This is a genomic window from Snodgrassella alvi, from assembly GCF_002777425.1.
Classification (GTDB): Bacteria; Pseudomonadota; Gammaproteobacteria; order Burkholderiales; family Neisseriaceae; genus Snodgrassella; species Snodgrassella alvi_B.
Genome location: NZ_MDVC01000113.1, coordinates 1 through 57,671, shown reverse-complemented (window position 1 = coordinate 57,671; position 57,671 = coordinate 1). Strand labels below are relative to the sequence as shown.

Sequence of the window (57,671 nt, the reverse complement as noted above, 5' to 3'; positions counted from 1 at the left end):
GCAGGAAGCGAACACCAGCCAGACTGTGATAAACATAAGCCAGCAGCAGAACAAAAAGAACACACTTCGCCAAAGGATTCTGCACAAGCGCATGATAGGTATTAAACGCAGATTCATGGGACAGCGTACCTGAAAACAGCCATAACAACAGCGGAATACAGATAAACAGCGCCACACCACTGAAACGATGAAAAATAGATACAATACCCGGAATGGGTAATCGTATCTTATGTATATCCAGATACACTGGCCTTTCTTTTTGCATCGGTAACTCCTCTTGATTATTAGAAGATTTAAAACTCAAAACCAGCGACCTGAGCCGCCTCAAACCGAAATTTACAGCAATTGACCTAGTTTTTAACAAATAGGTAAAAACAAAACACACACATTATTTACAATTCAGCCCTCAAAATTCAGCAGCAGTACCACTTAACTGCAGAGCTTGATTTCCAAGCTGTAAATAACGCCGGCGCCACTCATAGAGCACACCGTCGACACTCTGGCTCAAACGTCCCAGACAAAGTGCAGGCAGAGCCATATCTGCGTTTAGCAGTCTGGCTATTTCTGGATGCAATATAGTCTGCCAAAGCCATTGTTGCGCAGTATCCACCAGAACATCATATTCAAGCAACAAAAAAGCATAAAAACTGCGACGACGACGCACAAACCTCACATTTAAATCTGGTAATAATGCAACAGGTAAAAATAACTCATCTATTGCCACCTCAGTGAAACCTGTACGCCACAGCAACATTATCTTCCACACCGGCGCAGCTATTTTTAAGCCTAACTGAACCGCTGTTTCCTCATCCGCAGCAGTCACCACCAGACTAAGTACTTCTGCTACCGGCCAAACCTGCTTCGTTTTACCATGCTGCAATACAGGCAATGCGGTAAAAGAATAACTGCCCCAGTCCCAGTTTTGCTGAGTAACAAAAGTACCTACCCCCTGATGACGCTGCAAAATGCCTCGTGATACCAGTTCATTCAAACCCTTGCGTACCGTACCCTGACTCACGCCCCATAGTGCAGCGAGATCCCATTCACTGGGTAACTGCTGTCCGGGTCTGAAATCACCATCCACAAGTAAATGTACAACCCTCTGCATTACTAACTGATATAAAGGCATATGCCTTTTAAGCGGATTAATTTTTAATCTATTGTACGACATTTCAAACTCAAGTAAACAAAGTCTTATATAAGACATAAGATAGCATGAAAAATTGCGCCAATATTCTCAAAAAGACACCAATCTATTACGCCAATTAATTTAACCTTAAACAGAATTTTGTTATCATACGCGCCAAATTCTTGTAGTGCTGCCAAATCCACCGCTTCAAAGACAAGAAAAATATTTGTAGTCGTGTTTTTATTTTTAAGAGGATAAGTTATGAAAAAACCTGTGCGCATCGCCGTGACGGGTGCTACCGGTCAGATTGGTTATGCTTTGCTGTTCCGCATTGCCAGTGGTGACATGCTTGGAACTGATACTCCGGTTATTCTGCAACTTCTTGATTTACCACAGTCACAAACTGCTGCTCAGGGCGTGATGATGGAATTACAGGATTGCGCATTTCCTCTGCTGGTCGACATGTTCACTACACATGATCCAGAGGTAGCATTCAAAGATGCAGACATAGCCATCCTCGTTGGCGCCCGCCCGCGTACTAAAGGTATGGAACGCAGCGATCTGCTACAGGCAAATGCAGAAATATTTACCACTCAGGGTGCGGCTTTAAATAAAGTGGCCAGCCGTGATGTAAAAGTACTGGTAGTTGGTAATCCGGCCAATACCAATGCCTATATTGCCATGAAGTCCGCACCAGACCTGCCGGCTAAAAATTTCACGGCTCTGATGCGTCTGGATCAAAACCGCGCACTTAGCCAGCTGGCTGAAAAAACCGGTAAGCCAGTGAGTAAAATTAAAAAACTGTGCATATGGGGAAATCACAGCCCTACCATGTACACTGATTACCGCTTTGCAACTTTAGATAACGAAAATGTAGCAGAAATGATCAATGATCAGGACTGGTATGTAAACGAATATCTGCCTAAAGTAGGTAAACGCGGTTCTGCTATTATCGAAGCTCGCGGCCTGTCCTCAGCAGCCAGTGCCGCCAACGCCATTATTGATCAGATTCATGACTGGGTAATCGGAAGTGATGGCGAATGGGTTACCATGGGTGTCCCATCCGATGGTTCCTACGGTATTCCGGAAGGAATTGTATTTGGCTTCCCCATGACCTGTGAAAATGGTGAGTACACCATTGTCAAAGATTTGCCAATTGATGAATTCAGCCAGCAGCGTATCAACCAGACTTTAGCTGAGCTTGAAGAAGAAAAAGCTGAAGTTAGCAATTTATTATAAAACACGAACAAAATATCCGGCCGGCCTGAATAGCTGGCCGGATATCTTTTATTAATCAAAATCACAACACTTCTCAATTACCAGAAATCCGATTGCAGTGCATGCAACAGCCACATCAGCGAAGTAATCAACAGCAATATCAGCGCCAGACAGTTTACCCAATAACCAAGTTTCTGCTTTTGTTGTTTTCCAAGCACATACTTTAACAGCACACCCAGCAAAATTACCACAACAAACAAACGCAACAATCGGCCTAGCATATATTTTCCAAAACACGTTAAATCTGTGCAAACCAGACAAAGCCGTTATAATGCCAGTTTTCTATTCTTTTACCTATTCCCATGAAAGAAATAGACAGTATTGGCATAATTACCCCGCAGAAAATGTCTTTTGACTGCCCGTTAACCTTGCAGAACGGTTGTGTTTTACCACAGTTTGAATTAATGGTTGAAACATATGGCACCCTTAATACAGACAAAAGTAATGCGGTACTGATATGTCATGCGCTGTCTGGAAATCACCACGTTGCCGGCTATCATAGCAGTAACGATAAACATCCCGGCTGGTGGGACAACATGGTTGGCCCCGGCAAACCGGTTGATACCAACCGCTTTTTTGTCGTAGGCCTGAATAATCTGGGAGGCTGCCATGGCAGTACCGGACCACTGAGCATCAATCCAGCCACCAGCAAAGCATATGGTGCCGATTTTCCCATGGTGACAGTAAAAGACTGGGTTCAGAGTCAGGCCATGCTGGCCGACCGGCTGGGTATCCAGCAGTGGGCAGCAGTAATGGGCGGCAGCCTGGGCGGAATGCAGGCATTACAGTGGGCAATTGATCAGCCACAACGCTTACGTCATGCATTAATCATTGCCTCCGCTCCCCGTTTATCGACACAAAATATCGCTTTTAATGATGTAGCCCGTCAAGCCATTCTTACCGACCCTGATTTCTGTCAGGGTCATTATGCCCTACAACAACGGATTCCCCGCCGTGGCTTGCGTATAGCACGCATGATGGGACACATCACCTATCTGGCAGAAGACGGGCTAGGCAAAAAATTTGGCCGGCAAATGCGTCAGCCAAACTATCAGTATGATTACAACGTTGAATTTGAAGTAGAATCCTACCTACATTATCAAGGTGATAAATTTGCCGATGCTTTTGATGCCAATAGTTATTTACTGATGACAAAAGCACTGGATTACTTTGATCCGGCACGTGATTATGCTGGCGACTTAGTTGCCGCAGTATCAGCAATTCAGGCCAGAATACTGATTGCCAGCTTCAGCAGTGACTGGCGCTTCTCCCCCAGACGTTCACAGGAATTGCTCGACGCTCTGGTTGCCGCCAACAAACCTGTACAATACATAGCACTCCAGTCTGCTCATGGTCATGATGCATTTTTAATGGAAGACGCAGACTATCAGGCTGCCATCCGTATTTATTTTAATAATATAGCCACCGAACTAACACAATGAATACTTTGTCAACACCACTACGTGGTGACTTACAAATGATTTTCGACTGGATCGCCCCCAATAGTCGTGTGCTCGACTTAGGCTGTGGTGATGGTGAACTACTGGCTGCCCTGATCAAACACAAAAACTGTCAGGGTTACGGACTAGAAATTGCCACCAGCAGCGTTTTAGCCGCCATGCAGCGTGGCGTTAATGTCATACAGGCTGATCTGGAAGCCGGTTTGCAACACTTTAACGATAACAGCTTTGATATCATTGTTTTAAGCCAGACTATCCAAGCGATGAAAAACACCGAAAACATCCTGCAGGAAATGAAACGCGTAGCCAGAGAAGCCATTGTGACCTTTCCCAACTTCGGCTATTGGCGCAATCGCCTGCAAATCGCCCTTGGTGGGCATATGCCCGTATCAGAACGCATGCCTTATCAATGGTACAATACCCCCAATATACACTGGTGTACACTTCAGGATTTCGACAGATTATGTACCAAAAACCATTTAAAAGTGCTGCAACGCGCCGTTATGAGTGGCAATAAACGTATCTCCCTGTGGCCAAACCTGCTAGGTAGCCTGGCTTTTTATCGCGTCGGCTAATTTTGCAAAGCTGCATAAACTAAATATCTATCTGCAATCCAGATTGATAGCAGCAATGCCTTGCCTGCCTCCACAACAAATAATATAAAAATTCAGCCAACCAATGGAGAGTTATTTATCTACTCATACAACAACATTTCTATCCCGTTATAGAATAAATTTTCCTACCCAGTAACAAAACGAATCTGACTATACCTACTCATTGCTATATTCTGTTAATGCGATTTACGCGTATTTGTGCGAAAATTAGTCATTCTCCTAATAGTTAAACCAATATGAAACTACATCAACAAGTTGCAGCTGAAGTTGAAAAAGCATTCAGCGCAACCGGACTCGCCGAACATCCAATTGTCCTGCAACCTGCTAAAAACCGTGATTTTGGTGATTATCAGATTAATGGCGTAATGGGCGCGGCCAAAAAAACCAAACAAAATCCACGCGAACTGGCACAGAAAGTTGCCGATGCTCTACAGGAAAATATCCTGATTGCCACAGCAGAAGTCGCTGGCCCAGGTTTTATTAATCTGCGTCTGCGGCCGGAAAAACTGGTTCAATATATCAAAAATGCATTACAGGATGATCATTTAGGCATTACCCGCAGCAGTGAACCACAAACAATAGTTATCGATTATTCCTCACCCAATCTGGCTAAAGAAATGCACGTAGGGCATTTACGCTCCAGCATCATCGGAGACAGCCTAAACCGGGTGCTGTCTTTTCTGGGACACAAAATTATTGCACAGAATCACGTAGGAGACTGGGGTACCCAATTTGGTATGCTGGTAGCCTATCTGACTGAACAGCAACAAAATGGTCGTGCTGATCTGGAACTGGCGGATTTGGAACAGTTTTACCGTAACGCCAAAGTACGCTTTGACGAAGACGAAAGCTTCGCCAATACCGCACGTGAATATGTAGTGAAATTACAAAGTGGCGATGCCAACGTACTGGCCTTATGGCAACAGTTTGTACAAACATCATTGCAACATGCACAGGCTGTTTACCAAAAGCTGGGCTTAAAACTGTTACCTGCCGATGTAACCGGCGAATCGTTTTATAACGACCAGCTGCAACCTACCGTAAACGAACTTCTGGCCAAAGGCATTGCCGTAGACAGCGATGGAACTAAAGTAGTTTTTCTTGAAGAATTCAAGAATCAGGACAACGAACCGGCTCCATTCATTATCCAGAAAAAAGATGGCGGGTTCCTTTATGCCAGTACCGATTTAGCCTGTGTGCGCTATCGTATCAATACTTTGCATGGCAATCGCCTGTTATATGTTGTAGATGCACGTCAAAGCCTGCATTTTAGTGAGTTGTTTACTGTAGCCCGCAAAGCTGGCTGGCTACCAGAAAACGTACACGCTGAACACGTATCCTTTGGCACCATGATGGGCAAAGATGGCAAACCGTTTAAAACTCGCAGTGGCGAGACTGTAAAACTGCTGGACTTGCTCAATGAAGCCGTGACTCGCGCATCTGCTTTAGTTGCCAGTAAAAATCCCGAACTAAGCCCGGCCGAAATAGCTCATATAGGACAAGCAGTAGGTATTGGTGCAGTGAAATATGCTGATTTAAGTAAAAACCGCACCAGCGATTATATATTTGACTGGGACAGCATGCTATCATTTGAAGGCAATACAGCACCCTATTTACAGTATGCCTATACTCGAGTACAAAGCGTTTTCCGCAAAGCAGGGGCATGGGATACAAATGCAAAAATTAGCCTTAATGAACCACTGGAACAACAGCTTGCAGTAGAATTACTCAAATTTGAAGATATACTGGATAGCGTTGCAGATACTGCCTATCCACATTACCTGGCTGCTTACCTGTATCAGATTGCCACCCTGTTCAGCCGCTTCTATGAAGCCTGCCCGATACTCAAAGCAGATGATGCCACGCGCTATAGCCGCTTGCAGCTAACCAGCCTTACCGGCAAAACCCTACAGCAAGGTTTGGCTTTATTAGGCATAGAAACCTTGGAAGCCATGTAATTCAAGCAATCACTTATCTGAATCATAAACTGCACTGTTTGAATCAGCTTTATTCCAGACAGTGCATTTTTTTATAAATATAAATCAGTAAACTGAAACCAAGCAATTTATATTTTAATTCAGTTCAGATTGACGCCATAGAATAGATATATTTTAAAAATCAGCATATTAACTAACACAAATCAATCCGGCATAGTTAATTAAATCGAATGAGTTCATTTAAATGCCAATATATGGCTCCGTCTTATAATCAATTCCAATACAATAGCGCGTGTCTATACTCTGAATAAATATTTGAGTACTCAGACTTAACTCAAACAGATATTTAGCTGCTTTCACCAAATAAAAGCTAACATAAACCTGAGATTTATCCTGCTAATAATATTGAGTAAACTGGTTACAATTTGGATTAAGCTTATTCCAACTGATAAAACAAATGGATAAGCAAATAAATGATTTTAAGAACAGTAGAAAACTACAAACTTGAATCAAATGTAGACTAGTAAATCAAACTGAACAGCATAAACAAAATAAAAAAGATATCTTCATTTCTGAGATATCTTTTAAGATCAATGGTGCGGATAAAGAGACTCGAACTCTTACACCTTTCGGCGCCAGAACCTAAATCTGGTGCGTCTACCAATTTCGCCATATCCGCACAAACAATCAAAAGCTGATTGAGCATTAAATTATAAGATAGTTTGCAACCTCTGCCAAGTAAAATATCTCATGGATATACAAGTAGATACATATCGTTTATTCAGTAACGCATAAATATGTGTGAGAACCTGTTACCGTAAATGCTGTAATTACAACAAATTTATTATTGCAAATATCATTATACATTAATCGCACTATCAGCAAAAATATCACATTTAAATACTAATAGTTGAGTTAACCAAATAGAAAATTAATCAGGCAGGATAAAAAAGAGAGAAATTTATGGTGGGTGATGACGGAGTCGAACCGCCGACATTCTGCTTGTAAGGCAGACGCTCTACCAACTGAGCTAATCACCCATAAAGAGAAAACAGCAAAAATGCTGATTGGCGCGGCGGACGGGGCTCGAACCCGCGACCCCCGGCGTGACAGGCCGGTACTCTAACCAACTGAGCTACCACCGCGCATATTTTATGCTGTGCATAAAATAAAAAACTGGTGGGTGATGACGGAGTCGAACCGCCGACATTCTGCTTGTAAGGCAGACGCTCTACCAACTGAGCTAATCACCCATAAAAAAGAAAACAGCAAAAAAGTAAATTGGCGCGGCGGACGGGGCTCGAACCCGCGACCCCCGGCGTGACAGGCCGGTACTCTAACCAGCTGAGCTACCACCGCGCATATTTTATGCGATGCATAAAACAGTAAACTGGTGGGTGATGACGGAGTCGAACCGCCGACATTCTGCTTGTAAGGCAGACGCTCTACCAACTGAGCTAATCACCCTGTGCTGTTGAGGCGCGTATTTAATCATAGAGTAAGCAACACAGCAAGCCTTTTTTTCAACAGAGCGCACTTATTTTACAATTTACTGTTTTTAAAAATAAATTTCACCATAACCAGTAATCAATTTTTATAGACTATAGGCAAACCATATGATCAGATACACTTTACCAGCAGATACACACCTTTCACCTGAAATTCACAAGCACATCAACATTAACAATACAATTAACTTACATCACAATTAATATCTTAAAATAGAAATCAAAATTACAAGATGATAGTGAAACTGATAACACCTATTTCCATATTCAACAAAGCTACACTAATAGCAAAGATTCACGCCATGATGTCTATTGTGATTGCGACTCCCTGAGTAACAAATTTCAACTGAACTTCATTGCGCATAATCACAATGCTAACAACCATTGCGTCTGAAATACTACACAGACAGCCTTAACCACTTCAACCTTGGTGACTACATCTATCAAAGATTCTTACAACTCAACCGGCAAATCTATTAATGCCTCAGCAGACAGAACAAATACTGATAATTCAGGCCAGCCATGGAATGCAATTTATCCGCTAACCGGTAAACGCTTTAGCCAAACTGCGCAAACATTCATTATTGGCTTGAACTTAGGCCAGCGCAATACCGATAAAACAAACATAGCTATCCCCCATCTGCAAATTGGAGCAATATCAAACAGTGCATACAATGAAAAAAACGACTCCAAAGATTGTTTGTCAATGCCAATCCCCGCAATGAAATCATCCGTACCTTTGGCAAAATATTTAAAACCATCAAAGGTAAAATAACCATAACAGCCATTCAAACTACAGCCATAGCCATTTCCAATACCAGCATAGGTAATTTGTCAATTATCGCCAAATAGAAACCGGTTTATGGAAGTAGCCAGATTTGCATTTACTATAGATAAAATTAATAGCAATTACTCTTACCAGATGCTGCCTTCCCACAATAACCGACTACTGTTACTCAATGAAAGTAAAAATGCCTGCCTGTACAATGAGAACCTCCGCAGCTTTAATAGCGACACGTTCAAAATCAGAAACAACAATTGCTTGTCTGGCTAAACCGTTTACATATCGATGGCACAGTCCTGAAAAATACTCTTATCCTCGAATCTGCTGAAAGATTTTGGCAATATCCACAATCAGGAAGACATTATCAACAATACCATTCTCACTGCCGGCAATATCGAAAACTATCGCCAGCAATACCTGATTGCATCAGCCAATGCTGACATGGTTTTCGTTTTCCGCTCCAGCAACAATACCAATTATCTCTATGATTTTAAATTTAATTACATACCCATAGCCATCGCAAGACAAAGTAATGATGGTTCCAATTTGGTCGCCTTCACTACCATAGAACTTTAACCTGTAAAAATTATGGCACCAATAACTCTACCCTCACCTCCTCCTGCTACATAGCAGCATAAACATATAGCAAACTGAAGACAGCAATAACTTTCCGCAACAGATATTTATGCTTCCCACACTCGTACAGGCCAGAGATGGTGCATTTGCCAGGAATACCAGTGGATATAATGTCATTACTGACAGAACCGTAGCGGCTGAAAACAATGCAGTTGTAGAGTTAGTATGAGAATGTCTTCTTATTTTAGACACTTAGCAGTAAAAATAATCAGCTTGGCAACACCATCGGCATTCCTGCCATTGCCCGTGTACAAGTTAACTTCAATGCCGGCGTCTCAGATACATCAATAACTGATTATATTCGTCAGACTGCATTTATCAGTATTGGCTATTACTGTTTCCTTTCACTGGCACAGCATATTACCACCAGACCATCGCCAGAATCTGCATTGTATTTTTATGATATTCCCGGCATAGACGTAGGCACCACAATCTATATCCGTAGCAAAACGCAAAAAGATGAACCGATTACCAAACTGATTGCACCAAATAGCACTGCCAACCTTTAACCCTATAGTGATTGCGATAAATAGTAATGGCATAACCAATATCGTATATGCCAGCAATTACATGATTAATCTGTACTACTTTGGTTTGCATGTATCAAATTCTGAGAATTGGAAAGTGCATAAAATTTTTATCCTTGATGCATCAACTACAGCAGTGCCAGATGCACTTCTGACAAAAGGCATAGCAAGTTCTAATATTAGCAGCGTTCTTCATAACTAAAGCTTATACCCAACTGCAATAGTCACTTTTGCTATTAGCAGCGCTATCTATCAGACTGATCTGAAAATAAAGACGGCAAACCGTATGCGCAATCGATAATGATTTAAATTAGCAAAGGAAGCCTTTTACAAAAGTTGTTACCTAAAACAGCCACTACCGCCAGCTAAACAATAAACCGTTTAATTCCTTTAAGCATCGAGGCTAGTTCTTCAAATTACAAACAATTCTGGAGAGTACATCTTCATCATATTTGTTATTACTGCTACTGATAAAGAAAAAACAACCGTTCGTGTGTCACACTGCCCCATCAGATTTAACGCTCGCTCCTCATGAAAAATTAAAACAGATTATTAAAATTAACTAATAAACAAATTGGCTGAGACTAACCAGCCATTCGTTTTCATTAATTTACATATAACCAAAAATTAATCTACCCGCCTTTATCTCAATAATTATAATTTTATAAAAAAACAATATATTAAAAAGAACAAAAGAATAATTTAATCGAAAAATCATTATGTTAAATAAATTATTTTCATATATTACATAAATTTATAAATGTATGGTTTTTTATAAATACAATTTTGTATTTTAAATACATTAAACTTCTTCCATTTTGGCTATAATTAATAATAAATACATGTATTTAATTCTAGATTGAAGCTATTGTTCATTTAAAGAGAAATATAAATAAAACATAAATTACCATTACATAATTTTAAATTATCATTATTCAAAACAAGATAACATCTTATTTAACATATATAAAATAGTATATAATCATGATAATTTATGTATAACACATTAATAGCATATTATTTTAATCAATTTGCCATATTTACCTATGCTGGAAAGTAATTAACTATGAGCACTTTAAATATAAACAATAAAAAAAGCAGATTTCGAAAAGGGAAAAAATTTCTATTTGTTGCAGTAGCAGGAGCATTAAGTACCCAGGCACTGGCAGAAGCTAATATATTTGCCGACATCCCACTACATTTGCAAAACTCATCTACGGTTACTACTACTTATAGTATTAAACCTAATATTACCTTATTAATTGATTCCTCAGCCAGTATGAATGAAAAACTCCAGGGGGATTCAATTAAATGTCGAAGCCGTACATCCATAAGAAAGAATGCGCAGGGAACAACCTCAGCATGGTCTCCATGGAGTGAATATCAGTATGGATTTCAGGAAACACCTGCCAACACCAATGATATTCAATATAGATGTCGGCAATTCAAAAAAATCGATGGAGTAAAAGATGTTTTGCTGAATATTTTGGCCAAATACCGTAATGATATGTATTTTGCCTTCCGTCCCCTACTTGGTACCAATGACCGCTATAATACCTTTTATGATACTTCAGATCCTGCACAATACGATGAATTGACTACACACATCAAAGATCTTGTAACTGGTGGCGGAACACCAACTACAGAACAAATCGCAGTTGTAGCCAGAAACCTGGTGATGAACAAATTACAGTATCGCTGTCAGAAATCATATATTGTTCTGCTTTCAGACGGTGAGGCTGATAACACCGTTGCCAGATCAGATACCATAATGGATGGCTATTTTGATCAAAAATGGAAAACAACTCAGGAAAGAAAAGACTTCTTTACTCGTGGCGGCAATTATCGGACTGAACACAAGCCCCATCGTCTGGAACATTACACCAAAATATTAAAAGAAAAAAGTTTCGGGCCTTATATTTACGACAATAAATTTTATTTCTCTGATGGTAGTAATATTCATACCGATATTCACAAACGCACTACCGATAATGCGGGTAAAGCGTGGAATTCTCCTGACCCCCTGAATGGCAACCGGCCTTTCACCCAAACAGCTGAAACGTTTACTATTGGCGTGGGTTTAGGTCAGAAAACCAATGCAAAAGGACAGATTGCTATCCCATATCTGGAAAACGGAGCCATGCCATCCGGTAATTTCTTTAATGCCAATTCCCAAAAAGAAATTGTGGGTGCTTTTGAAGAAATCTTTAAATCAATTAAAGGCGAGTCCGAAACTAACACCACCACCACTACTGCGACTGCACCAACTGTGGCCATATCCCAATTCGAACGGGGCAAGATATCAATTACAGCCATGGTTGAATCTGGCTCATGGAGTAGTAAAATCTGTATTCGCGAAATAAAAGATAAAACCAATAACGCATGCAGCGCGCAGCCATCATTTAATAACCGCCAGCTATTATTAAACGATGGCACCCATACCTATTTGTACTCAGGTAGTCTGACCGGTTTGAACAATGATACATTTAAGATAGGCAATAATGGTAAAAATCAGTCGGAATGGGTAAATGGTTTATTGGCCTGGTTTAGCCGCTCCAAACCTGACAATGCCATCAAAACCGATAACTTTGTGCTCGACTACCGTAATCGTACCATTTTAGCCGAAGGAAAATTTGATGAATCCAGAAGAAATATCGGCGACATCATTGATAATCCAATCATCACCGCAGGTAATCATGATGAGGGTAGCGGCTTGCAAAAATACATGGTTACCTCAGCCAATGATGGTATGGTGTATGTTTTCCGTGCTACTAACAACACACAGCATCCTTACGATTTGAAATTTAACTTCATGCCTATGGGTATTGAACGCCAAAGCAACGATGGCTCTGATCTGGTTGCCCATTATTATAAAGATCTTACCAATAAAGATTATGGTAAAAACAGCCGGCATCCGCATCGCTTCCTGCTGAACGGGGGCATGGTGGTACAGCAGACTGAACAGAGCAACGATAAAAATGGCATTCCCCGTCCTCAACAAACATTTATGGTGTCAACAATGGGACAGGCCGGACGTGGTGCGTTTGCAATTAATATCGGAGGCAATGATCTGCTTTCCCGCCGGACAATTGCTGTAGATAATATGGGCAGCTCTGGCTGGTATCATGACGTGTCCCTATTCCAGACACCCACTGGACAAAACAATTACTTCGGATTTACTGTGGGTGCACCAGCCATAGCAAGGCTGCGTGTAAACGAAGATCCCAACGCATCTGCTACTTCTGTAGCGAACCACATCCGTGAAGCTGCGTTTATCAGTAATGGCTATAATTATTCTTCTACGCTGGCAAGCAATAATGCGGGTTTACCCTCCTCAGAATCTGCACTTTATATTTACGATATTCTTGGCGTGGATGTCGGTACGGATGGCTATAGAAAAACTGGCTTCAAAAAAGGTGAACTGATTGCCAAGCTGGCACCGGAGGTGAATCCTAATCAGGATCCTGATTCTGATGAATCTACTGGAGGCCTTTCCGGCCCGACAGTAATTGATATAGATGGTGATGATATCGCAGATATAGTTTATGCGGCAGATTATAGTGGTAACCTATACCGTTTTGACCTGAGATCGCCTGATCCTGCCCAATGGACTGTGCACAAAATATTTTCTGCCGGTGCACCTATCACTTCGGCACCGGGTGTCATTCTGGTTAATAATCCAAAAGATGATAACTCAAACAACAATAATAATAGTCAGAATAATCTGACGGCCATTATTACTTTTGGCACCGGTAGTGATATTTATCAGTCTGATTTATCAAATAAAGATCAACAGACCGTATATGGTATCTATGACGACCTGACTATCAAAAAGCCAACCGAGATTTCAAAGGGCACTCTGCTGCAACAGGAATTAACTACTAGTGGTGGCTATCGGCAACTTTCGGAAAAACCGTTTAACCCCAAGGTTAACCGGGGCTGGTATTTTAATCTGGAAAGCGGTACAGGTGAACGTGTGGTAACCAAACCTGTTACGATTACCTATGGCGGCGTTGTCTTTTCCCGAAAATATAAAACCTTAAAAGATGACAAATTGCCCGATCCTTGCCAGGAAACTGAACGCAAAGAGGAAAACGAAGTTTACAGTAGTGTAATACAGTACAATATTAAAACAGGCGCAAGACTGAAAAAATCTGATCCGCATTTTAAGTTGGACTCAAAGCTTCCGATTGGTGCAGTGAAAACCATTAAAGGACTATATAATTTCACTGTACCGGGCGCCAATCCTAACGATGTGGGCGAAAGTAGGACACAGCTTCCATTAGGAAGACGCGCTCTCCCATCAGAAGAATGCACTCGAGCACCAGTAGAAGGTGTTGATACAGAGGGTAATGTGATTACAGTTAATGTACCTAAATGTCCAATCAGATTCAAGCGTTTATCATGGCGGGAAATTAAAACAGGCTATACTGGCTAAATCTAATTCATGAACTCAACGGCTAGTTAATACTAGCCGTTTTATATTTGGTTTTTTATTCTGCAAAACCAGAATTATCTGAAAATCACTAATTTTGCGATAATTCAGATGATGAATTTAAAAGAAATATTTTTTACAAATATGCAACACTATAACTAAAACAATAATTGATTTAGATAATATTTTTATGGTAAGTTAATTAAAATCTTTAAAAATTTTTCAATCAAACATTATAATTTAATAAATAAACAATTATTTATTTAATAGCAATTGTCATATATATGCTATTGAAAAATACTTTATAATTTCATTATTTTAAAAGATATATTATAACAAACAGATTATTTACAACAGATTAATCTTAAATTAAATTTATTACATAAGTAATTTATAGTTTTAACCATTAAATGCAAAATAAATTTATTGCACATAATAACTCATTCGGGTAAACTAAATTTTACAATAAAAGCTTAATTTTTTATTTGAATAAATATAAATTTAGGAGTAATAATAAAAAAGAACATTTAAAGGTTGTATGCATTTTATATAAACCAATACTGTTGTTACACTTAAAGTGAAGAGTAACTGACATGCAAGTGGAGAGTAACTAACATGCGCCGCAAATATAAATTTACAAAAAATAACAAAAAAGACAAATTTTTCAAAAGACAGAAAATACTGTTTTCCGCAGTTATTGCTGCGCTGACTACTTCTCCAGCCTTGCCGGCATTGGCACAAGCCAATATATTTGCCGATATTCCTCTGCATTTGCAAAACTCATCTACAATTACTAAAGCTTATAGTGTTAAACCCAATGTTACCCTCTTCATCGACGATTCAGCCAGTATGAGGGAAAAAATTAAAGCAGGACAAATAACATACAAGTGCAAACACCGTAAATCAATAAGAAAAAATGCAAAGGGAAAAACCGTAGCTTGGTCTCCATGGAGTGAATATCAGTATGGGTACGAAGGAAAACCAGCTAATACCAATGATATTCGTTATTATTGCCGACCATACCGAAAAATTGATGGGGTAAAAGATGTTTTGCTGAATATTGTCGCAAACTACCATGATAATATGTATTTTGCTTTCCACCCACTACATAGTGGTGGTGTTGATCCACGTTATAATACTTTTTATGATACTTCGAATCCTACAGAATATCGTACTTTGACTAATCTCATCGAAAATATGCCAACTCATGGCACTACACCAACTACACGACAATTTCCGACTTTGGCCAGAAATTTAGTAATGAATAAATTACAATATCGCTGTCAGAAATCTTATATCATTTTGCTTTCTGATGGTGAAGCTAAAAAATATTATTATGCCAAAGCACCTGATGATGGCTATTTTGATTTTGATGAAAAAATGAGAAATAAAGATGTAAGGGAAACTTTCTTTAAGAAAGATAATAAATATATGCCCTACCGTCTGCAGTACTACACCAAAACATTAAATGAAAAAAGTTTCGGGTCTTATATTTACGATGGAAATTATTACAACGATGATGCTAGCAGCATTAATAATGTTCCAAAACGCCCTACCGATAAGGCAAGGAAAGCATGGGATGCTCCTAATCCCCTGAATGGCGGCAAGCCGTTCGAGCAAACGGCCGAAACATTTACTATTGGGGCGGGTTTAGGCCAGAAAGACAGCGAATTAGGTAAAGGAGCTATTCCATATCTGAAAAACGGAGCTCAGCCAAGTGCCGGTCATTTCTTTAACACCAACTCTCAACAAGAAATTAAGGATGCCTTTAACAAAATCTTCGAATCAATTAAAGGATCCGCCGAAACCTCTACAACAAATACTACTGCTACTGCGCCAACAGTGGCCGTATCCCGCTCCGAGCAGAGCAACTTATCAATTACAGCCATGATTGAATCTGGCTCGTGGAGTACTAAACTCTGTATTCGCCCAATAGAAGATAAAACTGATGATACAACCAATAACAAATGCGCCGAACCATCATTTAATAACCGCCAGCTATTATTGCATGATGGTACCAAAACCTATTTGTATTCAGGAAGTCTGGCAGGCTTAAATAATGATACATTTAAGATAAGTAATAATGGCAAAAACCAGTCAGAATGGGTAAATGGGTTACTAACCTGGCTTAGCCGTGCCAAACCGGATGACGCCATCAAAAACGATGATTTTGTGCTTGACTACCGTCAACGTGGCACCTCACCCATGCCCGGATTTGGTGAAACCCGAAATATGGGCGACATCATTGATAATCCGATTATCACCGCGGGTAATAAGGATGAGGGAAGTGACCTTCAGAAATACATGATTACTTCTGCCAATGATGGCATGGTATATGTTTTCCGCGCTACCAATGATAAAACTCATTTTTACGATTTAAAATTTAACTTCATGCCTATGGGGATTGAGCGCCAAAGCAATGATGGTTCTGACTTGGTTGCCCATTATTATAAGTACCTTACCGATAATAACTATGGTAAAAACAGTGAGCATCCACATCGCTTCCTCCTGAATGGAGGAATGATGGTACAGCAAACTGAACGGAGTAATGATAAAAATGGAAAACTCCGTCCGCAACAGACATTTATGCTATCAACAATGGGGCAGGCCGGACGCGGCGCATTTGCAATCAATATCGGCGGCAATGATCTGGTTTCCCGCCAGCCAATTGCTGTAGATAATATGAGCAGTTCCGGGTGGTATCACGATGTACCCCTATTCCAGACGCCTACCGGACAAAACAATTACTTTGGATTTACCGTGGGTACACCGGCCATAGCAAGGCTACGAGTAAATGAAGAGGACGGCGCATCCGCTACTTCTGTAGCAAACCATATCCGTGAAGCTGCGTTTATCGGTAATGGCTATAATTATTCTTCTACGCTGGCTAGTGATGGTGCGGGTTCCCAGTCTTCAGAGTCCGCGCTTTATATCTATGATATTCTTGGTGTGGATGTCGGTACTGATGGCTACAGAAAAATTGGCTTCAGCAAAGGTGATCTGATTGCCAAGCTTGCTTTGGTGCCAGAGCTGAATTCATCTGATAACGACGAATCAGAAGAAGCAGACAAATCAAATACCCATACTGGTGGACTTTCTGGCCCGACAGTAATTGATATTAATGGCGATGGTGTTGCAGATGTGGCTTATGCCGGCGATTATGGTGGTAACTTATATCGTTTTGACCTGAGATCACCTGATCCTGATAAATGGACTGTACACAAAATATTTTCTGCCGGTGCACCTATCACTTCGGCACCAGGTGTCACAATGGTTGAAAAGACACAGAATAATAATTCAAATAATAACAATCCTTTGAGCAATTGGGATGTTATTATTACTTTCGGTACCGGCAGTGATATTTATCAATCTGATTTAACAAGTAAAGAGCAACAGACTGTATATGGTATCTATGACGACCTGACTAACACAAAACCAGCCGAGATTTCAAAAGGTACCCTACTGAAACAGGAATTAACCGCCAGTGGTGGCTATCGTCGACTTTCAGAAAACGAATTTAATCCAAGGGTTCATAAAGGCTGGTATTTCAACTTGGAAAGCGGTACAGGTGAGCGCGTGGTTACCAAACCTATTACTATTGCCTATGCAGGGGTTGTTTTTTCCCGAAAATATGAAGTCAAAAAAGATGATGAATTGGTTGATCCATGTGACACAACTGAACGTAAACAGGAAAGTAAAGTTTACAGTAGTGTAATACAGTACAATATTAAAACGGGCGCGAGACTGAAAGATAAGGATCCGCATTTTGCTTTCTCGGATATCCCGTTTGGTGCAGTACTGACTATTGAGGGGCTATATAGTACCACAATATCTGATGGTTCTAGCGTAATAGGTACTGGTGTCAATCCATATGAATTAAGTCGTGATGGAATACAGTCTGAATTAGAGGAGAAGGACAAACCACCGAAAGCATGCACTCGAGCATCAGTGGAAGGTATTGACACAGAGGGCAATAAGATTTCGATTCCTCATGTGCCTAGATGCCCGATCAGATTCAAGCGTTTGTCATGGAGAGAGGTTAAAACTGACTACACCAGCTAAATTCTATTGATGAAACAAACGGCTAGTTAATACTAGCCGTTTGTTTTGAGTATAATTAAAAAAATAAACTTTTGGTCTGGACTTTAATTAGCAAAATGTCCCAGTTTTTCCATTTTAGTGTGCAGATAATGCTGATTTTCAGGATTCTGGCCAACATGTAAGGGCACACGATTGACTACATTGATACCGAGTGCTTTGAGTGTGGTTACTTTCTGCGGATTATTGGTCATTAGCTGGATTGACTGTACGCCAAGATAGTCGAGCATGTCTTTGGCCAGCGCAAAATCGCGTGCATCTACTGGCAGGCCTAAAGCAAGATTGGCTTCAACTGTATCCAGTCCTTCATCTTGAAGCTTGTAGGCACGGATTTTATTCAGTAAGCCAATGCCGCGTCCTTCCTGACGTAAGTAAACAATCACTCCACGTCCTGCCTGCTGCACGGCTTTCATAGCAGCTTCAAGCTGCGGCCCACAATCGCAACGCTTGGAAAATAAGGCATCGCCGGTAAGACATTCAGAATGAATTCGTCCAAGTACAGCTTCACCACTAGCAATATCACCTACGGTAAGTGCTACGTGCTCCTGCCGGTTGCGCACATCTTCAAATCCATACATAGTAAATTCACCCCACTGCGTTGGTAAACGGCAGGAAGCAATAAAACGCACTGGGCTATGGTCTTTAATTTGGTTTTGATGTGTTGTTGTCATGATATTTATCCCTTGATGAGTGCTGTACTGGCGTTATGCAGATTTTGCAGCAACGGTGTGATAACAATGGCCATAGCTATCCAGTCGATTAGTTCGGCTTCGGTGATGGCATTATCGTGCTGATGAGTAGTATACAGCACACCCAATATCTGCCCCTGCCCGCTGGTTACGGGGACAGCTAGCTGGGAAGCTCCGACCTGTTCATCGACCAGGCTGCCATCTGCCAGCCATTGCTGCACGTTATTTACCTGATTCAGCCAGCCGGTTGTTGCCGTGCGGGCAAATAAATACTGTTGTACCTGTTGCTGTCCACATTCAATTCTCGCCGGCAATTTGCTGCCCTGAGCCAGTAATCGATATAACTGCCCTGCTTCATCATCTGATTCGTATAAATATAAAGCAAAGGTATCGTTATGATAACGGCTTGCGATTGAATCTAAAGCGAGATACATCTGCCGCAATGTATATGCACTGTTATTATTGATAGTAAACAGATCAGTCGGCTGTAGCTGATGCAGTACTGCTGTATTCAAGCCAAATTTTTGTGCCAGACTGAATCCGTTTTCTTCATACCATAAGACAGACATATCGATTTCAGCCTGTGCCAGCTCCAATACAGACTGTACAGCCAGCATGGCCATCCGTACTTCTTCTGCCGATACTTTTAATCCTTGCGTTTGCAGGTAATCACGCACCTGAGCGCATGCCATACTTTTCCTTACTTTTTTCTTTGCAAGCGATTATTGTAACCGAAAATCACTCGGATACCGGATAACAAGCTACAAGGGTAATTAAAAACTGCTTTATTATTTATCATTGCCTTTTCTGGTAATGAAAATCAGCAGGCAAAATTAAATCATTTTTATCAGTTATTTATAAATGATTTATTTTATTGCTTGTTGCCGACAAAGAGATTATTTGCTTATTAATGGCTGGCTGAGTCAATATATTCTGCTGATAACCGGCAGTGTCTGAAGATATTGTGACTCACTTTAAACCATAGTAGCTGTTAATTTAATTCTGGTAAATTAAATTAAGATTAAGTGCTTGTATTATTTAAAATTACAATCAATAATAAGCCTACCGTAGCTTCACGGCAGATATTGTACAAGGAGTGGTATATGAGCAATCTGAAACCCGGTGATAATTCTGGCACTAATGGCGGAATTTATCAGGAAGTCGATCAGCATGGTCATGGTGTGGAAAATTATGTTACGCTTAAAGACCATGAAAAAGCACCTCCTACCCAGCATGCAGGTAATAGCTGGAAACTGAAGAACAGAACGCCAGACAGTAATCATTGATTGTTTTTGTTGAAAGTTATCTGGTTGTTTGTAATGCATGCTGTTAAAAGATAATTTGTTATTCTGGTAACTACTGCACAATAACAAGCAACTGGATAGCCCTGTTTGTTATTAAACATATTAACGCTGTATTAGTACTATAAACTATTTGTTACCATTGGCTGCTTTTTAATTAATAATATTCCACTCTTTTTTATACTTTTGATTTTATGTCAATTCCCAACCAATATACCAATTAGTGTTTTAGATATAATATTTTATTAAGGAAGTGAGAGATTATTGTAATCACTTTAATGATTGCTTAGGAATTGATTATATATTATTAATTAATAAAAATAGTATTCCACAATGAGAGAGAATAATTATTTGGTCAGCTACAACTCTAAGATAAGTAAAAAAATTCTTGATTTTTCTATTAACGGGGTTGAGAAATTTCTAATACAACACCCTGAGTTAAGATTTTACGCTTTTGCTTTTGATTGTAACGTTGAATACGGTGAAATTAATTTATGCTTTAATACTGAACATGCTTTTTCTAAGGTGTTAAACAGGTATCAAAACGGGGATTTTGCTGAGAATTACAGAACAACAGAGGCGATTTATCAACTCAGATACAATACTGGTGATTGGGAATATCAATGTTTTGATACGCTATACGTTTTTAGTGAGGAAGAACTAGAAAACTATTTTAATAAACTTTATCCTAATGATGTTAATGACGATTATGGTGCATGGAAAGCTTTCGCCAATAGTTTGCTTGATTTATTCACGAAGCAACTGGTTGAATTTTCAAAAACAGATATTTTTAAAAAAATTCCTAAAACGAATGATTTTAAATTTTTTTGTATAGACCACGATGAAGATATTGAAGAAGCCTTACAGCGCATGAATTTAGTTTTACCTGATTAATATTTTTGCCTATGACTATTTATCCTCATGGCGTAAAGTATATTTATATCAATACTGGTTTTTAGCGGTACGATAGTGCTATATCCAAGTTACAGATGCCAGATGAAAGTTTGCTCAGCATGACTACTAACCAGCTAATTCTGTTATCTTTTCTATCTGAATAATGTGAAATCGTCTGCTATCAGGCTGATTAGCCAGATAAGGCCGATGATTTTTATGATTTTGGATCACTGGGCATTTATCGCTGCTTATGGCGGAATATCCTCTAGTGTTATTGCTGAGTGTGATAACTCTGGTTGGTATAGCGAGTGTGCTGGTGGCTTGTTATGCCGCTGAGTAGCAAGCTACGATTTGCGGGCACCTACTTGATAATTGCTTTTTAACCTTCCCGATTATTCCAGGCAACAGCTATGCTTATCGGCAATAACGTGGAGAGTTTATGCTAATCGCTGCATTTAACAATTTTGTACATACATTCTTTATGTGTATAAACATTAATAATTTTGATAAGCACATTCTGTTTTCCCCGGAAACAAAATATCATCAAATAAAATTTTTTTCTTTTATTTTATATAAACATACATCCTATACTTTATTTCAACGCCATACTTCAACACTAGCATTCATCATAACAAATATGAATATTTAGTTAATTTTTGTTTGTTAAAATCCGGCAAATACGCTATAAATGACAAGTTAAGAATCCACTGAACTTTAACGAAAGAGGGTACCACTTAATTCAAAATAAACATAAATTCTGTTTGATTATTTTACGATTTTCAGCGTAATTTTTTTCAGAACGATAACAAATCAGGACTATCTATGAACTTACTACAAGTATTATCGCTCGTATTATTGGTTGTGATTTTGATTCTGGCTGTCTGGCGACATGTCAATATAGGTTTGCTGGGGTTTAGTGCTACAGCAGTGTTGGTTATGGCATCTGCTAAAATTGCAGATAGTTCCGCTACAGGGATGGTACTGAGCAGTAAGGAGGTTCTGCATCATTTTCCCGGTGCTATTGTCACGCTGTTAATCGGAGTATCTTTATTATTTGCCCATCTGGAAAAAAGCGGTGGTCTGAGCTGGTTTACAGATAAGGTCTACGCCAAAATGGGGCACTATACTCATGTTGTGCCGTGGATTGGCTATTTTATAGGCTTTGCTATTTCAACAGCCGGTGCCTTTTCTACTGCTTCGATTACGTTGCTGGTGCCAGTAATTGCGGCTTTAGGCAGAAAACATCCCCGACTGTTTTTTATCTGTGAAATGGCGGCAATTATTGGTGCCAATACGGGTGCACTGTCGCCGATTAATCCTACCGGTCAGGTAATTCTCGATGCGGCTAAAAAAGCACAGGTGGAGTATAACCCGTGGCTGGTGTGGCTGCTGGGTACAGTAATCAGTATTCTGTTTGTCATTGCTTTACAGATTGTGTTTCATGAAAAAAGAGTGGTTGATGCAGACAATACTGACAAGCCTGTAAAGGGTTTTCTGCTGCTTAAACCAATCAAACAGGAAACCTGTGATACTCATCAATTACAGCCATTTTACGCAATATGCTCTACGATTGCCGTATTGATTTTTCTGCTACTGGTGGTATTTGCTAAAGCCAATGTTGGCCTGACTGCCTTGACGCTGGCTGTGGTATTGATGCTGTTTTTCCCCAAAAACAGTAAGGATTTTGTGAAAAAAATTCCCTGGAATGCAGTGGTGGTTATCAGCGGCTTGCTGGTTCTCATTGGTACCATGATGCAGATAAATACCATGGATGCAGTTGAACATGGGCTGTTAAGTCTGACCAGCAGTAAAATCGCCCTGCTGTTTATGCTTGCTTACCTGACTACGTTCCTGAGTAATGTAGAGTCTTCTACCTTGGGCGTAATCAGCCTGATGATTCCGATGGTATTCACCATTTTTGGCGAATCTCCGCAAATTTCACTGATTATAATGGCCTGTGCTGCGCCAGCTATGCTCAGTGTGGTTAATCCGATTCATATTGCCGGTACGCTGGTAGTAAGTGTTACTGATGAAAAACAGCAGGAGACAATGTTTAAACGTTTGCTGATTGTTGCCTTTTCTACAGTACCAATTTTGCCGGGTTTGGCCATGATTGTGCCTGCGCTGATGATGTAATCATCATGCAATGTCAACGCTCTGCCTGTACGCAGAGCGTTTTATTTTCTGTGCGTCACTGAATCTGACTGACCTCATATCTCGTTTTCCTGCCTGTAGCCAGTTAAGCCGGTGGAAAAATCAGTTAACAACTGTACCGGACTACGGCACAATGACCTTCTGTTTTTGATTGATACATTTGATATGCAAATTTATTTAGTTGGTGGTGCGGTAAGGGATAAGTATTTGCAACGCCCAGTGGCTGACCGCGACTGGGTGGTGGTGGGTGCTGATGCTGAAGATATGTTACAGGCTGGCTATCAGCCGGTTGGCAAGGATTTTCCGGTGTTTCTGCACCCACAAACACATGAAGAATATGCGCTGGCACGCACGGAGCGCAAAGTGGCAGCAGGATATGGTGGCTTTACCTTTCATGCAGCCGCTGATGTCACGCTGGAACAGGATTTGCAGCGGCGTGATTTAACCATTAATGCCATGGCAGAAGATGCAGCAGGCAATCTGATCGATCCCTACAATGGTTTGGCTGATTTACGCCGCGGTATCTTGCGCCATGTCAGCCCGGCATTCGCGGAAGACCCAGTGCGGATTTTGCGTCTAGCTCGTTTTGCAGCCCGCTACGGGTTTCGGGTTGCGGATGAAACGATGGCATTAATGCGCCAGATGGTGGCCAATGGTGAGGTAAATGCACTGGTTGCAGAGCGGGTATGGCAGGAGCTGGCGAAGGGATTGATGGAAAAGCGGCCGCGTTTAATGATAGAGGTTTTGCGCGCCTGCGGTGCTCTGAAGATTATTCTGCCGGAAGTGGATGCTTTATTTGGCGTACCACAGCGTGCTGATTACCATCCGGAAATAGATGCTGGTGAACATACGCTGCTTTGCTTACAGTATGCTGCCGAACATGATTATTCGCTGGAAGAACGCTACGCGACTCTCACCCATGACCTGGGCAAAGCATTAACACCTGCTGAAAAGTTACCAAGCCACCCCGGACACGATCAGGCCGGAATCAAGCCGGTGGAGACAGTAAACCAGCGCTGGCAGGTGCCCAAAGCCTGTGCACAATTAGCATTGCTGGTTTGCAGTTATCATATCAGGCTGCACAGTGTGAGCCAGCTCAAACCGAAAACGGTGCTGGATATTCTGAAAAAGACTGATGCCTTGCGCCGCCCGCAACGTTTTACCCAGATTTTACGGGTATGTGTGGCTGATATACGCGGGCGGCTGGGATTTGAACAGCAGCAATACCCACAACAGCAGCACTGGCTGGCCATGCAGTCGGCAGCGCTGGATATTGATGCAGCCGCAATTGCCCGTACTACGGCTGATTCGCAGCAGATTGCTCAGGCTATAGATGAGGCAAGACTGAATCAGATCCGTCCGTTACAGAATGCTTATCGTCAATCCCAACCCAACGGCTATTAATTATGTTTGCCTCAGCGCTTGTTACCCAATTGTCGGATAGATTACATCAGCACAAGCAGCTTGCTGCTGAGATGTACCGGCAACGCCAGCATCCTTTTGTATATTTTCGGCAGCATACTCAGATTATTACCGAAGTGTTGACAACGCTGTGGCAGGAATTTTTTGCCGGTCAGCAATTGTGTTTACTGGCTATAGGTGGGTTTGGGCGCGGCGAGATGTATCCGTATTCGGATATGGATATGGCTATTGTCAGCAAAAATGTGATTGATGCTGACCTACAGCAGCAGATTGCCGCATTTGTGCAAATATTATGGGATATGCGCTTACAGCCAGCACCAAAGATGGGCACGATTGAGGAATTATGTGAAAGTGCACGGCAGGATTTAACGGGCGACTCTGCCTTACTGGAAAGCCGCTTTCTGTGCGGCCAGCGGCAACTGGCAACAGAATTTATCCATCAGCTCGATTTGCAACGTGATGTGGCCGCTTTTATTGAAGGTAAGATACTGGAACAATGGCAGCGCTATGCTAAGGCCTCAGGAGAAGCCAGCCTGCTGGAAGCGAATGTAAAAACCACTCAGGGTGGTTTACGTGATATTCATACGCTGTTGTGGCTGGCCAAGGTGCAGGGATTACCGCCGCAGATTCATGAACTGATGAAAAAAGCAATTCTGAACCGCACTGAAGCAAGACTGTTACTTAGCTGCCAGAAGCAGCTGGCGAGAATCCGCATTGAGCTGCATCTGACTGCCAAACGGGCAGAAGACCGGCTTATTTTCGATCTGCAAACACAGGTGGCACAGAATCTGGGATACGTTGATGATGCCACTTCACGCGCCAGTGAAAAACTGATGCATGATTTTTACCGTGCACTAAAAGGGGTAAAACAGCTCAGTGGTATTCTGGTGCCGATGCTGCGCGACCGTGTCTATGCTGCACTACCCCGTGTGGTAGTGGAACTTGACCAGCATTATTATCAGGTTGGCAATATGCTGGCGGTACATGACCTTGAACTTTTCTGGCAGAAACCGGAGCATATTTTTACCATTCTGCGCATTGCTCAGGAACACAGTGATATTACTGGCCTCGCGCCCAAAACCTTGCGTGCCTGGTGGGCGGCAGCACACCAGCTGGTTGATGAAACGTTTTATCAGCATCCGGTCAACCGTAAATGCTTTGCCGATTTTTTCAGGCATGGCAACGGGCTAACCCATTTACTGCGGTTTATCAATCTGTATGGGGTGCTGGGACGCTATCTGCCTGCATGGGGAAAAATCGTTGGTCTGCTACAACATGATTTGATTCATATCTATCCGGTAGACGACCATATATTAATGGTTGTGCGCAATATGCGGCGTCTGGCCATGGAGCAGCACAGCCATGAGCTGCCTTTTGCTTCTACCCTGATGCATACCTTTGCGCATAAACATATTTTATACATGGCAGCGCTGTTTCATGATATTGCCAAAGGGCGTGGTGGCAACCATGCGCAAAAGGGTGTGCCAGATGCACGGCGTTTTGCTGAAGATCATTTTCTGGATGCGGAAGAAAGTGATTTACTCGCGTGGCTGGTGGAGCAGCATCTGCTGATGTCGATGACAGCACAAAAAGAAGATATTCAGGACCCGGAAGTGGTTGCCCGATTCAGCAAACAGGTAAAAACGGTTGAGCGCCTGACTGCACTGTACCTGCTTACCGTAGCTGATATTCGTGGTACCAATCCGAAAATCTGGAACTCATGGAAAGCCAGTCTGCTGGAAAGATTATATAAAGCTGCACTGCACCATTTGAGCGGTAAACAAAGTAACCGGCAAACGGCCATCCTCGACCGCCGGCAGCAGGCAATGCATGAATTAAGTCAGTATCATATCAGCGAAGCACAGCAACGCGAGCTGTGGCACATTCTGGGGCAGGCTTATTTTGCCCGCCATGAGTGGCAGGATATTCTGTGGCATTTGTCAAAAATTATTAATTATGAACAGCAGGCGCAGGCACACAGCCAGCTACTGCCAGACACCGATACTTTAAAAGTAATGGTGTATATGCCTAATCGCCCGAAACTGTTTACCGAGCTGGCTTCTGTTTTCAGTGAGGCCGGTATGAATATCTTGACTGCCCGCGCTTATATTACCGAGCACAACTTTATTCTCGACACGTTTATTCTGCAATTTCCCCCGGGGCTCAATACAGGCGATTATCTAGCTATTCAGAATAAAACCGAGCTGGCTCTCAATCAGTTTGTTAATGGTCATCTGCCGATGCCTACTAATAATCCGGCCAGCCTGAGCCGGCGAAGCCGCCATATGCCAATTGCACCACGTATCAGCATTGATGAAGAAGATAATACCGGCTGGTATAACCTGCACATTATCACGGCCAACCGGCGATTTTTACTGGCCAATATTGCCGCCGTTTTATCCGAACTGAACATCAGTATCCGTTTTGCCAAAATCATGACTCTGGATGAACGTGTGGAAGACAGTTTTTTGGTGTATGCCCCCCAGCTAGCCGATACCCAGCAGCAATTACGGCTTAAAAATGCCCTGCTGGATCAGCTCCTGCTATAAATGGGATTGATTCTTATCAACGGGAACATACTTTACGATCGCAGTAAGCTGTAATGACAGGGAGCATGCAATGAACGGATTTCAGATTGATAAAGATATGCTGAGGCAATGGCGGCGACTGGCACATACACATTTTCCAGCTCTGTGCCAGCCACGCTCACCGCAAAGCCATAAAGGCACATTTGGTACGCTGGCAATTGTGGGCGGTTCTGAAGGAATGGCCGGCTCGATTACACTGGCTGGGATGGCTGCGTTGCATTGCGGCTGCGGCAAGGTATGGCTTGGCTTTCACCAGCCGGCTTTACCAATGCCCCTACTGGCTCAACAGCCAGAAATCATGCTTAGTACCGCAGGCCGTCTATTGCAACGCTCAGATATTACTGCATGGGTGATTGGCTGTGGCCTGGGGACTGATACCTCTGCTTTAACCATGCTGACTGAATGCCTGCAACAGAACAGCACTACCATGCTACTGGATGCCGACGCACTCAATCTGGTGGCGCAACAGCCAGCCTTGCTGACCAGCAACCAGAATAAGCAAAACATTATCTTAACGCCGCATCCGGGCGAAGCTGCACGCCTGCTGCATTGCACAATAAGTGAGATACAAAGTAACCGCCATCAGGCTGTGCGCAGGCTGGCCGAACAATATGGTGCATGGGTGGTGCTGAAAGGGCATCAGAGTCTGATTGCCTCACCCAATGGACGGATACAGCAAAATGAAACCGGCAATTCAGGACTGGCAACAGCCGGTAGTGGTGATGTGCTCGCGGGTATTATTGGCAGTTTGCTGGCTCAGCGAATACCGCCGGAACAGGCGGTATTCGCTGGTGTATGGTTACATGGTGCCGCCGCCGACATCCTTGCAGCCAGTGAAACCGGCCCCATAGGTTTGTGTGCCAGCGAAATAGCAGCGGCTGTACGCTGGCTGCGTAACCGTCTGACTAACTCAGCCTGAAAACGATAAAAAACGGTGGCCATTAGCAGATAATGGTCACCTGTGTTGGCTTTATATCAGCTTTTACGATATCGGAAAAAAGCTGCGCATTTATTGTTCATCCGCCAAAGCCCAGTCCACTGCGGCAGTAGCATGGATAGCAGTAGTATCAAATACCGGAACCGGACTGTCAGCCTGCGATACCAGTAGCATAATTTCGGTACAGCCCAGAATAATCGCTTCTGCACCGGCATCAGCCAGACGCTGAATGATTTGCCGGTATTGCTGGCGTGATTCTTCACGGATAACACCCGATACCAGTTCGTTATAAATGATTTTATGTACGATCTGGCAATCTGTATCATTCGGAATCAGCACCTCCAAGCCAAACTTATTGGTAAGCCGCCCCTTATAAAAATGCTGTTTCATGGTAAATTCTGTTCCCAGCAGGCCTACTTTATGGAGTTTTTGGCGACAGATCTGCTGTGCAGTGGCATCGGCAATATGCAGCAGCGGGATGTTTACACTGTTCTGAACCTCTTCGGCCATGCGATGCATGGTATTGGTACAAATCACTATGCATTGGGCACCGCCCTGCTCCAGCTGGCGCGCAGCCGTACACATGCTCTCGGCCAGCTCATCCCAGCGTCCCAGATGCTGCAATGCTTCAATTTCCGCAAAATCCACGGATAACATGATGCTTTGGGCTGAATGTGTGCTGCCCAGACGATAGCGCACCTGTTCATTAATCATACGATAATATTGGGCAGAGCTTTCCCAGCTCATGCCACCCAGTAAACCAATGGTTTTCATGCTATTTTTCCTTATGAGTTAAAAGTTATTTTTTCAGTAGTTCGAGAATCTCTTTTGGCTGCTCAATAATATAATCTGTCGGCCAGCTTGCTGTGTTGTCTTCGGCACCTATATAGCCCCAGTTTGCCAGTACGGTTATCATGCCGGCATTGCGCCCGGCCTGCATATCACGCTCCGCATCACCAATATACAGACAGTTTTCTGGAGCCACGCCTATCTGCTGGCAGGCATACAGCATCGGTTCGGTACTTGGCTTGGGCGCACTGGTGGTATCGCCACTTACCACCACTGCTGGCGCAATACTGCAACCCAGCTTCGGTACCAGACGATCGGTGAATACATGCGGTTTATTGGTGATGATACCCCATGCTATACCCTGCTGAGCCAGTTTTTGTAATACTTCGTCAATACCGCCAAACAGTACAGTCTGCTCGGTAAAGTGCAGTTCATACTCTGCCAAGAAAGCCTGTCTTAAAGCAGCAAACTCCGGATTGTCTGCCTGCATCCCCGTACCAAGCTTAATCAGCCCTGCGGCACCATGGCTGGCAACTGGGCGAATTTCCGCCATACTTTTAGGCGGCAAATGCTGCTTCTCCAGTACGCGATTGAGGGCGGCGCCCAAATCCGGCGCAGTATCGGCAAGCGTACCATCCAAATCAAATAACACTGCTTTAATCATGATTTTCTATCCAGTATATAATCCGTATGTTTTGTATTAATGTGCATGCTGGTGAGCACCCGATGGCATACAGCATAACAGGTTATTGCTGTGCGTATGGGCAGTACTTTCTGTCTGTACAGTTACATGATGGATGTTATGCTGAAGTAGTATTTCTGCCAGTTCATTCACCAGTTTTTCAGCTTCGGTAACCGTTAATGCACCATCGACTACGATATGGCAGGACAAAGCATTCATATTGCTGGTAATCGTCCATGCATGCAAATCATGCACAGCTTCAATTCCGGGCATAGCCAGAATAATGTTGCTTAGTTGTTCCAGTTCGATGGCATCTGGCGTACCTTCCATCAGAATGCGCAGAGTAGTTTTCAAAATCCCAATACCACTGTAGGCAATCAGACAGGCCACCACGATACTGGCAAGCGGATCAGCCCAGCGCCAGCCAAACAGCATCATGAGTATGGCTGCAACGATTGCCCCCACAGAACCCAGTAAATCGCCCAATACATGTAAAAAGGCACCGCGCATGTTGACGTTATGTTCGGTTTCGCTAGTGCGATACATATACCAAGCAATAGCGATATTCACTAGCAAGCCAAGAACACTGATAATCAGCATGCCACGGGTAGCAATATCTGGTGGATTGACAAAACGGCCGATTGCTTCATACACAATCATCACTGCAATCGCAATCAGCGCCATACCATTCACCGCGGCAGCAATAATTTCAAAGCGCTTATAACCAAAGGTCTGACGCTGATTTACCGGACGCTCACTCAGATGAAACGCAATCAAGGATAATGCCAGCGCAAGCGCATCTGAAAACATGTGCCCAGCATCCGACAGCAGAGCCAGACTGTTGGTTAAGTAACCGCCAATAATTTCCACCACCATATATGCACCGATAACCAGCAGAGAAATGCGTAAAACCTGCTTATCTGCACTGTGTGCACCTATATGGTGATGATGTGCACCATCATGATGGTGTTCATGTGTATGGTTATGTTCGTGCATAGAAAGCCTTTTTTTAATCGCCCAATATCGGCGCAGGTTAAATTCTGCCATATGGTCAAAATCAAACCTATTTGCGCCTGTGGTTTGCAAGCGGAGAATCCCAGAACCTGTTACTAAGACAAAAATTCTTGCAAGACAAGATAATAAATACCTAGCTTTATTTGATAATAGCAGAAAAAAAAAGACAATCGACCGCTGTTTCAATAAAGTTCTTCGCCAAGAAACATTTATGGCAGACAAACGGTAAAAAGCATACAGTTTTCTGCACATCCTGCCAGCTACCAATAGCTATATCCTTAAATTAAATTTATTTTGATAACAAAATTTTATATATGAATTTCGTTACAATATTTCACATTTACGGGTAAAATATCGTTTCCCTTTATTGATGCAATTAACCTTGGCATGGCAGTATCGGATTAAGGGTATTACAGCCAATTCAGATTAACTGAAAAGAATACAGATTCAGCTGCGTAAAACCAGAGCAAACCCTTACTCTGTCTGAATATGCGGGTTTGGATTCATAATGTGTGAATATTAATTCTTAGCGTATAAATAGCACCCGGATAACATCACTATTCGATTACAATCCTGTTATGAATACAGCAGGCGCATAGCTTACTCACTAGCAGTCTGCCCATACGCATAAACATTAATTAACTGATTTTAATAAACTTTTCTACTTAGTCTTGTTTGGCATGGTTTAACAATCACTATCTTTTGACTGTTTATCTGCTTCATGTTTAGCTTTATTTCCATCGAATTCGGCCTGTCATTTATCGCCTTTTTCTGCCTGTACTGGCTTTTGAGTGCCAAACCGCAGCTACAAAATCTGCTTTTACTGTGTACTAGCTATCTCATTGTTTATCTGAGCGGCAAAGCACAGGCACTGACTACCTTACTGGTATTCACCGTATTCATTTACGCCATTTCCATCCGGATTAATCACGGCAGCAAGCCGAAAATATGGCTGATAACAGGATGTGCCATTACCCTGCTGAATCTGATATTGTGGAAATATTTCGATTTTTTCCGTACCCCGGTGGGCAACAGCCTAGATACATTCGGACTGAATTCCGACTGGCTGGCGAGCATTATATTACCGCTGGGCATATCCTATTATTCATTTCAGGCAATCAGCTATCTGGTTTCCCTGTATCAGTCGCGCAGCAAAGGGCAACCGGAGAGCAGGCATCTTTCCCTGCCCGCTCTGGCTCTGCATCTGGCATTTTTTCCTACCATTACAGCCGGCCCGATTGCACGTGCCTATGATGCACGCGGGCTAACAGATATATCCGGCAAGCCCTGCGGCATGGTAACGCAAATCCACACTCAGCAATGCCGCCGGATTCTGGCGCCCACTGTGGCACTGTCTCTGATAGTCATGGCACTGATGAAAAACTGGTGGTTATCAGGCTGGATTGCCGACAACTGGGTTGATCCGGTATTTGCCAATCCGATGCAGTATCAGAGTCTGGAGATACTGGCGGCCATTTACGGCTATACCGTACAGCTTTTTTTCAATTTTTCTGGATATAGTGATTTGATGGTGGCCATAGGGCTGCTGCTAGGGTTTCGTCTGCCAGTAAATTTCCGCGCGCCGCTACTGGCTCATAATATCCGTGAATTCTGGCTGCGCTGGCACATCAGCCTGTCCACCTGGATACGCGACTATATTTATATTCCACTCGGCGGTAGCCGGCACGGTACGACACGTACTCAGCTCAATCTGCTGGTTGCCATGGCTTTATCCGGCATCTGGCATGGCAATGGCTGGCATTTTCTCATTTGGGGACTCTTACACGGCGCCGGCATGATATTGCTCAATCTGGGCGACTTACTGCACTCGCGCCTGCGTCACTGCACGCTGGAGCAGGCACGCAACGGCCTGAGCAAAAGCGGCAAGGCTGGCAAAATCATCAGTATTGTGCTTACGGTACATTTTGTGTGCTTCTGTTTTGTTTTTTTCCGTGCGCCAACCCTTAATGATGCCTTACTCCTGTTACACGCGCTGCTATACAACCATATTAATGTGCCGCTGAGCACCAATCCATTTTACTTTTTTAGCCTGTTGTTACTGGCATGGATACTGTATCCATTGCTGGCAAAATTCATCACCCTGTTATATGAGCGTGCTGATACCTTACCTCGCTACAGCCTGATCCTCCCTTTATTGCTGTTGCTGGTTCTGGTATTAATCTGCGCGCCGGCTGGTATCCCGGGATTTATCTATGCCAACTTCTAAATACCGTCGTCTGCCTTCTTATCAAAACCACAACCAGCAAAGAAAATACAGCCAGTTTGAGTACATGCCTGTGGTTAGCCTGAAAACAGTCACCACCTTGCCTATGGTAGTAGTCAGTGAAGAACCGAAAACTGAAGTTCAGGTAGACAAAAGCAACAAGCAGCAATTTCGCTTTGTTTTTCTTGCTTTAGTGATTACTGCCAGTGTTTCCTTATGGCTGATGCAAGATTCGGTAGCGGCTTATTATCAGCAGACTTATCATCAGAACAGTATTTTATCAAAACTGAAACAGCAGCGTTGGTGGCAAAGCGGCGCACAGGCAGGCATGATGCTTAATGATGGTATCGACTGGCTTAATCAGAATATTGCCACAGCTAACCACAATATTATTACTGCTTTTAATAAGCATTATGCTTACGCTGAAAGTGACTGGGCCAGAATACAGCAACAGGCACAACTGGCCGAACAACAACGCCAACTGGCTCTACAAAAAGCAGCCAGAGAAAACAGTATTAAGGCAGCTTTTACCCTCACGCCTACCGATGAAGTATTTTTTGCCGGTGATTCACTGATGCAAGGTGTGGCACCACATGTGCAGAAATGGCTGAGTGAAGATTATGGTATTAAAACCATTAATCTGAGCAAGCAAAGTACCGGGCTTAGCTACCCCAGCTTTTTTAACTGGCCGCAAACCATTGCCCATACTCTGGATACGCATCCGCATATCAAAATACTGGTAATATTTCTCGGCCCGAATGACCCGTGGGATATTCCCGACCCGCGTAACGGCAGCCGTTTCATCAGCTTTGCATCTGCACAATGGGAAAGTATGTACCGCAGCCGGATTAAAACCATTATGGATACAGCCCGGCAGCATCAGGTAACTGTTTTATGGCTTACGCCACCGGATATGCGTCGCAATAAGCTTAACGAACAAATGGCCTACCTGCGCGAGCTCACGGCCGATGAAGTAAGCAAAAATCACGGCTATATAATTGATACCCGGGCTATGCTCGGTAGCAATGGTAATGGATTCAATGATACAGTTACTGAAGCTGATGGAAAGAAAATTAAAACCCGTAGTGCGGATGGTATTCATTTCACAATATCAGGACAGAAAATCATTGCCAGAAACATTTTTAACCGCTTTAACCTACCGGTACAGCCTGTTGAAAACGATACATCAAATGTACACTAAAAAACATTTTGCCATTCTGGGCTGCTGTCTTTGGATAATGGCCTGCTCAGCCGATCCTGCTCCGGTTCAATCTGGCCACAATCGTGCCCCTTTATCTTCTCAGGCTAACCATACTGCACAACTGGCTCAGGCTTTACAGAATAAAAGCATCAGCATTGTGCAACTGGGCGATTCTCACACCGCAGCAGATTACCTCACCAACGCCGCACGTGTGCGTCTGCAACAGCAATTGGGCAATGGTGGCCCCGGCTGGGCAATGCCCACTCAGTTTCCCGGTATGCGGCTGGCGCGCTTTACCTATCAGAATCAGGGCTGGCAAGCCGTATCCAGCCGTACGGAAACCAGCCAGAACTACGCCCTTGGTGGCCTGATTGCTACCCCTTCTGTCGGTGCGGTGATGACCATCAAAACCCGTGAACCCGAAGCAGAGCAAACGGTTATTGTCAGTATCCGACAGGGACAGAACGATGAAGATTTAACAGTTACCGACAGTAACGGCCAGCAGATTTTGCTTTCTGCACAGCCTAAAGATAATCAGTGGCATTTCAGCCAGTTTAATGCGCGTTTTCCAATTACGATTAAAGCAGGCATGAATTTTCAGACTGCTATCGGCGGCTGGTGGGCACGAAATCAAAACCGGCAGGGAGTAGTGCTTTCTGCACTGGGAATTAATGGTTTTCAGCTCAATCAGTGGAACCGCTGGAATACAGAGGCATGGCAGCAGGAGCTGAATGTGATTGCGCCAGACCTGATTATTCTGGCCTTTGGCACAAATGAAGCCTATAACGGTATAGAAATCGAAACAGTTAAGCAGAATCTGCTTGAGACAATTACCCAGATTCGCATTGCTTCACCCAATAGCGCCATTATGCTTCTGGGCGCGCCGGAAAGCCTGAAAAGTACTGCCGGTTCCTGTGGCGTACGCCCGGAAAAACTAACTGAATTACAGACAATGCAAAAAGAAGTGGCTCAAAGCCAGCATATTCTCTACTGGGACTGGCAGGCAGTTATGGGTGGCAAGTGCAGTATGAAATCATGGATAAATCAGGGACTAGCGCGCGGTGATGGCGTTCACTTTACTGCCAGTGGTTATCAGCGCCTTGGTCAGGCACTGGCAGACACTATTCTGTCACTGCGACAGTAGCATTAATCCTGTTTTAAGCCAATAACACCAGTTCCGGCTGATACAGCCAGAACTGGTGAATTTTTTAGCGAACCTGTTTAACGTTTGGCCAATTCCTGCTGGTGCAAAAATGGCAGAATCTGCGGACGTACCGGCTGAGCAAAATTATTGGCTACCGCCTTACTCCAGTTCAGATCAAGCCCGCTGCGCTCACGGTAATACAGCGTAAGCTGTTCATCATAAGCGGCCAGTTTAGCCGGATCAAGCGGGCGATAGCGGTTTTCGCTCACCAATGTATCCAGCGGCAAGCGCGGACGATACATCGGGTCTTGTGCCGGATGCCCCAGACACAGTCCAAACAGGGGGAAGGTTAACTGGGGCAATTCCAGAATTTCGGCTGCCCGTTTCACATCATTGCGCAGAGAGCCAATATACACCCCGCCCAATCCAAGCGATTCAGCAGCCAACAGACAGTTTTGCGCCATAATGCCCGCATCAACAGCCCCGATAATCATGCCTTCAGTCCAGTCTAGCTGCGCTTCAGGAAAAGCAAGCTTGTGTCTGGTGTAATCCACACAAAATACCCAGAATTCGGCTGCGGTGCGCACATATTTCTGATTAGCGGCAACTTCACACAAAGCTGCACGCTTTTCCATATCCGTTACGCGAATAATGTGCGTACTTTGCATAAAACTGGATGAAGAAGCTGCACGTCCTGCTTCCCAAATGGCTTCACGCTGCTCATCCGTTAACGCTTCCTCGGTAAATTTACGAATGGAGCGGTGACGGTAAATAGTGGGCAAAGTAGCCGCACTGCTTAAATTGGAGTGGTAACTCATCATAATTCCTAAAGTTATTTCAGCGCGCCAAACGCAACGCCAGTTCTGCCAGTCGTTTGCCCTGAGCAAATGCCAGTGCATCTTCTGCATCACTTAGTTTGGGGCAATTTTCGTTTCCTGCAACATGACTGGCACCATAAGGGGTGCCGCCGCTTTGTGTCTGATTCAGCTGCGGTTCACTAAACGGGATACCACACAGCAGCATACCGTGATGCAATAATGGTGTCATCATGCTTAAAAGTGTACTTTCCTGGCCGCCATGCAAACTGGTGCTACTGGTAAATACACAGGCTGGCTTGCCAATCAGGCTACCGGCCAGCCACAGGCTGCTGGTGCTGTCGAGAAAATATTTAACAGGCGCAGCGCAATTACCAAAGCGGGTTGGGCTACCCAGTGCCAGCGCGGCACAGTTTTGCAGCTCCTCCAGCATAACATAGGGCGCACCCTCATCTGGAATTTCCGCAGCAGTTGCTTCACACACAGCCGAGACTTTGGGCACAGTCCGCAACAGCGCTTCACAGCCAGCCACGCTGTCTACTCCGCGAGCCAGCGCCAATGCCAGATTGCGCGTATTGCCAGACAAACTGTAATACACCACCAGAATGGGTAAATCTGCCATAAACCGCTCCTTGAACAGTGTTTGAATGCCATTATTGTGCCGTAACTGTCATAGCTTGACCAGTCAGCACGGAAATTCTGCACTGTATGCGCTTTTTGGTTACAATCAACTAGCCACTTGTCAGGAGTAGCCATGGATATACATTCATTTAAAAGCAAATATTTACAGCAGCGCCTGCCGCAGTTTTTACTGTTTATCGGACAAAATTATCAACGCTGTAATTTGCCCCTGATTGCCGCCAGCCTGACTTTCACCACCTTGCTGGCATTGGTACCGTTTTTTACCATTACCGTGATTGTGGTAAACGCCTTTCCCATGTTCGCGGATATGGCCACACGCTTTAACCAGTTTCTGACTCACATTATTGTGCCGGCAGCCGGTGCTGATTCAGTCAGCGATTATCTGTATGCCTTTCGCGATAAAGCCAGCGGCCTCACCGCAGTAGGCATCAGCTTTATGATTATCACTTCATTGATGCTGATTCAGACCATAGAACATGCGTTCAATCAAATCTGGCAGGCACGCGACCAGCGCCCGCTATGGATTCGAATCCTGATTTACTGGGCATTACTCACTCTTGGGCCGGTAGTACTGGGCATGAGTCTTTCAGCCATTGGTTTATTGTCCAATCCGGCCAATATGGCCAGCCAGATTCCGTTTTACAGCACACTTTTTGGCATTGTTACCAATCTGGCACTGATTACCCTGTTGCTGTTTCTGATATACAAACTGGTGCCATTCTGCTTTGTTCACTGGCATCATGCTTTACTGGGTGCCATCATCACAGCAGTCGGGCTGGATTTACTGCGGCGTGGATTTGCCATTTTCGTAACTGATTTTGGCAATTACCAGAAAGTGTACGGTGCCTTTGCTGCCATACCGGTGTTTTTAATCTGGCTAAATTTATTATGGCTTTTATTACTCGCCGGTGCCGTACTCACTTCTTCACTACCCTACTGGCATCAGGAAAGATTTCGCTATCTGCATCAGTGTCAGCCATTTGAAAACGCACTGGATATGCTATACCAGCTATTACAGGCTCAGCAACAGGGACAGGCTGTCAAATCCGGTCAGCTTCAGCAACAGCTCAGTATCAGCGATAAACATCTAGACCAGATACTTACCCAGCTCGAACAACAACATTATATTGCTCACAGCAGCAATGGCTGGCTATTGCAAACAGATCCAGACAAAATCATGCTGGCCGATTTGTATAAACTATTTATTTATCAGCCAAACCACAATTCAGCAATAAGCAGTTCCATTCAGTCACTGCTGCAACCGTGTTTACAGCAACTGGATATCAGTCTGTGTGAATGGGCAAAACAGTTGCCACAGCAGCTTTCAGGCCAGCAGTCACAAAATGAAGCATAAAAATAATCTGCCACTGGCATTTTCAGGTAAATAGTTTTACATTTACCGGTTTTAGCGTTGCACTTTCAGCAAAATAACAACCATGACTATGTTTACCCACTCAGCAGTGTTACTCCGGCACCTCAGGCAGAAAATAGCCAGCAAACCCAAACTCTGGTGTAGCATTGCCGTAGCCATCACATTGCTACTGTGCATAGCTGTTGTGCTTATTTCCAGCCGCAAACATACTCCAGAGCGCTATCAGGCAAAACACATCACCCTGAAAATAGCACCGGTAACCATCAAAACTCATGCTGTGAACCTGAATTTCTGGCGTGATGAAATTGTTCAGCCGGGCGACAACATCAGCATGGTACTGAGCCGCTTTAGCATCCGCCCCGAAGAAATCGAGCAAATAACCAATCTTAAAATTATCAAAAATAAAGTACAGCATTTACAGGTTAATCAGGTATTCAGCATACGCATGGATAATAATGGTCACCTCACCGATATCCAGTTTTTTAATGACGACGACAATGGTGAAAAAAATCTGGTGGCACTGAAAAAAGCTGGCAATAGCTGGCATGCCGATGTGAGTGCGGTTGATACCGAAACTCTGCCAACATTCAAGGCTGTAGTCGTAAAAACCTCCGCCCGCGGCGCACTGGCACAGGCAAGCATACCCGTGGAAATCCGCGAATCACTGCGTGAAATTTTCAAAGATAAAATAGACATCAACACCTTGCAAAGCGGTGATACCATCCGCCTGATTTACGACAGCCTCTATTATCGTGGGCAGGAACTAGCTACCGGCGATATCCGTGCCGCCGAATTCAACCATAATGGCAATCTATATCAGGCCTATTATTACGATACCGGCAATGATGGCAATGGCCAGTATTATGATGCCAACGGCAAACCGCTGCGCAAAGGCTTTACCAGTGTACCGGTTGAAGGTGCGCGAATCTCCTCACCATTCGGCACCCGTTTTCATCCGATACTGCAAACACTGCGCATGCACAGCGGCATTGATTATGCTGTCGCCAGCGGCACCCCCATCCATGCACCGTCTGATGGTACCGTTGAAAGTTTTGGCATCAAAGGTGGTTATGGCAATACAGTCGTATTACGCCACAACGACAGCATGCAAACCCTGTACGGACACATGAGTGCCTTTGCCAACCTCAGTATCGGCCAGCATGTGCGGGCAGGAACAATTATTGGTTATGTGGGCAGCACCGGTGTTTCTACCGGCCCGCACCTGCATTACGAAGTGCGGATTAACGGCCAGCCGGTAAACCCAACCAGCGTCGCCCTGCCCACCCGTACACTGAATGCTCGCGAACTGGCCGATTTCAGGCAGAAACAGCGCCACTGGAATGAGCAGCTAGCCAGCATCCGCAACCTCAGGGTAAGCATTGCACAACTGGATTAATCACTGTATCCAGTCTGGAATTCACCACATTTTACGCATACAATAACCGTTTTGCTGTTACAGAATTCATCATGAAAATCGCTACATGGAATGTCAACTCACTGAATGTGCGCCTGCCCCACACCCTGCGCTGGCTGGAAGAGAACCAGCCGGATATTCTGGCCTTGCAGGAGCTAAAACTTGAGCAGGACAAATTTCCAGAGGCCGAATTTACCCGGATTGGTTATCATGCAGCATGGAATGGTCAGAAAACTTACAATGGCGTTGCCATACTTAGCCGTCAGCCTCTTGAGCAGGTTACCATCGATATTCCTGAGCTGAATGAACCGCAAAAGCGCATTATTGCCGCCAGCATCAACGACATCAGGGTTATCTGTGCCTATTGCGTAAACGGTGAAGCAGTAGGCAGTGAAAAATTTGCCTATAAAGAGCGCTGGTTTGCCGCGCTAAATGCCTATATGCGTCGTGAACTGGCACAGCATCCCAAAACCATCCTGCTGGGTGATTTCAATATTGCTCCGCAGGATATAGATGTTTACGATCCAGAAAAATGGCAGGACAAAGTACTATGCTCGCCACAGGAGCGCAGCTGGTTTCAGCAACTGCTGCAACTGGGCTTGACCGACAGCCTGCATTATCTGTATCCCGACAGCGCCCACTACACCTGGTGGGATTACCGCATGAACATGTTCAAACGCAAGCTCGGGTTACGCATTGACCATATCCTGCTGAGTCAGCCATTATTACCGGCATTACGTGAAGTACAGGTTGATAGCGCCGCCCGTGGCTGGGAACGCCCCAGTGACCATGCGCCGGTTATGGCTACACTCGCCTGATGAACAGCATGCAATCCTGCCAATACTATATTGGCCTTATGTCTGGTACCAGCATGGACGGCATCGACGCAGTACTGGCCAAGCTCACAGGTACCCAATGGCAGGGCGTCTGTGCGCATGCATTCATTCCCTATTCCGAAAATCTGAAACAAAAGTTACTGGCGCTGCAAACACCAGCGCACAATGAGCTGGCACAGGCAGCCGTACTGGCACAGGAACTGGCATACCTCAACGCACAGGCAGTAAGTGCCGTACTCACTGAAGCCGATATAGAGGTTCAGGCGATAACGGCGCTTGGCTGCCACGGCCAGACCATACGCCATGCACCTGAGCAACACTACAGTATTCAGCTAATGGACTGGGCATTACTGGCCGAGCTCACCGGCATCACTACTGTAGGCGATTTTCGCAGTCGCGATCTGGCCGCAGGTGGTCAGGGCGCGCCATTAGTACCAGCTTTTCATCAGGCCGTTTTTGCCAGTGAACAGCATAGTCGTGTGGTATTGAATCTGGGTGGCATTGCCAACATCAGCGTGTTGCAACCTCAGAAGCCTGCTTTCGGTTTCGATACCGGACCAGCCAACATGCTTATGGACGCATGGGTACAACATCACTGGCAGCAGGAATTTGATTACAACGGTACACTGGCCAGTCAGGGACAAATCATTGAGCCACTATTGCAAGCCATGCTCGGCCATGACTACTTCAGCCAGCCCTACCCCAAAAGTACCGGCCGCGATTTATTCAGCCTCGACTGGCTCAACCAATATCTCACCGGACAGGAAAACCCTGCTGATGTTCTGCGTACCTTGCTCGAGCTTACTGCACAAACTGCGATAAACGCCATCATCAATGCCGCACCCGCCACCAATAACGTCTATGTCTGCGGCGGCGGAAGCCAAAACCGACTCTTAATGCATACACTGGCACAACTGCTTGAACAGCACCAGATTTCCCTACACAGTACCGATAATTTACAAATACCAGCACAACTGGTTGAAGCCGCTGCCTTTGCCTGGCTAGCGGCATGCTGGTATCAACGTCAGCCCGTGGCCACCCATCATGCTACCGGTGCTGTCGGTGCGCGCATTCTCGGTTGCGGCTACTGGGCTTAACTATCCGCAAAAAACCGTTAAATCCTGTTATCAATATCAGCTATAATCGCCAACAGACCTTATAATAACCGGTTAATTTCAGATAAGAATACCGAATTCAATCGCAAGATTTATGGCCACCACACGAAAAAAATCCGTCCCCCGTAAACAGCCGTCACAAAAAGTAAAATCACAGAATGTGCAGGCGCAGAAAGTTAGTAAACCGAAACAGCCGTGGTTAATGAACCTGATTAACGATATTTTCTGGCTGCTGGCATTGATGATTACCTTGTTTACCATTCTGTCATTAATCAGCTTCAATATGGCAGATCCGGCTTGGTCACGCGGCATCGTCCAAATTAACAAACCCCATAATTTGGCCGGCTTAACTGGAGCTTGGTTATCTGATATTGGCTACTACATTTGCGGACTATCCGTTTGGTGGAGCATTATCGCCGCTATCATGGCTCTCTATCGGAGTTTTCGCCCTCTAAACGCTCGCTCACTCAATACCAGCGATGACAGTACGCCCTATAACAGCTGGCTGGCCTTAACCGGTTTATTTATCCTGCTCGTTTTCAGTCCTGCTCTGGAAAATCTGGTGTTTGCCAACATGCTACAGGATGCCTTGCCTATTGGTGCTGGCGGTGTGATCGGGCAATTACTCGGCAGGCTGCTACAGCAATTTTTCGGCCTTACCGGTGGATTAATTATCAGTATTTTCATGATGCTGATTGGCGTGTCACTGTTATTACAGGTATCGTGGCTAACAGTAATCGAAAAACTTGGCGCCCAGTGTGAATGGTTCTGGTGCAAACTGCTGCGCCGGCCAAGACGTCTGATTACCGAATTTCCTAACAATAAAACCGTAAGGCGCATGGTCAAACAGGCCAAAACCATTACCGCCCAAAATATCGATACGCCTGTGCTTGCTACCAGCAATCGCAAAACTGTAGCCGTGCGTACTGAACCCACAATAGCACAAAACATAACCGAATCGACACCAGAGCCCAGCCAGCCAGCTGCAACAAGTGAAAATGGCCTTATCCATTTACCGGATGTTGAATTACTGAGTAAGCCAACCAGCCAGCCAGCCGTCGTCAACAGTGAACTTCTGCAACAAACTGCCGCACATATCGAATCCAGATTAAAAGAATTCGGCGTTCAAGTAGAAGTTACCAGCGCTACCACAGGCCCCGTCATCACCCGCTATGAAATCGAACCGGCACAAGGCGTCAAGGGTAGCCAGATAGTTAATCTCAACAAAGACTTGGCACGCTCACTGTCCGTCCAGAGCGTACGCGTTGTCGAAACCATCGCCGGCAAAACCACCATGGGAATTGAGCTGCCCAATGATGAACGCCAAAACGTTCTGCTAACAGAAATTCTTGGCGCAAAAATTTTCCATGATGCTGCCGATAAATTAACCATGGCCATGGGTAAAGACATTGCCGGCGCACCCGTTATCGCCAGTCTGGCAAAAATGCCGCATTTACTGGTTGCCGGCACCACCGGCTCCGGCAAATCAGTCGGCGTCAACTGCATGATTCTGTCGATTTTATACAAAGCGCAGCCAGATGAAGTACGCTTCATCATGGTAGACCCGAAAATGCTCGAATTAAGCGTATACGACGGCATTCCGCACCTGCTGGCACCAGTAGTTACCGACATGAAAGAAGCTGCACAGGCACTTAATTGGTGCGTTACCGAAATGGAAAAACGCTACCGGCTCTTGGCACACGTGGGTGTACGCAACATCACTGGCTTCAACGACAAAGTAGCAGCGGCCAAAGCTGCTTCCACCCCGCTGGTCAACCCGTTCAGTAACAATCCTGATGAACCGGAGCCGCTGGATAAACTGCCTTACATTGTAGTAGTCATTGACGAACTGGCCGACCTGATGATGGTTGAAGGCAAAAAAGTAGAACAGCAGATTGCCCGTCTGGCACAAAAAGCCCGCGCTGCTGGCATTCACCTGATACTGGCTACCCAGCGCCCCAGCGTCGACGTCATTACCGGCCTGATTAAAGCCAACATCCCCACCCGGCTTTCCTTTCAGGTATCCAGCAAAATCGATAGCCGCACCATTCTCGACCAGATGGGTGCAGAAAACCTGCTTGGCAAAGGTGATATGCTGTTTTTACCGCCCGGTCAGGCTGAACCAACCCGCCTGCATGGCGCATTTGTGTCTGACGAAGAAGTACACGCCGTTGTTAATTTCATCAAACAGCAAGCACCCACTCAGTACGTGGAAGGTTTACTGTCTGGCGAAGCCGCCCAAACCAACGTCAATCAAGTTAACCCAAATGCCAACAGCGACGAATTATTTGATCAGGCAGTGGCTTTCGTACTCGAAACACGCAAAACTTCTATTTCCTCATTACAACGTCATCTACGCATTGGCTACAATCGTGCCGCCAACCTGATGGAAGCACTCGAAGCTGCTGGCATTGTCTCTGCTGCCGAACTGGGCGGTAACCGGCGGATTCTGGCACAAAAAGACAATCTGTAGTCCATTCGGAAGCAGTCCATATAATAAAGCCGCAATAAACACACCTTTATTGCGGCTTTAACCATATCACCAGTCCGGCTTACTTCGTTTTCCTGCCAGCATAAACAAAGCCAATCACACCAATCACAATCATCGGCAGACTGAGCCATTGCCCCATCGACATATGCATCGCCAGCAAACCAAGAAAATCATCCGGTTCGCGTGCAAACTCAACAATAAAACGGAATACCCCATAACCCAGTAAAAACAGCATCGATGCTTGTCCCAGCGGGCGTGGTTTTTTGGTAAACAACCATAAAATCACAAACAGCATAATCCCTTCGAGCATAAATTCATACAGTTGCGAAGGATGGCGCGGCAGCATCTGAAACTTCTCCCATATCGGCAGCCATTTCTGCGGATCCTGCATCACCAGCATCACATCATTTTCACGTGCATGCGGAAAACCCATTGCCCAGAAAGCATCTACGCTGGTCACCCGTCCCCATAGCTCACCATTAATAAAATTACCTATACGGCCACATGCCAGCCCGAGCGGTACCAACGGTGCAACAAAATCAGCCACAGCCCAGAACTTAACCCGGTGTTTGCGCGCAAACAGCCACATAGCTACCAGTACACCAACAAAACCACCATGAAACGACATCCCACCCTGCCAAACTTTCAGAATCTCCAGCGGATGGTTCAAATAAAAAGCCGACTGATAAAACAGCACATAGCCAAGACGCCCGCCAAGAATTACCCCCAGCACACCCCAGGTAATAAAATCATCCAGCATCTCATTGGTAAAAACCGATTGCCCGCCCTTAATCCGTTTGCGTCCCAGCCAGATAAACAAACAAAACCCAACAATATAACTCAACGCATACCAGCGAATCGCCAGCGGTCCCAGATGCACCAGCACCGGGTCAAAATTCGGATGAATCATCATAAACTTGTCATTCCTCAGATATCTTGCTCATCACCTTATCTGCCACAACCACATGCGTCAGATAACAGCCAGTACGGCCATAAATACTACAGCCAAAACAGCACACAGTTTAACCCATATTAGCCAAACCATGCGCCCCTTTCAGCACTCCCTGCTTCCCCACAGGCATACCAGAGTAAAAATAATCCTCGCAAACAGCCCTATACACATTGACAGCCAATAACAGGCAGCCTAAGATAAAATATGTATTTTATATACATATTAATTTTTTCGGGAGAACAACCATGCAATTAACTACCAGACAAATCGAACTGGTTCAGGCAACCATTCCCACACTACAGCAACATGGCGTTGAATTAACCCGTTACTTCTACAACAGGATGCTCAGCAACAACCCAGACCTGAAAGAAATATTTAACCTCGGCAACCAGCGCAACGACGCCCAGCCACAGGCTCTGGCCAGCGCCATACTTGCCTACGCACAAAACATCACCGCATTACAGAATCTTGACAACGCCATCAGCCAGATAGCGCACCGCCATGTCAGTCTGGATATCCAGCCAGACCAGTATCCAATAGTCGGCACCAATCTACTGCACTCCATCAGCGAAGTATTAAACGTACCCATGGACAGCGAACTGATAGAAGCGTGGAGCGCAGCCTACCAACAACTGGCCGATATTCTCATACAGGCCGAAGCAAACCTTTACCAGCAACAAAACAACACCAAAGGCGGCTGGAATGGCTGGAAAAAATTCAAAATTGTCGATAAACAAGAAGAAAGCAGCGAAATTACCTCATTTTATCTGCAACCAGTCGACAACAGCCCATTGCCGGAATATCAGCCCGGCCAGTACATATCCGTACGCGTCATGGTGCCGCAACTGGGTATCAGACAACCGCGCCAGTACTCCCTTTCCGACAGCAATCATCCCGAATATTTCCGCATAAGCGTCAAAAAAGAAACTGCAAATCAGCAGCACAAAGCAGGTTATGTTTCCACAACTCTGCATGAACACTACCAGATTGGCGATGAAATAGAAGTTACCAATCCAACTGGCACCTTCTTATTACACAATCCGGATAAAAATACAGTACTGATTAGCGCAGGTGTGGGCATTACCCCCATGATAGCCATCCTCAATACTCTCGCAGCAGAAAACAATCCGCACCAGCAGATTAGTTTCATCCACGCCTGCCGCAACAGCAGTGTACTGGCCATGCATCAGCACATCATCGAATTACAGCAAACCATGCCTAATCTGCACAGTTATCTGGCCTGCGAAAATCCGGGTACAGAATTAGCCGCAGACAAAATCGGCCGATTGGAGCTATCCGAGCTAAATCGCGCCTTGCTGCCAGCAGATGCCGATTATTATATTTGCGGTCCCAAACAATTTATGCATAGCCAGTATCATACCTTGCGTAACCTCCATATACCGCAGAATCAAATCTATATGGAACTGTTTGGTACAGGCGGATTCAGCCAGCTCACAGCCTGAGAAATCAACTGCAATTTAAACGTCAAACTTTTCATGGCAGCTGAAAACAGGCAAAATTGTTCCATCAACAACCCGACAGTCTGCCATGCAATTAAACCGCTTCACCGATTTAGGTTTGCGCGTACTAATATCACTGCAATACCTGCCCGAATCCAAGCTTTCCACAGTAGAAAGCCTCGCCAAACAGCTCAACGTATCCAGAAATCATCTGGTAAAAATTGTTTATTTTATGGCACAGACCGGCTGGATTGATTCATTTAAAGGCAGAAACGGCGGTATCAGGCTGTCTGCCCTTAGCCACCGTCTCAAACTGGGGGACATCGTTCAGGCACTGGAACAGGCTTCGTCCGAAACATCCGCCTTAATCAACTGTCAGCAGCCACCCTGTTCAATGACAGAATTCTGTTACCTGCCACAAATATTCAGCGAAGCACAGCAGGCTTTTTATCATGCACTAAACTGCTATACCCTCAGACAGCTACAGACACCGGCCACCAATCAGGCTGTCATCAAATGGCTGGATCAACAAAAATAACCCAGACAAGGTATGTGCAAACACAGACAGCCTGAACAGACTACATCGCATCTTCCGTTTCTGATGACGGAGTCTCATTAGCTGGCGCACCCACTATTCCATTAAGCAAACCTTCAACTGCCGGCGGTTGCGGAATCAAAGTATTCAAAGCCAGCACAGAAGCATTTAAAACCGGGTAGTCCCTGAAATCAATTTGATAACCGCCATCACTGGTCGAATGCAAACTGGCGCGGGCACCAAGCGGGAAAGTTACCTTATCAGCCACATGACCAAAAGGAAATCCGGTTAATACCGGCACCTTCGTCAACCGAGCTATCGTCTGTACCACGGAATTGAATGTATAACTACTGTCATACACATCCCGAATCGACCCCATACGGAAATTACCCAGCACAATCGCCTGCTGGCGTCCGAGAATGCCGCTCAGATACAAAGTCTGAAGCATACGTTCAATCCGGTATGGCTGCTCACCAACATCCTCAATAAACAGAATACCGCCATCTACCTGCGGCATATAAGGTGAGCCCACCAGAGCAGACAGCACACTCAGATTACCACCCCATAAAATCCCCTCGGCCTGAACCTGATGGTTCTGCATGGCAGCAACCCTAACCGACATAGCCGGATTACAACTGTTATCAATAAAAGAACGGGTAGTAAACTCACTCATCTGCGGCTTGCCAAATTCACTGTACAACATTGGTCCCGCAAAACTGCACATCTGCCCCTGCGCCAGCAAAGCCAGTTGCACCGCAGTCACATCACTGTAACCAAACAATAACGTACCCTGTTCACGCATCCGCTCCCCCAGAGCAGACCAGTTAACCAGCGGCAAAATACGCATCGCACCATAGCCACCGCGCAGCCCCATCAGCACCTTTGGCACAGGTACACGACCAGCGGCCACATCCTGCAAATCAGCAGCCCGCTCAGCATCACTGCCGGCAAAACGCTGATAGCGACGCACAGACGCCTGCTGATTACTGACTGCAAAACCGGCCACAGCCAGACGCTGCGCCGCCAGCTCACTGCGGCTGGCACTCTCTCCAAAACCAGAACAGGCAAAAATACGCATAGTATTCAAATTATTATTCGATTGTACAGGTACTTTAGGTGAAGACGTTGTGGGCACGGAAAGCTTCTGGGTATTACCACATGCCTGCAATAAGCCAGCACCTGCAAAAGCAGCACTGGCACGCAAAAACCCACGACGGCTCTGTTGTTGGGCATCCATAAAAACTCACTTCCTGATCCAGTGGATTAGCTGAGTGAAAACACCAGCCATTGTAGCAAAAGACAGTTCATACCGATTAACAGCCAGAACCAGAACATTAAAGCCGACACACACCCCAACCATACCTTACTATAGCCCAGTTTGTCATGAGTAGCAGCAAAAATAACAAAAAGGCATGGAATCACCATGCCTTTCTGAATCAAACCAACCTATCACTGGCGCGGTGGTATCGATTTCAGCAAATCCAGTAAAATAGCCCAGCACTCAGCCACAGCAGCAATCTCTACCCGCTCTTTAGGCGAATGGGCTGCACGAATAGTCGGCCCGAAAGACACCATATCCAGATGTGGCGCCTTACCACTGAGAATACCGCATTCCAGACCAGCATGAATAATCTGTAACGGTGGCTGTTTGCCATAATGTCTGGCAAATATATCACTGGTAAGCTTCAGCAATGGCGAATCTGCATTCGGAGCCCAACCCGGAAAATCCGCCGTTAAATCCAAGTGTGCACCAGCCAAACGAGCCAGAGCCGCCAGACGCAGACTAAATTCATCTTTCGGCGTTTCCAGAAGCGAGCGCATCAGACAATGTATCTGCAAGCCCTCTGCACTGGTTTTCACCTCGCCCATATTGGATGAAGTTTCCACAATACCGGTAAACTCTGCACTCATGCGCATCACCCCATTGGGTACAGCCACCAGTAAGTCCAACGCTTTCTGTGTACATGCCAGTGTAGCAACCTGTGGCAAACTTTCCGCCGGTAACACCTCAATGCACAATTGCTTTTCTTCTGCCCATTCTGCCGCAATAACAGCAGCAATCGGTTCTACCGCCGCACGAGCTGCTGCTTCATCCATCACGATCACAGCCTGAGCCTCACGCGTAATCACATTACGCAACTCGCCACCCTGCCATGAACCCAGCGCAAACGGTTTCTGCACATACAGGCTGGCCAGCACCCGCGTCAGCAACACATTAGCATTAGCATGATTCTTATCAATATCTACCCCGGAATGGCCACCACGCAAACCGGATACCCGAATCGTACACACTGGCGCCTGATTAGGCTGCCAGTCCAGCGGCAAAGTCAGGCTGGCATCACGACCACCGGCGCAGCCAATAAAAATTTCACCCGCTTCTTCCGTATCCAGATTAATCAGATATGGCATCTGTAACCAGTCTGCGCTCAATGCCTCAGCACCGCCCATACCGATTTCTTCTTCCACCGTAATAATCAGCGTTAATTCAGGATGAGCCACATCATCAGCAAACAGCACCGCCAGCCCCATGGCCAGGCCGATACCATTATCAGCACCCAGCGTTGTATCGTTAGCCCAAACCCAGCCGTCCTCAATTCTGGTCTGAATTGGATCATGCCGAAAATCATGCAGCGAATCAGCACCTTTCTGCGCCACCATATCCATATGCGCCTGCATCGCCACCGGTACACAATTTTCCATACCCGGTGTAGCCGGCTTGCAAATGCGCAGATTACCTTTCGCATCAATATCCGTTGCCAGACCACGCTGCTGCGCCGCCTGCACCAGCATTTCCCGTACAGCCTGTTCATGAAAAGTCGGACGTGGCACAGCACACAGGCGCGCAAACCACTGCCACACCGGCTGCGGCTGTAATTGTTCAATTTCACTCATATTCTTTAATCCAGTCACAGATAAAAACAAATCAGGCCACCATATGGCAGCCTGAACACAGTGTCAACCAGCAAACTAAAACTTAACCCCTTTATGCAAAGCCACTACCCCAGCAGTTAAATTGTGATAACTTACACTGTCAAAACCCACATCCAGCATCATCTGTCTTAACGTTTCCTGATCCGGATGCATGCGAATTGATTCCGCCAGATACTGATAACTATCTGCATCTTTAGCAATCAGCTTGCCCATCAGCGGCAACATCTTAAAAGAATACAAATCATAAATCGGCTTGAGCGGCTTAAATACATGGGAAAATTCCAGCACCAGCAACGTACCGCCCGGTTGCAATACCCGATACATTTCTGCCAGCGCCACTTCCTTATGCGTCATATTGCGCAAACCAAACGACACTGATACCAGATTAAAATAATTATCTGGAAACGGCAGTTTCTCCGCATCACACAACGCCACAGGCAGCGCCAGCCCCTCGTTCAGCAAACGGTCACGCCCCACAGTAAGCATAGAAGAATTAATATCCGTTAACCATACCTCACCGGAACGCCCTACCCGTTTAGCCCAGCCGCGCGACAAATCACCCGAACCACCAGCAATATCCAGCACTCTGTCGCCCTTGCGTAACGGCGCTGTAGTAATCGTAAAGTGCTTCCAGACCCGATGCAAACCGCCAGACATCACATCGTTCATCACATCATAGTTCTTGGCCACCGAATGAAACACCCCGGCAACACGACCCGCTTTTTCATCTTCATCAACAGTTTGATAACCAAAATGAGTTTTGTGATCGCTCATACCACACTTTCAGAATTAAATATTGCCCAAATAAATATATCCAGCAACCAGTACCAGTATCGCTACAGCATTAATCCGGTTCACGGCTGGCGCCAGCCAGAAATAACTGTTGTTCATAACCGACCCAGTGTTCAGCCTGCCGTACGGCCAGATCATACAGATAATCCCAGTCGTACAGGCCAGTATCATGCCCATCCGAAAAAGCAATACGCAAAGCATAATTGCCCACCTGCGACAAACCGGCAATCGTCACATAACGCTTGCCTGTCTGCAAGACTTCCTGCCCCACACCATGACCGCGCACCTCAGCACTGGGCGAAAACACCCGCAAATACTCAGCTGCAAGCTCATATACCTGTGATGCATACACCAGCCGCAATACCTGTCGGCTCTGGCTCAAACGGATTTCAGCTGGCACCCTATCCTGCATACAAACTACATTCCCATCACAAGACATTAATAAACTATACCTATTCTAACCCAATATCCCGCTTACTGCCCACACAGATTACATGCAGCAGCCAGCAAATCACCCCCATCAGCAACCACCTTGCAGATACTTTGCAAGCCTGCCTGTAAAGAAGTATATTAACTGAGTTGCACAATCAGCCAAAGGATGCACACCATGCAAACAACAGCCATCATCAAACACATCGTTAACTGGCTACGCGATTACGCCACCCAGGCCAATTGCAAAGGCTTTGTCGTTGGCGTTTCTGGCGGTATCGATTCCGCCGTCGTCTCCACCCTTGCCGCCCAAACCGGCCTGCCCACATTGGTACTGGAACTACCCATTCACCAGAAAGTTAACCAGATAGCACGTGCACAAGAACATATCCGCCAGCTGAAAAGCCGCTTTACCAACATCGAAGAACACTGGGTAGACCTCACCCGCACCTTCGATTCATTCGCCATGGCCGTAGATATCGGTGATAACAAAGAAGAACAAACCCAGCTGGCACTGGCCAATGCCCGCAGCCGCCTGCGCATGCTTGCACTGTATTACTATGCCCAGCAACGCGGCCTGCTCGTCGTGGGTACCGGCAATAAAGTAGAAGATTTCGGTGTAGGCTTTTTCACCAAATACGGCGACGGTGGCGTAGACCTCAGCCCGATTGCCGACCTGCTCAAAAGTCAGGTATATGCCTTGGCCAAAGAACTGAATATCGACCAGAAAATCATCGACGCCCCGCCTACCGACGGCCTGTGGGATGCAGACAAAACCGATGAAGAACAGATTGGCGCCACCTACCCTGAGCTGGAATGGGCAATGAGCATCTACGACACACATAAAATCGACGACTTCACCGGCCGCGAACGCGAAGTATTTGCCATCTACGACCGCTACCACCGCGCCATGCAGCATAAAATCAACCCGATTCCAGTATGCAAAATTCCGCCTGAATTACTTAACTAACACCAAAACCAGATTGCAAAATCTGGTTTTTTTATTCCTTACTGAAACCTTAATGGCCAAATCAAAAGTCTGGCAAAAAACATATCCATTACGCAGCCATAACCATCAAGTCAGGATTAAATAACCATAACTTCACACAGACTCAAATCCTCACCGAGAAATCATACCCGGAACAAAAATTGTAAAAATATATTAATCCAGTCATACTAGCATAATAAAATAACTTTAAATCCCACAGCATTATGCAAAATATTATCCAGCAACAATTACAACAAATAGAACAACAATATAATATCCAGATTATTCATGCATGCGAATCCGGCAGCCGTGCCTGGGGATTTGCCTCGCCCAACAGTGACTATGATGTGCGCTTTATTTACCTGCATCCAATCGAAAAATATCTAGCCATCGAACCCATAAAAAATCAGCTCACCTTTCCTATTACCAGCGAGCTTGACATTCACGGCTGGGATTTAAAAAAAACCTTGCAACTCATCCACAAATCCAACGCCACACCATTTGAATGGTTACAATCGCCAATCATATATCAGCAACAAACAGACCTCGCCCAGCAACTATGGCGTCTATGTGCCCATTACTTTAATCCCAGAGGCAACGTCCATCATTATCTGGGCATAGCTTCCAGCGCCCTGCAAAACCTCAATGGCCGGCAAATTAAAATCAAACAGCTATTTTATATCCTCAGACCATTACTCTGTGCCTGTTGGTGCATCCAACACAAACAAATTGCACCAATGACAATCACTCCTCTACTACAATTACTACCAGCAGATTTACATAAACAGATTCTAGAGCTCATCGATTTTAAAAATACAGTTGTCGAGTCCCATATAATCGAAATCAGTAGTAATCTACATGATTACATTACAACCACTACCAACTACATCAAATCACAAATACCCCAATTACCAGAACTAAATTTCACCGCCACACAACTGGATACTTTTTTCATCAACACATTAAAAAACTGTACCAGCCATGAACATCAATGATTTAAAAGCACAAAACCTGATTTTACTGGAAGTAATCAGTGGCAGCCGTGCATTCGGTCTGGCCACCGAAACTTCAGACACAGATATCAAAGGCGTATTCTACTTACCCAAAGACAAATTTTACGGTCTGCACTATATTCCACAGATAAGCAACGCCAGCAACGATATTGTTTACTACGAATTAGGCCGGTTTACAGAACTATTGCTGAAAAACAACCCGAATATCATCGAAGTACTGGCCTCAGCTCCTGAATGTATTCTTTATCAGCATCCGCTGATGCAGCAATTTTCACTAAAGCAGTTTTTATCCAAGCAAATTCAGCAGACCTTTATTAATTATGCCTGCTCACAAATAAAAAAAGCCAAAGGACTAAACAAAAAAATCAATAATCCAGTAGACAGCAAACGCAAAACCGTTTTCGATTTCTGCCATATCATTGACCAACAGCACACCTACCCACTCAGCAACTGGCTGCAACAGCGCCAATGGCAACAACACCAGTGTGGATTGGTCAACATTCCTCATGCCACCGACTTATATGCTCTGTACTATGACGAAAGCGGCAACAAAGGATATCGTGGCATCATTCAGCAAGAAAATGCCAATGATATTTGCTTATCTTCAATCGGCGCCTCCGACCCGTTTATTGCCTATCTGAGTTTCAATCGTAGCGGATATTCCACCTACTGCCACGAATACAAAAGCTACTGGCAATGGGTGGAAAAGCGAAATGAACAGCGCTATCTCACCAACAGCCAAAGCGGGCAGGATTATGATACCAAAAATATGATGCATACCATCCGTCTGCTCCAAGTGGCATTAGAAATCATTTCGCATGGCACCGTCACCAACAAACGCCCAAATCGACAAGAATTACTGGATATCAAACATGGCAAATTCTCATATACAGCAATCCTGCACAAAGTCGATTCACTGGTTAGCCAGATTACGGCAGCCAGCAAAACCAGTAGCCTGCCAGAGGAGCCTGCTACAGCAGAAGTGATGCACACCTTAATCAACATCCGCCAAACCCTGTATGCCAATCACTAAACAGGCAGCAAGCCATTTACCGGTAATCAACCAGATTAAAAATATTAAATAAACCACCCACAAAAAAACCAGACTTTAAATGTCTGGTTTTCTTCACAGTAACTTACCTATTAGTGTTTAAGCAACGCACAAATATGCGCCACCACCGCATTAATAGGCAGCTCGGTAGCCGCAGTATCCTTACGTGCCTGATATTCCACCTTACCCGCTTTCAGGCCACGATCACCAATAACAATACGGTGCGGAATACCAATCAGCTCCGAATCATGCAGCAGCACACCAGAGCGCTCATCACGGTCATCCAGCAGCACATCCACACCTGCCTGCTGCAATTGCGCATATAAATCATCTGCCGCCGCTTTCACATCAGCAGATTTCTTATAATTCATCGGCACAATCACCACCGTAAACGGCGCCATCGCTTCTGTCCAGATAATACCGCGCTCATCATTATTCTGCTCAATTGCCGCAGCAATCACACGAGTAATGCCAATCCCGTAACAGCCCATTTCCAGCACCACGTTCTTGCCATTCTGATCAAGTACCGTAGCCTGCATCGCCTCAGAATACTTCGTGCGCAACTGGAATACATGGCCCACCTCAATCCCGCGCGCCAGTTTCAGACTACCCGTACCACATGGACTTGGGTCACCGACAACCACCTCGCGTAAATCAACAAACTCCGGCTCAGCAGCATCACGGCCAAAATTAAAGCCAGTATAGTGATGATCATCCTCATTGGCACCAATCACCCAGTCTGCACCTTTAGCCGTAGCAAAATCAGCATACACCTTGCCATTGAAGCCCACAGGGCCAAGTGAACCACCATGCGCACCATTAAAAGCAGCTTCAATCGCAGCCTCCGAAGCCATGGTTAACGGTGCTTTCACCCCTGCCAGCTTCTCAGCCTTGATTTCATTCAGATGATGGTCACCCCGTACCAGCAACAGTACCACCGTACCCTCTTCCTCGCCCTCAACCACCAGCGATTTCAGCGTTTGTTCTACCGGCACCTGTAAAAAAGCCACCAACTCATCAATACTGCGTACATTCGGCGTATGAACCTTGCTTAAATCCTGCCCGGCATTCTGGCGTTCACCAGCCAGCGGCAAAGTAGCAGCAAGCTCAACATTAGCTGCATAATCAGAAGCATCACTGTAAGCAATAACATCTTCACCGCTTTCAGCCAAAACCTGAAATTCATGCGACCCGGTGCCACCGATACTGCCGGTATCCGCCGCCACCGGACGATAGTCCAGCCCCAGCCGGTCAAACACACGGCAATAGGCATCAAACATATCCTGATAAGACTGTTGCAGCGATTCAAATGTCGTATGGAAAGAATACGCATCTTTCATCACAAATTCACGCGCACGCATCACACCAAAGCGTGGCCGCACCTCATCACGGAATTTAGTCTGAATATGATAAAAATTCAGTGGCAACTGCTTGTAACTGCGAATCTCACTGCGCACAATATCAGTAATCACCTCTTCACAGGTTGGCCCCATGCAGAATTCACGCTCATGACGGTCGGTAATGCGCAACAATTCCTTGCCATAAAACGACCAGCGGCCACTTTCCTGCCATAATTCTGCTGGCTGCACCACCGGCATCAGCAACTCAATCGAACCTGCCCGGTTCATTTCTTCCCGAACAATCTGCTCTACCTTGCGCAGCACCCGCAAACCCATCGGCATCCACGTATACAATCCGCTGGCCAAACGGCGAATCATTCCCGTACGCAACATAAGCTTGTGACTGGCCAACTCCGCTTCAGCCGGAGCTTCTTTTAATGTCGAAATATAAAACTGACTGGCTTTCATATATATCTCCAAAAACAGCCGCCATTGTACCAGCCTCCGGCCAGTAAAAAAGCCAATATCCCACACCAAAATAAACAAATTTTGCACAAAACAATTACTCGTAGCCAAACTCGGCAAGCATGGTATGATTCACCTTATTTAACCACACCCACCCTGCCATGAATTTTCTGCTTATATACAGCAGCCGTTTTGGCTACACCCATAAAATTGCCCAGACACTGGAAGCACAATGGACTGCTGCCGGTAACACAGTTAACATGGTTGATCTGGCAGATACACCAGTTATTCAGCCGGGTGAATACGATAAAATCATTATCGGTGCGTCTATCCGCTACGGCCACTACGCTGCCGCACTGGCACCATGGATTGAACGCCATCAGCACATCCTCAACAGCACCCCAAGTGCCTTTTTCAGCGTCAGCATTCTGGCCAACAAACCGCACCGCAGCACCCCGCAAACCCATACCTACACCCGCAAATTCTTTACCAAAAGCCCGTGGCAGCCGCAAGCTATCGGCATCTTTGCCGGAGAACTGCATTACGCAAAATACAACCTGCTCGACCGCTACATGATGCGTTTGGTAATGAAACTGAACAAAGGCGAAACCCGTCTCAACGCACATATTGAATACACCGACTGGCAAAAAGTGCGCGAATTTGGTGAACAAGTGCAAAAATTAAACAAATAAGCCACCACATACTTACTTTATCGTATGAATATAATATTTAAAAACGATAAAAAATAACCAACTTATCGACTTTTCAATAAACAGATACAGATATTTTTAAATAAGCACCGAAAAAAATTACCATAAATACCGCTTGAACAGCTCTTACCGTATTCATCGAATAAAAAACTTGAAATTAGCGGAACCTGTTATATTTTCAAATTCATAATCAGCTTGCAAAATACAAAAGAAATAACAATTAAATAGATAGCATAAATTGTTACTTTAAAGAAGAAATACAAAATTAATCTTCTTAAATTTATAATAAAAATTTAAAAACAATAAATTAAAGAGGCTGGCAATTATCCATTTACAAAAATAGATTGATAAAATTCAAACCATAGTATAAAATAATTATATACTTACATAATTGTATATTTTAAAAATTCATAGCGTATTTATTAATAAATCAAGCATGCATCCAACAAACGGATGCAGATGCAGAGAATTTTATACACAGATAATCAGTTAATTAAAACACACTGATTAAATTAATATTAATTACAAAAACTTATCCCGTTTTAGTATTGATTATTAAACAGAGTAACTCTAATTAAACTTAAACATTTAAAGCCCTAATTTAAACAATTATCAAAAAACTTATTTTACCAAGTTAATGGAGAATTGCAGCTTAAATCCAGTAAATATTCGTGTATCCAACTGATTCGAATTAGCAAAACTAACCGAATTGGTTCCCATTGATTAAGAAAGGATTATCAATCCTCTTACTCAACTACACCTTATTATGCCTAAATGAAAGGAAAATATTATTTAAAATCACATCCTAAAAGCATACTTAAAATTAAACCAAAATAACTACTTGAACCATAACATTAGTTTATTTTAGATTTAAA

At 44.6% G+C, this 57,671-nt stretch carries 43 protein-coding genes and 6 tRNA genes (1 of these 49 running past the window's edge); 27 read left to right on the top strand and 22 right to left on the bottom strand.

What is annotated here, in order from left to right:
* Both sdhC and BGI33_RS11580 read right to left on the bottom strand, forming a co-directional pair.
* On the bottom strand, positions 1 to 265 hold the 5' portion of the coding sequence (gene sdhC / locus BGI33_RS11585; RefSeq protein ID WP_100091335.1) for a succinate dehydrogenase, cytochrome b556 subunit. The gene continues 116 nt to the left of window position 1, outside the view; 265 of the gene's 381 nt are visible here — the first part of the coding sequence; the start codon lies at positions 263 to 265; its stop codon lies off the left edge, out of view.
* A 141-nt stretch (positions 266 to 406) separates the two neighbouring features.
* Positions 407 to 1,129, bottom strand: coding sequence for a GntR family transcriptional regulator (locus tag BGI33_RS11580; RefSeq protein ID WP_257379115.1), 723 nt, complete (start codon positions 1,127 to 1,129; stop codon positions 407 to 409).
* Positions 1,130 to 1,390: 261 nt separating this feature from the next.
* Here BGI33_RS11580 and BGI33_RS11575 point away from each other — a divergent pair, with 261 nt between their 5' ends.
* Complete coding sequence (locus tag BGI33_RS11575) at positions 1,391 to 2,368, top strand: malate dehydrogenase (RefSeq protein ID WP_100091333.1); 978 nt, start codon at positions 1,391 to 1,393, stop codon at positions 2,366 to 2,368.
* 77 nt (positions 2,369 to 2,445) lie between these two features.
* On the opposite strand, the gene BGI33_RS11570 is transcribed toward BGI33_RS11575, so the two are convergent.
* Positions 2,446 to 2,628 carry a protein MIGRI gene (locus BGI33_RS11570; RefSeq protein ID WP_100091332.1) on the bottom strand — a complete coding sequence of 61 codons (183 nt, stop codon included), beginning with the start codon at positions 2,626 to 2,628 and terminating at the stop codon, positions 2,446 to 2,448.
* Positions 2,629 to 2,709: 81 nt separating this feature from the next.
* Between BGI33_RS11570 and metX the strand changes: the two genes are divergently transcribed.
* The 3 genes from metX to argS all read left to right on the top strand — a co-directional run bounded on the left by metX (position 2,710) and on the right by argS (position 6,439).
* The gene (metX, locus tag BGI33_RS11565; RefSeq protein ID WP_100091331.1) at positions 2,710 to 3,849 is read left to right on the top strand and encodes a homoserine O-succinyltransferase MetX; all 1,140 of its coding nucleotides are present in this window, start codon (positions 2,710 to 2,712) and stop codon (positions 3,847 to 3,849) included.
* Positions 3,846 to 4,442, top strand: coding sequence for a methionine biosynthesis protein MetW (gene metW / locus BGI33_RS11560; protein WP_100091330.1), 597 nt, complete (start codon positions 3,846 to 3,848; stop codon positions 4,440 to 4,442). The genes metX and metW overlap by 4 nt, the downstream gene beginning before the upstream one ends.
* A 275-nt stretch (positions 4,443 to 4,717) precedes the next feature.
* Positions 4,718 to 6,439, top strand: a complete 1,722-nt coding sequence (argS, locus tag BGI33_RS11555) for an arginine--tRNA ligase (RefSeq protein ID WP_100091329.1) — start codon at positions 4,718 to 4,720, stop codon at positions 6,437 to 6,439.
* A 573-nt stretch (positions 6,440 to 7,012) separates the two neighbouring features.
* Here argS and BGI33_RS11550 read toward each other — a convergent pair.
* The 6 genes from BGI33_RS11550 to BGI33_RS11525 all read right to left on the bottom strand — a co-directional run bounded on the left by BGI33_RS11550 (position 7,013) and on the right by BGI33_RS11525 (position 7,885).
* A tRNA-Leu gene (locus BGI33_RS11550) sits at positions 7,013 to 7,097 on the bottom strand.
* A 285-nt stretch (positions 7,098 to 7,382) separates the two neighbouring features.
* Positions 7,383 to 7,458, bottom strand: a tRNA-Val gene (locus BGI33_RS11545).
* A gap of 28 nt (positions 7,459 to 7,486) precedes the next feature.
* A tRNA-Asp gene (locus tag BGI33_RS11540) sits at positions 7,487 to 7,563 on the bottom strand.
* A 32-nt stretch (positions 7,564 to 7,595) separates the two neighbouring features.
* A tRNA-Val gene (locus BGI33_RS11535) sits at positions 7,596 to 7,671 on the bottom strand.
* Between the two features lie 29 nt (positions 7,672 to 7,700).
* A tRNA-Asp gene (locus tag BGI33_RS11530) sits at positions 7,701 to 7,777 on the bottom strand.
* Between the two features lie 32 nt (positions 7,778 to 7,809).
* A tRNA-Val gene (locus BGI33_RS11525) sits at positions 7,810 to 7,885 on the bottom strand.
* A gap of 471 nt (positions 7,886 to 8,356) precedes the next feature.
* Here BGI33_RS11525 and BGI33_RS12975 point away from each other — a divergent pair.
* From BGI33_RS12975 to BGI33_RS11515, 3 genes are all read left to right on the top strand, one after another.
* Positions 8,357 to 8,701: a hypothetical protein gene (locus BGI33_RS12975; RefSeq protein WP_143557102.1), complete on the top strand. Its 345-nt coding sequence runs from the start codon at positions 8,357 to 8,359 to the stop codon at positions 8,699 to 8,701.
* A gap of 2,238 nt (positions 8,702 to 10,939) precedes the next feature.
* Positions 10,940 to 14,311 carry a PilC/PilY family type IV pilus protein gene (locus BGI33_RS11520; protein ID WP_100091328.1) on the top strand — a complete coding sequence of 1,124 codons (3,372 nt, stop codon included), beginning with the start codon at positions 10,940 to 10,942 and terminating at the stop codon, positions 14,309 to 14,311.
* 729 nt (positions 14,312 to 15,040) lie between these two features.
* On the top strand, positions 15,041 to 18,370 hold the full coding sequence (locus tag BGI33_RS11515) for a PilC/PilY family type IV pilus protein (protein WP_180298984.1): 3,330 nt from the start codon (positions 15,041 to 15,043) through the stop codon (positions 18,368 to 18,370).
* 83 nt (positions 18,371 to 18,453) lie between these two features.
* On the opposite strand, the gene ribA is transcribed toward BGI33_RS11515, so the two are convergent.
* Positions 18,454 to 19,077: a GTP cyclohydrolase II gene (gene ribA / locus BGI33_RS11510; protein ID WP_100091326.1), complete on the bottom strand. Its 624-nt coding sequence runs from the start codon at positions 19,075 to 19,077 to the stop codon at positions 18,454 to 18,456.
* Between the two features lie 5 nt (positions 19,078 to 19,082).
* Positions 19,083 to 19,787 (bottom strand): GAF domain-containing protein, encoded by a 705-nt coding sequence (locus BGI33_RS11505; protein ID WP_100091325.1) that lies wholly within the window; start codon positions 19,785 to 19,787, stop codon positions 19,083 to 19,085.
* Positions 19,788 to 20,198: 411 nt separating this feature from the next.
* On the opposite strand from BGI33_RS11505, the gene BGI33_RS11500 reads away from it, so the two are divergent.
* From BGI33_RS11500 to BGI33_RS11475, 6 genes are all read left to right on the top strand, one after another.
* Complete coding sequence (locus BGI33_RS11500; protein WP_100091324.1) at positions 20,199 to 20,381, top strand: hypothetical protein; 183 nt, start codon at positions 20,199 to 20,201, stop codon at positions 20,379 to 20,381.
* A gap of 348 nt (positions 20,382 to 20,729) precedes the next feature.
* Positions 20,730 to 21,290, top strand: coding sequence for a DUF4303 domain-containing protein (locus BGI33_RS11495; RefSeq protein ID WP_100091323.1), 561 nt, complete (start codon positions 20,730 to 20,732; stop codon positions 21,288 to 21,290).
* Between the two features lie 822 nt (positions 21,291 to 22,112).
* Entirely contained in the window at positions 22,113 to 23,426 is a 1,314-nt protein-coding gene (locus BGI33_RS11490) for an SLC13 family permease (protein ID WP_100091322.1), read from the top strand.
* Positions 23,427 to 23,609: 183 nt separating this feature from the next.
* Entirely contained in the window at positions 23,610 to 24,848 is a 1,239-nt protein-coding gene (locus BGI33_RS11485; RefSeq protein ID WP_180297089.1) for a multifunctional CCA addition/repair protein, read from the top strand.
* 2 nt (positions 24,849 to 24,850) lie between these two features.
* Positions 24,851 to 27,415 (top strand): [protein-PII] uridylyltransferase, encoded by a 2,565-nt coding sequence (gene glnD / locus BGI33_RS11480; protein WP_257379462.1) that lies wholly within the window; start codon positions 24,851 to 24,853, stop codon positions 27,413 to 27,415.
* Positions 27,416 to 27,485: 70 nt separating this feature from the next.
* Complete coding sequence (locus BGI33_RS11475) at positions 27,486 to 28,373, top strand: NAD(P)H-hydrate dehydratase (RefSeq protein ID WP_100091321.1); 888 nt, start codon at positions 27,486 to 27,488, stop codon at positions 28,371 to 28,373.
* Between the two features lie 90 nt (positions 28,374 to 28,463).
* Here BGI33_RS11475 and BGI33_RS11470 read toward each other — a convergent pair whose 3' ends face one another.
* Genes BGI33_RS11470 through BGI33_RS11460 form a run of 3 tightly spaced genes read right to left on the bottom strand, consistent with a single transcriptional unit; the run spans position 28,464 to position 30,858 of the window.
* Positions 28,464 to 29,165, bottom strand: coding sequence for an aspartate/glutamate racemase family protein (locus BGI33_RS11470; protein WP_100091320.1), 702 nt, complete (start codon positions 29,163 to 29,165; stop codon positions 28,464 to 28,466).
* 25 nt (positions 29,166 to 29,190) lie between these two features.
* Positions 29,191 to 29,844 (bottom strand): HAD family hydrolase, encoded by a 654-nt coding sequence (locus tag BGI33_RS11465; protein WP_100091319.1) that lies wholly within the window; start codon positions 29,842 to 29,844, stop codon positions 29,191 to 29,193.
* Between the two features lie 36 nt (positions 29,845 to 29,880).
* Positions 29,881 to 30,858 carry a cation diffusion facilitator family transporter gene (locus BGI33_RS11460; RefSeq protein WP_100091318.1) on the bottom strand — a complete coding sequence of 326 codons (978 nt, stop codon included), beginning with the start codon at positions 30,856 to 30,858 and terminating at the stop codon, positions 29,881 to 29,883.
* Between the two features lie 739 nt (positions 30,859 to 31,597).
* Between BGI33_RS11460 and BGI33_RS11455 the strand changes: the two genes are divergently transcribed.
* Genes BGI33_RS11455 through BGI33_RS11445 form a run of 3 tightly spaced genes read left to right on the top strand, consistent with a single transcriptional unit; the run spans position 31,598 to position 35,445 of the window.
* Positions 31,598 to 33,103 carry an MBOAT family O-acyltransferase gene (locus BGI33_RS11455; RefSeq protein WP_100091317.1) on the top strand — a complete coding sequence of 502 codons (1,506 nt, stop codon included), beginning with the start codon at positions 31,598 to 31,600 and terminating at the stop codon, positions 33,101 to 33,103.
* Positions 33,090 to 34,301 carry an SGNH/GDSL hydrolase family protein gene (locus BGI33_RS11450; protein ID WP_100091316.1) on the top strand — a complete coding sequence of 404 codons (1,212 nt, stop codon included), beginning with the start codon at positions 33,090 to 33,092 and terminating at the stop codon, positions 34,299 to 34,301. Before BGI33_RS11455 ends, BGI33_RS11450 begins: the two co-directional genes overlap by 14 nt.
* Positions 34,291 to 35,445 carry a GDSL-type esterase/lipase family protein gene (locus tag BGI33_RS11445; protein ID WP_180297090.1) on the top strand — a complete coding sequence of 385 codons (1,155 nt, stop codon included), beginning with the start codon at positions 34,291 to 34,293 and terminating at the stop codon, positions 35,443 to 35,445. Before BGI33_RS11450 ends, BGI33_RS11445 begins: the two co-directional genes overlap by 11 nt.
* Before the next feature lie 77 nt (positions 35,446 to 35,522).
* Here the strand turns inward: BGI33_RS11445 and nfsA are convergent, their stop codons facing one another.
* Both nfsA and wrbA read right to left on the bottom strand, forming a co-directional pair.
* Positions 35,523 to 36,263: an oxygen-insensitive NADPH nitroreductase gene (gene nfsA / locus BGI33_RS11440; protein ID WP_100091314.1), complete on the bottom strand. Its 741-nt coding sequence runs from the start codon at positions 36,261 to 36,263 to the stop codon at positions 35,523 to 35,525.
* Positions 36,264 to 36,282: 19 nt separating this feature from the next.
* The gene (gene wrbA, locus BGI33_RS11435) at positions 36,283 to 36,882 is read right to left on the bottom strand and encodes an NAD(P)H:quinone oxidoreductase (protein WP_100091313.1); all 600 of its coding nucleotides are present in this window, start codon (positions 36,880 to 36,882) and stop codon (positions 36,283 to 36,285) included.
* 132 nt (positions 36,883 to 37,014) lie between these two features.
* Here wrbA and BGI33_RS11430 point away from each other — a divergent pair, with 132 nt between their 5' ends.
* The 5 genes from BGI33_RS11430 (at position 37,015) to BGI33_RS11410 (ending at position 44,112) form a co-directional block, all read left to right on the top strand.
* Positions 37,015 to 38,256 (top strand): YihY family inner membrane protein, encoded by a 1,242-nt coding sequence (locus tag BGI33_RS11430; protein WP_100091312.1) that lies wholly within the window; start codon positions 37,015 to 37,017, stop codon positions 38,254 to 38,256.
* Between the two features lie 82 nt (positions 38,257 to 38,338).
* Entirely contained in the window at positions 38,339 to 39,670 is a 1,332-nt protein-coding gene (locus BGI33_RS11425; RefSeq protein ID WP_257379470.1) for a M23 family metallopeptidase, read from the top strand.
* Between the two features lie 71 nt (positions 39,671 to 39,741).
* Positions 39,742 to 40,506 carry an exodeoxyribonuclease III gene (gene xth / locus BGI33_RS11420; protein ID WP_100091311.1) on the top strand — a complete coding sequence of 255 codons (765 nt, stop codon included), beginning with the start codon at positions 39,742 to 39,744 and terminating at the stop codon, positions 40,504 to 40,506.
* Between the two features lie 8 nt (positions 40,507 to 40,514).
* Positions 40,515 to 41,621 (top strand): anhydro-N-acetylmuramic acid kinase, encoded by a 1,107-nt coding sequence (locus tag BGI33_RS11415; protein WP_100091375.1) that lies wholly within the window; start codon positions 40,515 to 40,517, stop codon positions 41,619 to 41,621.
* A gap of 112 nt (positions 41,622 to 41,733) precedes the next feature.
* Complete coding sequence (locus tag BGI33_RS11410) at positions 41,734 to 44,112, top strand: DNA translocase FtsK (protein ID WP_100091310.1); 2,379 nt, start codon at positions 41,734 to 41,736, stop codon at positions 44,110 to 44,112.
* 79 nt (positions 44,113 to 44,191) lie between these two features.
* Here BGI33_RS11410 and lgt read toward each other — a convergent pair whose 3' ends face one another.
* Positions 44,192 to 45,043, bottom strand: coding sequence for a prolipoprotein diacylglyceryl transferase (lgt, locus tag BGI33_RS11405; RefSeq protein ID WP_100091309.1), 852 nt, complete (start codon positions 45,041 to 45,043; stop codon positions 44,192 to 44,194).
* Positions 45,044 to 45,327: 284 nt separating this feature from the next.
* On the opposite strand from lgt, the gene hmpA reads away from it, so the two are divergent.
* Both hmpA and BGI33_RS11395 read left to right on the top strand, forming a co-directional pair.
* Complete coding sequence (gene hmpA, locus BGI33_RS11400) at positions 45,328 to 46,545, top strand: NO-inducible flavohemoprotein (protein ID WP_100091308.1); 1,218 nt, start codon at positions 45,328 to 45,330, stop codon at positions 46,543 to 46,545.
* Between the two features lie 85 nt (positions 46,546 to 46,630).
* Positions 46,631 to 47,080, top strand: a complete 450-nt coding sequence (locus BGI33_RS11395) for an Rrf2 family transcriptional regulator (RefSeq protein WP_100091307.1) — start codon at positions 46,631 to 46,633, stop codon at positions 47,078 to 47,080.
* Positions 47,081 to 47,120: 40 nt separating this feature from the next.
* On the opposite strand, the gene BGI33_RS11390 is transcribed toward BGI33_RS11395, so the two are convergent.
* From BGI33_RS11390 to BGI33_RS11375, 4 genes are all read right to left on the bottom strand, one after another.
* Positions 47,121 to 48,314: an LD-carboxypeptidase gene (locus BGI33_RS11390; RefSeq protein WP_100091306.1), complete on the bottom strand. Its 1,194-nt coding sequence runs from the start codon at positions 48,312 to 48,314 to the stop codon at positions 47,121 to 47,123.
* Positions 48,315 to 48,526: 212 nt separating this feature from the next.
* Positions 48,527 to 49,969: an aminoacyl-histidine dipeptidase gene (locus tag BGI33_RS11385; RefSeq protein ID WP_100091305.1), complete on the bottom strand. Its 1,443-nt coding sequence runs from the start codon at positions 49,967 to 49,969 to the stop codon at positions 48,527 to 48,529.
* A gap of 75 nt (positions 49,970 to 50,044) precedes the next feature.
* Positions 50,045 to 50,782 carry a bifunctional demethylmenaquinone methyltransferase/2-methoxy-6-polyprenyl-1,4-benzoquinol methylase UbiE gene (gene ubiE, locus BGI33_RS11380; RefSeq protein ID WP_100091304.1) on the bottom strand — a complete coding sequence of 246 codons (738 nt, stop codon included), beginning with the start codon at positions 50,780 to 50,782 and terminating at the stop codon, positions 50,045 to 50,047.
* 70 nt (positions 50,783 to 50,852) lie between these two features.
* The gene (locus BGI33_RS11375) at positions 50,853 to 51,212 is read right to left on the bottom strand and encodes a gamma-butyrobetaine hydroxylase-like domain-containing protein (protein ID WP_100091303.1); all 360 of its coding nucleotides are present in this window, start codon (positions 51,210 to 51,212) and stop codon (positions 50,853 to 50,855) included.
* 195 nt (positions 51,213 to 51,407) lie between these two features.
* Here BGI33_RS11375 and nadE point away from each other — a divergent pair, with 195 nt between their 5' ends.
* The 3 genes from nadE (at position 51,408) to BGI33_RS11360 (ending at position 54,263) form a co-directional block, all read left to right on the top strand.
* On the top strand, positions 51,408 to 52,199 hold the full coding sequence (gene nadE, locus BGI33_RS11370) for an NAD(+) synthase (RefSeq protein WP_100091302.1): 792 nt from the start codon (positions 51,408 to 51,410) through the stop codon (positions 52,197 to 52,199).
* A gap of 242 nt (positions 52,200 to 52,441) precedes the next feature.
* Positions 52,442 to 53,212, top strand: a complete 771-nt coding sequence (locus tag BGI33_RS11365) for a nucleotidyltransferase domain-containing protein (RefSeq protein ID WP_100091301.1) — start codon at positions 52,442 to 52,444, stop codon at positions 53,210 to 53,212.
* Positions 53,199 to 54,263 (top strand): DNA polymerase beta superfamily protein, encoded by a 1,065-nt coding sequence (locus BGI33_RS11360; RefSeq protein WP_100091300.1) that lies wholly within the window; start codon positions 53,199 to 53,201, stop codon positions 54,261 to 54,263. The genes BGI33_RS11365 and BGI33_RS11360 overlap by 14 nt, the downstream gene beginning before the upstream one ends.
* Positions 54,264 to 54,373: 110 nt before the next feature.
* Here BGI33_RS11360 and BGI33_RS11355 read toward each other — a convergent pair whose 3' ends face one another.
* A complete protein-coding gene (locus BGI33_RS11355) occupies positions 54,374 to 56,089 on the bottom strand; it encodes a proline--tRNA ligase (protein WP_100091374.1) in 1,716 nt (571 codons plus the stop codon).
* A gap of 158 nt (positions 56,090 to 56,247) precedes the next feature.
* Here BGI33_RS11355 and hemG point away from each other — a divergent pair, with 158 nt between their 5' ends.
* Positions 56,248 to 56,778: a menaquinone-dependent protoporphyrinogen IX dehydrogenase gene (gene hemG / locus BGI33_RS11350; RefSeq protein WP_100091299.1), complete on the top strand. Its 531-nt coding sequence runs from the start codon at positions 56,248 to 56,250 to the stop codon at positions 56,776 to 56,778.
* Positions 56,779 to 57,671 lie beyond the last annotated feature (893 nt).

What these genes read in the sequence shown, in the direction of transcription:
- hmpA (WP_100091308.1), top strand. Translation starts at nt 45,328, where the DNA reads ATGCAATTAACTACCAGACAAATCGAACTGGTTCAGGCAACCATTCCC.
- BGI33_RS11490 (WP_100091322.1), top strand. Translation starts at nt 22,113, where the DNA reads ATGAACTTACTACAAGTATTATCGCTCGTATTATTGGTTGTGATTTTG.
- BGI33_RS11415 (WP_100091375.1), top strand. Translation starts at nt 40,515, where the DNA reads ATGCAATCCTGCCAATACTATATTGGCCTTATGTCTGGTACCAGCATG.
- glnD (WP_257379462.1), top strand. Translation starts at nt 24,851, where the DNA reads ATGTTTGCCTCAGCGCTTGTTACCCAATTGTCGGATAGATTACATCAG.
- BGI33_RS11395 (WP_100091307.1), top strand. Translation starts at nt 46,631, where the DNA reads ATGCAATTAAACCGCTTCACCGATTTAGGTTTGCGCGTACTAATATCA.
- nfsA (WP_100091314.1), bottom strand. Translation starts at nt 36,263, where the DNA reads ATGAGTTACCACTCCAATTTAAGCAGTGCGGCTACTTTGCCCACTATT.
- lgt (WP_100091309.1), bottom strand. Translation starts at nt 45,043, where the DNA reads ATGATGATTCATCCGAATTTTGACCCGGTGCTGGTGCATCTGGGACCG.
- metX (WP_100091331.1), top strand. Translation starts at nt 2,710, where the DNA reads ATGAAAGAAATAGACAGTATTGGCATAATTACCCCGCAGAAAATGTCT.
- BGI33_RS11575 (WP_100091333.1), top strand. Translation starts at nt 1,391, where the DNA reads ATGAAAAAACCTGTGCGCATCGCCGTGACGGGTGCTACCGGTCAGATT.
- BGI33_RS11385 (WP_100091305.1), bottom strand. Translation starts at nt 49,969, where the DNA reads ATGAGTGAAATTGAACAATTACAGCCGCAGCCGGTGTGGCAGTGGTTT.
- BGI33_RS11360 (WP_100091300.1), top strand. Translation starts at nt 53,199, where the DNA reads ATGAACATCAATGATTTAAAAGCACAAAACCTGATTTTACTGGAAGTA.
- BGI33_RS11425 (WP_257379470.1), top strand. Translation starts at nt 38,339, where the DNA reads ATGACTATGTTTACCCACTCAGCAGTGTTACTCCGGCACCTCAGGCAG.
- BGI33_RS11410 (WP_100091310.1), top strand. Translation starts at nt 41,734, where the DNA reads ATGGCCACCACACGAAAAAAATCCGTCCCCCGTAAACAGCCGTCACAA.
- ubiE (WP_100091304.1), bottom strand. Translation starts at nt 50,782, where the DNA reads ATGAGCGATCACAAAACTCATTTTGGTTATCAAACTGTTGATGAAGAT.
- nadE (WP_100091302.1), top strand. Translation starts at nt 51,408, where the DNA reads ATGCAAACAACAGCCATCATCAAACACATCGTTAACTGGCTACGCGAT.
- BGI33_RS11500 (WP_100091324.1), top strand. Translation starts at nt 20,199, where the DNA reads ATGAGCAATCTGAAACCCGGTGATAATTCTGGCACTAATGGCGGAATT.
- BGI33_RS11505 (WP_100091325.1), bottom strand. Translation starts at nt 19,787, where the DNA reads ATGGCATGCGCTCAGGTGCGTGATTACCTGCAAACGCAAGGATTAAAA.
- BGI33_RS11570 (WP_100091332.1), bottom strand. Translation starts at nt 2,628, where the DNA reads ATGCTAGGCCGATTGTTGCGTTTGTTTGTTGTGGTAATTTTGCTGGGT.
- hemG (WP_100091299.1), top strand. Translation starts at nt 56,248, where the DNA reads ATGAATTTTCTGCTTATATACAGCAGCCGTTTTGGCTACACCCATAAA.
- BGI33_RS11375 (WP_100091303.1), bottom strand. Translation starts at nt 51,212, where the DNA reads ATGCAGGATAGGGTGCCAGCTGAAATCCGTTTGAGCCAGAGCCGACAG.
- xth (WP_100091311.1), top strand. Translation starts at nt 39,742, where the DNA reads ATGAAAATCGCTACATGGAATGTCAACTCACTGAATGTGCGCCTGCCC.
- BGI33_RS11355 (WP_100091374.1), bottom strand. Translation starts at nt 56,089, where the DNA reads ATGAAAGCCAGTCAGTTTTATATTTCGACATTAAAAGAAGCTCCGGCT.
- BGI33_RS11495 (WP_100091323.1), top strand. Translation starts at nt 20,730, where the DNA reads ATGAGAGAGAATAATTATTTGGTCAGCTACAACTCTAAGATAAGTAAA.
- BGI33_RS11485 (WP_180297089.1), top strand. Translation starts at nt 23,610, where the DNA reads ATGCAAATTTATTTAGTTGGTGGTGCGGTAAGGGATAAGTATTTGCAA.
- BGI33_RS11445 (WP_180297090.1), top strand. Translation starts at nt 34,291, where the DNA reads ATGTACACTAAAAAACATTTTGCCATTCTGGGCTGCTGTCTTTGGATA.
- ribA (WP_100091326.1), bottom strand. Translation starts at nt 19,077, where the DNA reads ATGACAACAACACATCAAAACCAAATTAAAGACCATAGCCCAGTGCGT.
- BGI33_RS11430 (WP_100091312.1), top strand. Translation starts at nt 37,015, where the DNA reads ATGGATATACATTCATTTAAAAGCAAATATTTACAGCAGCGCCTGCCG.
- BGI33_RS11450 (WP_100091316.1), top strand. Translation starts at nt 33,090, where the DNA reads ATGCCAACTTCTAAATACCGTCGTCTGCCTTCTTATCAAAACCACAAC.
- metW (WP_100091330.1), top strand. Translation starts at nt 3,846, where the DNA reads ATGAATACTTTGTCAACACCACTACGTGGTGACTTACAAATGATTTTC.
- argS (WP_100091329.1), top strand. Translation starts at nt 4,718, where the DNA reads ATGAAACTACATCAACAAGTTGCAGCTGAAGTTGAAAAAGCATTCAGC.
- BGI33_RS11475 (WP_100091321.1), top strand. Translation starts at nt 27,486, where the DNA reads ATGAACGGATTTCAGATTGATAAAGATATGCTGAGGCAATGGCGGCGA.
- BGI33_RS11580 (WP_257379115.1), bottom strand. Translation starts at nt 1,129, where the DNA reads ATGCCTTTATATCAGTTAGTAATGCAGAGGGTTGTACATTTACTTGTG.
- BGI33_RS11390 (WP_100091306.1), bottom strand. Translation starts at nt 48,314, where the DNA reads ATGGATGCCCAACAACAGAGCCGTCGTGGGTTTTTGCGTGCCAGTGCT.
- BGI33_RS11365 (WP_100091301.1), top strand. Translation starts at nt 52,442, where the DNA reads ATGCAAAATATTATCCAGCAACAATTACAACAAATAGAACAACAATAT.
- BGI33_RS11455 (WP_100091317.1), top strand. Translation starts at nt 31,598, where the DNA reads ATGTTTAGCTTTATTTCCATCGAATTCGGCCTGTCATTTATCGCCTTT.
- BGI33_RS11465 (WP_100091319.1), bottom strand. Translation starts at nt 29,844, where the DNA reads ATGATTAAAGCAGTGTTATTTGATTTGGATGGTACGCTTGCCGATACT.
- BGI33_RS11460 (WP_100091318.1), bottom strand. Translation starts at nt 30,858, where the DNA reads ATGCACGAACATAACCATACACATGAACACCATCATGATGGTGCACAT.
- BGI33_RS11470 (WP_100091320.1), bottom strand. Translation starts at nt 29,165, where the DNA reads ATGAAAACCATTGGTTTACTGGGTGGCATGAGCTGGGAAAGCTCTGCC.
- BGI33_RS11520 (WP_100091328.1), top strand. Translation starts at nt 10,940, where the DNA reads ATGAGCACTTTAAATATAAACAATAAAAAAAGCAGATTTCGAAAAGGG.
- wrbA (WP_100091313.1), bottom strand. Translation starts at nt 36,882, where the DNA reads ATGGCAGATTTACCCATTCTGGTGGTGTATTACAGTTTGTCTGGCAAT.